Raw genomic sequence first — 56051 nt, 5'->3', positions numbered from 1 at the left:
CCCTGGCGGTGGGCCTGGCCTGTGTCGCCATGGGCCTCTGGCTGCTGCGCCCCGATGATGACGATGGGCTGGATGCCGGCGCCCCGGGCCATGGCGTCTTCTTTACCTCCTTCGTGCTCTTCTTCCTGGCCGAGATCGGCGACAAGACGCAGATCGCCACCGTGTTGCTGGCGGCCCGCTTCGAGGCGGTGCTGGCGGTGACCCTGGGGACCACCCTGGGGATGCTGGCGGCCAATGCGCCGGTGCTGTGGCTGGGCGCGCGCTTCAGCGAGCGGCTGCCGGTGCGCCTGGTGCATCGGCTGGCCAGTGCGCTCTTTATCCTGCTGGGGCTCTGGGTGATGCTAGTCGAGGCGCGGGCCTGGGAACTGCTGCCCGCCTGAGCCGCAGGAGGGGCGGGTGCACTGAGGAGCGGCGTGGCGTTGTTTCAGGCACCATCTTCGAAGAGTGGCAGTTGGCGTCGCGCCTTCAGGCCTGAGTTGCAGGAGAGGAGAGCGGGGCGGGGGCTCATGGGCCCTCGTCGAAGAGCGGTAATTGACGGCGCGCCTCCGGCGGGCGCAGGCGCACGCCTACACCCAGCAGGCGCACCGGGCGGGCGCCGCGTCCCCAGGCCTGGGTCATCAGGGCGTCCCAGGAGGCGCTGCCTTCCAGGGTGGTGAGGCTGAAGTCGTCGAAGCGCACCTTGACGAAGGCCTGGCTCGGCGGCGGATGGCCGTGGCGGGCCAGGCGTGCCTCCAGGCGATCCACCAGCGCCGGCAGGGCGGCCTGGCAGCTGGCCAGGTCCGGCAGGTCGCGGGGAAAGGTGGTCTCCACGCTCACCGACTTGCGCTCCCGCCGGGGGCGCACCTCCCGCTCGTCGCGGCCCCGGCAGAGCTCGAAGAGGCGCTGGCCGAACTTGCCGAACCGTTCGATCAGCGCCTCCCGGGGCAGGCCGCGCAGCTCATCGCAACGCCGAATGCCCAGGGTCTCGAGCTTGGCGGCGGTGGCCGGTCCGACCCCGGGCAGGCAGGACACCGGCAGGGCCGCCACGAAGGCTTCCATGGCCTGGGGAGGGATCACCCTGAGGCCATCCGGCTTGTCCCAGTCGCTGGCCACCTTGGCCAGGAACTTGTTGGGGGCGGCGCCCACCGAGAGGGTGATGCCGGTGCGGGCCAGGCACTCGGCCTTGAGCCACTGGCCCATCCAGGTGGCGCTGCCCCGGAAGCGGCTCACGGCGCTGATATCCAGGTAGGCCTCGTCCAGGGAGAGGGGCTCGACCCGGGGCGTGAGCTCGTGGAACAGCGCGAGGATCTCACGGGAGACCGCCCGGTAGCGCTCGAAGTCCGGCGCGCGCAGTACCAGGTCGGGGCACAGTCGCAGGGCCCGGGCGGTGGGCATCGCCGAGCGCACCCCGAAGGCTCGGGCGGCATAATTGCAGGTGGCGATGACCCCGCGCCGCTCCTGGCTGCCGCCCACCGCCAGGGGCACCTCGCGCAGGGTCGGGTCATCGCGCATCTCCACCGCCGCGTAGAAGCAGTCGCAGTCGGCGTGGAGAATCTTGCGGCTCGCCATGGCGTCCTAGTTGAGGGCCTGGCCGTTGCCGCCGCGGATCACCCCGACGCCGATGCCCTCGATCTCCAGGGCCTCGTTGCGCAGGTCCACCTCGATGGGCGCGAAGTCGGGATTTTCCGCCTCCAGCCAGACCCGCGGCCCCTGGCGGCGGAATCGCTTCACCGTTACCTCGTCCTCGAGGCGTGCCACCACGATCTGGCCGTCGCGGACCCGCTCGGTGCGATGCACCGCCAGCAGGTCGCCTTCGAGGATGCCTACGTCCTTCATCGACAGGCCGCGGACCCGCAGCAGGTAGTCGGCCCGGGGCGTGAAGAAGTCCGGTGGCAGCGGGCAGTAGCGATCGATATGCTCGGTGGCCAGGACGGGGCTGCCGGCGGCCACCTCGCCGATGATGGGGAGCCCCTGGGATGGGGTCTCGCCCTCGGGCTCGGCCTGCTCCTGGGCGGGCAGGCGAATGCCCCGGGAGGTCCCCGCCACCATGCGGATCACTCCCTTGCGCTCCAGGGCGCGCAGGTGCTCCTCGGCGGCATTGGGGGAGCGAAAGCCCAGGGCCCGGGCGATCTCGGCACGGGTCGGCGGGTAGCCCTGCTCGTTGAGGGTCTTGACGATAAAGTCATAGACATTCTGCTGGCGGGGGGTGAGGGGGCGGCTCATGGCGGGCTCCACGGCGTATTCAAGGGTTTGTTCAAGTATACAGCATGGTTTTACATACAGTAAGCATTCTCCCCGGATGCCGCGTATCCTGAGTGTAACAGCGTTTTAAACTATCTCGTTTTATGCCACTATCCCGGCATTACTCGAAGACATAATGTTTTAAACAGCCGTCTTATCCGGGGCGGGCGTGCTCGCCCTCTCCCCGGCCCTCGCGGGGAAACGCCGGAGCGGACGGCCAGGGGAGCGCCGCCCATGGCCCAGACCGACACCGTCACCCGTATTCTCGATACCGCCGAGGTGCTGTTCGCCGAGCGCGGTTTCGCCGAGACCTCCCTGCGCAATATCACCAGCAAGGCCAAGGTCAACCTGGCCGCCGTGAACTATCACTTCGGCTCCAAGAAGGCGCTGATCCAGGCGGTCTTCGCCCGCTACCTGGATCCCTTCACCGAGCGCTTCCACGCCGTCCTGGATGAGCTGGAGGCGGAGTACCAGGGGCGCGAGATTCCCCTGGAGACCCTGCTGGAGAGCATGGCCCGCACCGTGCTGGAGGTGCCCGCCGAGCGCAACAGCCTCAAGGTCTTCATGCGCCTGCTGGGGCTCGCCTACAGCCAGGCCCAGGGGCATCTGCGGCGCTATATCCAGGAGCACTATGGCAGCGTCTTCACCCGCTTCACCGAGCTGGTGCGTCGCGCCACCCCGGAGCTGCCGGATGCCGAGCGCTTCTGGCGCCTGCACTTCGTGCTGGGCAGCGTGATTTTCACCCTCTCGGGCCTCGATGCCCTGCGCGATATCGCCGAGCAGGACTATGGCGAGCAGGTCACCGTGCGCGACCTGATCCGCCGCATGCGCCCGGTGGTGGTCTCCGCCATGCATGCGCCCCTGCCGGCCTCTGCCGAATCGGTGGCCTAGATGCCTACGCCACGACTCGATGCCCTGCCCCCCGAGCAGGGGGCCTGGCTCGAGATCGATCTCGACGCCCAACGCCTGACCCTCTGGCGTGGTAGCGAGGCGGTCTCGACCCATGCCATCTCCAGCGGCGTGGCCGGTAATGGCCAACGGGAGGGGAGTGGTCAGACCCCCCTGGGCTGGCACTATATCCGCGCCGCCATCGGTGCCGATTGTCCCCGGGGCACGGTATTTCGCGGGCGTCGCCCCACCGGCGAGATCTTCGACCCCGAGCAGGCGGTGCCGGATCGCGACACTATCCTGACCCGTATTCTCTGGCTGTGTGGCCTGGAGCCGGGATACAACCGCGGTGGCGACGTGGATAGTCAGCGTCGCTATATTTATCTGCATGGCACCCCGCCGGATCAGCCCATGGGGGTAGCCGCCTCCCATGGCTGTATCCGCCTGCGTGACGATGACCTCCTGGCGCTGTTCGCCGCGGCGCCCCCGGGCACGCCGGTGTGGCTCCACGATTGAGTGACCCTGTTGTCGCCTCAGACATTGGTCTAGAATGCCCCACTTCTTCAGCCAAGGAAGATGAACATGACGCAACCTCTCGGCTCGGTGATGCTGGACCTCGAAGGCCCCCGGCTTCGCCCTGAGGAAAGTGACATGCTCAAGCGCCCCGAAGTCGGTGGCGTGATCCTGTTCTCACGAAATATCGAGGATGCCCGGCAGGTACAGGCCCTCTGCGCGGCGATACGCCGCCTGCGCCCCGACCTGCTGCTGGCCATCGATCAGGAGGGCGGGCGGGTCCAGCGCCTGCGGGCGGGAGTGACCCGCCTGCCCGCCATGGCGCGTCTCGCCGAGGGCTTCGACAGCGATCCCCAGGCCGTGGTGCAGCGTTGTCAGGACGCCGGCTGGTTGCTGGGGATGGAGATGGCCGCCTGCGCCCTCGATCTCTCCTTCGCCCCGGTGCTGGACGTGGACGGCGGCGACTCCACGGTGATCGGCGATCGCAGCTTCTCCGCCGACCCCCGGGTGGTCAGCCTGCTGGGGCGCGCCTTTATCAATGGCCTCCATGAGGCGGGCATGGTCGCGGTCGGCAAGCACTTCCCCGGCCATGGCGGCGTGGCCGCCGACTCCCATCACGAGCTGCCGGTGGACTCGCGCCCCCTGGAGGCGCTGCGCCGCCATGACCTGCTGCCCTTCGCCGAGCTGGCCGGCGAGCTGGACGGGGTGATGCCGGCGCATGTGGTCTACTCCGCCTTCGACGAGCGTCCCGCCGGCTTCTCGCGCAGCTGGCTGGGCCTGCTGCGCGAGGAGCTGGGCTTCAAGGGCACCATCTTCTCCGACGACCTGGGCATGGCCGGTGCCGCCGTGGCCGGGACGCCCGGCGAGCGCGCCCTGGCGGCCCTGGAGGCCGGTTGCGACATGGTGCTGATCTGCAATGATCGCGCCGCCGCCCTGGAGGTGCTGGACGCCTGCCAGGGACGCGCCAGCAATCGCCAGGCCAAGTTGCGTTACCGTCGCGCCCGCCCCAGTCTCGAGGCCCTGCCGGCGCTTTCGCGCTGGCGCCGGGTGCACGCCCAACTGGAATCCCTGGCCGACACTTCCCCCTGATAAGCGGTGGCGCCGAGCCGCCACCCACCGACCCCTTTCGAGAGCGAGCCCATGACGCGACTGGCCCCCGAGCACCATCAATCCCTGACCACCATGCGCGATATCATGGCCGATGCCGACTGCCTGATCTCCCAGGCGGCGGTGGAAGCGGCCCTGGACCGCATGGCCGAGCAGATCACCGCCGACCTGGGTGACAAGCTGCCGGTCTTCTATTGCGTGATGAACGGTGGCCTGATCACCACCGGTCATCTATTGCCCCGCCTGGGCTTCCCCCTGGAGGTGGATTACCTGCATGCCACCCGCTACCGGGGCGGCATTCGCGGCGGCGAACTGTTCTGGCGAGTCTCCCCGGAGATCCCCATGGCCGGGCGCCATGTGGTGATCGTCGATGATATCCTCGACGAAGGCGCCACCCTGGCGGCGATTCTCGACTACTGCCGCGAGGCGGGGGCGGCCAGCGTCTCCACCGCCGTGCTGGTGGACAAGACCCACGAGCGCAAGGCGGTGCCCGGGCTCAGGGCCGATTACTGTAGCCTCGAAGTCGAGGATCGTTATGTGTTCGGGTTCGGCATGGACTACAAGGGCTACTGGCGCAATGCCCCGGGAATCTTCGCCCCGAAAGGGCTGTAAGCCCCGGGCGTGTGCTTGTTACCTTCTGTATTCTTGAGCTCAAGAACCGCCAGGTGTTCGGTTTCGGCATGCTGATAAGGTCGGCAAGGGCTAATGGCGCAATGCCCCGGGAATCTTCGCCCCGAAAGGGCTGTAAGCCACAAGCCACAAGCCATAAGCTTGAAGCTGGAAGAAAGATCGCCCCCATGGCTTGCCATGGGGGCGATTGACGTTAGGCTGCCTTCCAGCTTCCCGGTTAGGCAAGCCCCAGCTCGTGGGTGGCCTCCTCGCGCATCTTGAACTTCTGGATCTTGCCGGTGACGGTCATCGGGAAGTCGTCGACGAACTTCACGTAGCGCGGGATCTTGTAGTGAGCGATCTTGCCCTGGCAGAAGGCCTTGAGGCCCGCCTCGTCGAGGCACTCGCCGTCGCTGAGCTTGACCCAGGCCATCACCTCCTCGCCATACTTCTCGTCGGGCACGCCGATCACCTGCACATCGGAGATGGCCGGATGGGTATAGAGGAAGTCCTCGATCTCTCGGGGATAGATGTTCTCGCCGCCGCGGATGATCATGTCCTTGATGCGCCCGACGATGGCCACATAGCCGTCCTCGTCCATGCTCGCCAGGTCGCCGGTATGCATCCAGCCGGCCTTGTCGATGGCCTTGGCGGTGGCCTCCGGGTTGTTCCAGTAGCCGAGCATCACGCTGTAGCCGCGGGTGCATAGCTCGCCGGTCGCCCCCTGCGGCACCACGGCGCCGGTCTCCGGGTCGACCAGCTTGACCTCCAGGTGGGGGTGGATGGTGCCTACGGTGGTGACGCGCTTCTCCAGGGGCGCATCGGTGCGGGTCTGGAAGCTTACCGGGCTGGTCTCGGTCATGCCGTAGCAGATGGTGACCTCCTCCATATGCATCTTGTCGATCACCTTGCGCATCACCTCGATGGGGCAGATCGAGCCGGCCATCACCCCGGTGCGCAGGCTGGAGAGGTCGAAGTCGGCGAAGCCGGGGTGATCCAGCTCGGCGATAAACATGGTCGGCACCCCGTAGAGGGCGGTGGCGCGCTCCTCGGCCACCGCGCGCAGGGTGCTCTCCGGGTCGAAGCCATCGCCGGGATAGATCATGGTGGCGCCATGGGTCATGCAGCCCAGGTTGCCCATCACCATGCCGAAGCAGTGGTAGAGGGGCACCGGGATCACCATCCGGTCGGCCTCGCTCAGCTTCATGGTGCGGGCGACGAAGAAGCCGTTGTTGAGGATATTGTGGTGGGAGAGGGTGGCCCCCTTGGGCGCGCCCGTGGTGCCGGAGGTGTACTGGATATTGATCGGTTCGTCGAACTGCAGGCTCGCCTGCACCTCGGCCAGGCGCTCCTCGCCCACCGCCTCTGCCCTTGCCTGGAGGTCCTGCCAGCTCAGCATGCCGGGCAGGGCGCGTTCGCCGTCCAGGCAGATCACCCGCTTGAGCTCGGGAAGCCGGCTGCTCTGCAGCATGGCAGGGTCGCCATCCCGAAGCTCCGGCATCAGCTCCGCCAGGGTCGCCACATAGTCCGAGTTCTTGAAGGCGCCCTGCAGGATCAGCGTCGAGGTACCGGACTGCTTGAGGGCGTACTCCAGTTCATGGCTGCGGTAGCTGGGATTGATATTGACCAGGATGGCGCCGATCTTGGCGGTGGCGAACTGGGTCAGGGTCCATTCGGCGCAATTGGGGGACCAGATGCCGACCCGGTCGCCCTTGGCGACACCCAGCGCCAGCAGGGCGCGGGCGGTCTGGTCCACCGCGGCCTTGAGTTCGCGCCAGCGATAGCGCAGGCCCTGGTGCAGGCTGAGCAGGGCCTCCCGCTCCGGGAAGCGGGCCGCGGTGGCATCGAAACAGTCGCCGATGGTCTGTCCCTTGAGGGGCGTATCGCTGATTCCACTGACATAGCTGGCAGGCTGAGGCGTCATGGTGGCTCCTTAGATGGCGGGTGCTTGTTATTGTCGCTGGGGCGGCGCGAAGGGCACCGCCCGATGTCCATGACGGGAGCGGGGCTGACTCAGGTGACGTCGCGGCGATCCAACTGCTCGAGGACGCTGCGACAACGGCTCTCCACTTCGTCGAGCTCCTGCTGCATCAGGCGGATATCCTCCAGGCGCGCCTGCATATCGGCCCGCTTGGCACTGAGGATCTCCAGCATGCGCTGCAGCTGACGCGCATTGCCATCCGGCATGGCGTCGTAGAGCTCGATGACCTCGCGAATCTCCGCCAGGGTAAAGCCCAGTCGCTTGCCCCTCAGGGTCAGCTTCAGGCGCACCCGGTCCTTCTCGTGGTAGATGCGGGTCTGGCCGCGTCGCTCCGGCGCCAGCAGGCCCTCCTGCTCGTAGAAGCGAATGGTGCGTGGCGTCACCTCGAACAGCCGCGACAACTCACCGATCGAGTAGGTGCGGCGCTGAGGTTTCAGCGCCCCAGTCGCGCGGGGGGAAGCCATCGCCTCCTGGCGGGGTTTCGGCATCGTTGTCATCCTGTAGTCAGACGGTTGGCGGTGGGTCGCCTATGATCTCGCATCCCGTCCTTGCTTTCCAAAGCCTAGCGCCAAGTTTACGTTAACGTAAAGTGCATAATTGTCGACTTTTGGCGTAGAGCCAGGGGGATGTCAAACAACCTAGCAAGTGCTAGGTTGGTTTTCAGTCGTCGCCGGGAGTCCTGGCCCCGGCGAAACCTATCGTGAAAGGAGTGAGGCATGGACTTTTCCCTGACCGAGGATCAACGGGCCCTGCAGCAGGCCGCGGCGGATTTCGCCCGCGCCGAGCTGGTCGACAATGCCGCGGACTGGGACGCGCGCTCCCACTTCCCGGTGGAGGTGATCAAGCGCGCCGGCGAGGCGGGCTTCCTGGCCATCTATACCCCGGAGGCGGCCGGGGGGCTGGGGCTCTCCCGCCTGGAGGCCTCCTTGATCTTCGAGCAGTTGGCCAGCGGCTGCATCTCCACCACCGCCTACCTGACCATTCACAACATGGCCACCTGGATGGTCGCCAACTGGGGCGGGGCGTCCCTTCAGGAGGCCTGGCTGCCGCGGCTGGTGAGCGGCGAGGCGCTGGCCTCCTATTGTCTCACCGAGCCGGGTAGCGGCTCCGATGCCGCCAGTCTGCGTACCAAGGCGGTTCGCGATGGCGACGATTATGTGATCTCCGGCGCCAAGATGTTTATCTCCGGGGCCGGCGCCACCGACCTGCTGGTGGTGATGGCCCGCACCGGGGAGCCGGACAGCGGTGCCGGTGGGGTCTCCGCCTTCGCCGTGCCGGCGGATGCCGCCGGTATCGAGTACGGCAAGAACGAGGAGAAGATGGGCTGGAAGAGCCAGCCCACCCGGCTGATTAGCTTCGATGGGGTGCGGGTCCCGGCGGCCAACCGCCTGGGCGAGGAGGGCGAGGGCTTCAAGTTCGCCATGAAGGGCCTCGACGGCGGTCGCCTGAATATCGCCAGCTGCTCCCTGGGCGCCGCCCAGCAGGCGCTGACCCTGGCCCGGGACTACCTGGGCGACCGTCAGCAGTTCGGGCGCCCCCTGAGCGCCTTCCAGGCGTTGCAGTTCAAGCTCGCCGATATGGCCACCGAACTCACCGCGGCGCGGCTGATGGTGCGCCATGCGGCCTGGCGCCTCGATCACGGCGACCCCGAGGCCAGCGCCTACTGCGCCATGGCCAAGCGCCACGCCACCGACATGGGCTTCACGGTGTGCAACGAGGCGCTGCAACTGCATGGTGGCTACGGCTATATCAAGGAGTATCCCCTGGAGCGGCTGGTGCGCGATACCCGGGTGCATCAGATCCTCGAGGGCACCAACGAGATCATGCGGCTGATCGTGGCGCGGCGGATACTGGCCGATGGTGTGGTTGAATCCCTGGTGTGAGCCGGGCCGCTTATGCGCCAATAGCAGGCGTGACGCGACGATTACTGGCCGACGGGGTCGTCGAATCCCTGGCCTGAATCGTCACCGAGAATTTCGATACGATGGTGCCGTGACGGCCAATCGATCCAGCGAGGAGGGAAGATGAGTGACGAGGTGGTGATTTTCGAGGAGGTCCCGCTGCGCGGCGGGCGTCGACTGGGCCTGGCGCGGCTGAACGCGCCGCGGGCCCTGAATGCCCTCTCCCGGGCGATGATCGAGGCCCTGGACCAGCGCCTCTCGGCCTGGGCCGAGGACGACGCCGTCGCGGCGGTCTGGCTGGAGGGGGCCGGCGACAAGGCCTTCTGTGCCGGCGGCGATATCGTCGCCCTCTATCGCGCCATCGGCGAGGGCGCGGAGGCCGCCAGCGCCTTCACCGGCGACTACTTCGCCGCCGAGTATCGCCTGGATCACCGCATCCATACCTATCCCAAGCCGGTAGTGGTGTGGGGTGACGGCATCGTCATGGGCGGCGGCCTGGGGCTGATGGCCGGTGCCTCCCACCGCCTGGCCACCGAGACCACCCGTATCGCCATGCCGGAGATCACCATCGGCCTCTACCCGGATATCGGCGCCAGCTGGTTCCTGGGACGCATGGCACCGGGCATCGGCGCCTACCTGGGGTTGACCGGGGCCCAACTCAATGCCCGGGATGCCCTCGATCTGGGGCTGGCGGATCGTCTGGTGCCCCGGGAGACCCGGGAGGCGCTGCTGGCGGCCCTGGGCGAGGCGGATTTCGCGAGCGCCGAGGCCTCCGCCGTGGTGGACGGGGTGCTGGATCGCTTCGAGGCCCGCGAGCATGCCCCGGCGGCCCAGCTATGGCCCCATTTCGATCATCTGCAATCGCTGACCGCCCGGGGTGGCCTGAACGAGGCGGTGGCGCGGATTCTCGCGGACGAGCGCGACGATGCCTGGCTCGCCGCCAACCGCCGACGCCTGGCCGAGGGCTGCCCGCTCAGCGCCCACCTGGCCTGGGCGATGATCCAGCGTCATCGCCACGGTAGCCTGGCCCAGGCGCTTCGCGAGGAGCTCACGCTGTCGGTGCGCTGCTGCGTGGAGGGTGACCTGGGGGAGGGGGTTCGCGCCCTGCTGATCGACAAGGACAAGAACCCGCGCTGGTCCCATGCCGGCGTGGCCGAGGTGCCGAAAGCGCAGCTCGACGCCTTCCTGGCGCCCCTGTGGTCCGAGGAGAGCCATCCGCTACGGGATCTCTAGGTCGATCGTCCTTCCTCGTCAGGCGGGAAGCCGGGCTCGGCCCGGCTTCCCGTTTTGCCTCTCCGGGGCCTGAGGGGGCACAATTCGCGGCCCCAGCTCCCGGACACGAGGCCCCATGACGAACGCCAATGCCCTGCTCGAGGCACCCCTGGCCCCCACCCTGATTCGCCAGACCCTGCCGGTGATCGGCGGCATGCTGGCCATGCTCACCTTCAATCTGGTGGACGCCTGGTTTATCGCCCGCCTGGGCACCGAGCCTTTGGCGGCGGTGGCCTTTACCTTCCCGGTGGTCTTCGCCGTGGTCAGCCTGGCCATCGGCCTGGGGATCGGTACCTCGGCGGTGGTGGGGCGCCTGCTGGGGCGCGGCGAACGCGGCCTGGCGGCCCGGCGCGGCACCGATGCCATCCTGCTGGCCGCCCTGGTCGGGGGCCTGGTGACCCTGCTGGGCCTGCCCAGTATCGAGGCGCTGTTCGCTGCCCTCGGCGCCGATCCCGCCCTGATGCCGTCCATCCACGCCTACATGGGGGTCTGGTACTGGGGGGCGGCGCTGCTGATCGTGCCCCGGGTGATCAACAGCGTGCTGCGGGCCCAGGGCAATACCCGCGCCCAGGGGGTGGCCATGGCCCTGGCGGCGGGGCTCAATGCGCTGCTCGATTACCTGCTGATCTTCGGCATCGGCCCCTTGCCTGCCCTGGGCGTGGCCGGGGCGGCCCTGGCCAGCCTGCTGAGCTGGGGGGCCATGACCGCGGGGCTGCTGGCCTATCCGCCCCTGCGCCGCTGCCTGTCGCTGCGCGGCCTGCGTCTCCATCAGGTCTGGGGCTCCTGGCGGGCCCTGGGGCGGATCGCCGTGCCGGCGGCCATTACCAGCCTCTTCACGCCCCTGGCCATGGCCCTGGTGACCCGCATCGTCGCCGCCCACGGTCATCACGCCGTGGCCGCCTTCGGCGTCGGCACCCGGGTCGATGCCATCGCCCAGATCGTGGTGCTGGCGCTCTCCATGACCCTCTCGCCGCTGGTCAGTCAGAACCTGGGGGCCGATCAACCCGCCCGGGCCTGGCGGGCGATTCGCGGCTGCTTTGCCTTCGTGCTGGCCTGGCAACTGGGGATCTGGGCCCTGCTGCAGCTCGTGGCGCCCTGGCTGACCGGCGGCTATGCCGACGAGCCGGCGGTGGGGGAGGTGCTGCGCACCTTCCTGTGGCTGGTGCCCCTGGGACTGGGCGCCCAGGGCGTGGTGATCCTCAGTGTCTCCGCGTTGAATGCCATGCACCGGCCCCGGGCCGCCATGAGCCTCTCCCTGGTACGCCTCTTCGGCCTCTTCGTGCCCCTGGCCTGGCTAGGTGGCCAGTTGGCCGGCCCCGCCGGCATTTTCGCCGGGATGCTGGTCGCCAACCTGGCCATCGGCCTGATCGCCTGGTGGCGGCTGTGTCGCATCTGGCGGCAGGGGGATCGTCGCAAGCGTTGAGAGGCGAGGGCCATCTGGGCTGGTGAGCGCCGGGCAGGCGATCTACATTGGTGTTGAATATCGATATTCTACTCTTCTGTGGAGATAACCATGAGCCAGCCGATCCCCGTGACCTGGGACGACCCCTTCCGCCTCGTCGATCAACTGGATGGCGAGGAACGGATGGTCCAGCAGACCGCCCATGACTACTGCCAGGAGCAGCTGCTGCCCCGGGTGCTGGAGGCCAATCGCCACGAGATCTTCCACCGCGAGATCATCAGCGAGATGGGCGATCTGGGGCTGCTCGGCGCCACCATCGAGGGCTACGGCTGCGCCGGCATGAACTACGTCAGCTATGGCCTGATCGCCCGGGAGGTGGAGCGAGTCGACTCCAGCTACCGCAGTGCCATGAGCGTGCAGTCGAGCCTGGTGATGTACCCCATCCACGCCTTCGGCAGCGAGGCCCAACGACAGACCTACCTGCCCAGACTGGCCAGCGGCGACTGGGTGGGTTGCTTCGGGCTCACCGAGCCCGACCACGGCTCCGACCCCGGCGGCATGAGCACCCGTGCCAGGCGCCAGGGCGACGACTGGGTGCTGAGCGGCACCAAGACCTGGATCACCAATGCACCCATCGCCGACGTCTTCGTGGTCTGGGCCAAGGACGATGAGGGGCTGATCCGCGGCTTTCTCCTCGACAAGGGCATGCCGGGGCTCTCGGCGCCCAAGATCGAGGGCAAGTTCAGCCTGCGGGCCTCCGTCACCGGGCAGATCGCCCTGCAGGACGTAGTGGTCTCCGATGACCGGCGCCTGCCCGGCGTCACCGGCCTCAAGGGGCCCTTCTCCTGCCTCAACCGGGCCCGCTTCGGCATCAGTTGGGGGGCCATGGGAGCCGCGGAGGCCTGCTGGCATGCGGCCCGGGACTACACCCTGGAGCGCCGGCAGTTTGGACGTCCCTTGGCCGCCAACCAGCTGATCCAGAAGAAGCTCGCCGATATGCAGACCGAGATCGCCCTGGGCCTGCAGGCGGCGCTGCGGGTGGGGCGCATGATCGATGCCGGGCAAGTGGTGCCGGAGGCGATCTCGCTGATCAAGCGCAACAACTGCGGCAAGGCCCTGGAGATCGCGCGCCAGGCCCGGGACATGCACGGCGGCAACGGCATCAGCGACGAATACCACGTCATCCGCCATATGCTGAACCTGGAGGCGGTCAATACCTACGAGGGTACCCACGATGTCCATGCGCTGATCCTGGGGCGTGCCCAGACCGGCCTGCAGGCCTTCTGCTGATTCCACCCCGGCAAGGAGAACGCCCATGGCCGCTCCCCTGGAAGGACGCCTGGTGCTGGATCTGTCGCGGGTGCTGGCCGGCCCCTGGGCCGGTCAGCTGTTGGCGGATCTCGGCGCCCGGGTGATCAAGATCGAACATCCCGAGCATGGTGACGATACCCGCGGCTGGGGGCCGCCCTGGCTGGAGGGGGCGGGTCCCCGGGAGGCCGCCTACTACCTCTGCGCCAATCGCGGCAAGCAGTCCCTGGCCCTCGACCTCTCACGTCCCGAGGGCCAGGCCCTGGTGCGCGAGCTGGCCGGGCACGCCGATATCCTGCTCGAGAACTTCAAGGTCGGCGGCCTGGCCGCCTATGGTCTCGACTACGCCAGCCTCAAGGCGCTCAACCCCGGCCTGATCGGCTGCTCCATCACCGGCTTCGGCCAGGACGGCCCCTATGCCAGTCGTGCCGGCTACGACTTCATGATCCAGGCCATGGGTGGGCTGATGAGCCTCTCCGGCGAGCCGGATGGCATGCCGATGAAGACCGGGGTGGCCATCACCGACGTGATGACCGGCCTCTATGCGGCGGTGGGGGTGCTGGCGGCCCTTGACGAGCGCGGGCGCACCGGCGTGGGGCGGCATATCGACGTGGCCCTGCTCGATGTGCAGGTGGCGACCCTGGCCAACCAGGCCCTCAATGCCCTGGTCGGTGGCCAGGATCCCCAACGCCACGGCAATGCCCATCCCAATATCGTCCCTTACCAGGCCTTTGCCTGCGCCGATGGGCACCTGGCGCTGACCGTGGGCAACGATGCCCAGTTCGTGCGGCTGGCGCGCCTGCTGGGCCGTCCCCAGTGGGTCGAGGACGAGCGCTTCGCCACCAATGCGGCCCGGGTCACCCATCGCGAGTCCCTGGTGCCGGCCATCGCCGAGGTCCTCGAGGCGCGTCCCCGGGACGCCTGGCTGGCCGACTTCGAGGCCCACGGCATTCCCGCCGGGCCCATCAATACCCTGAGTCAGACCTTCGCCGATCCCCAGGTGCGGCATCGGCGCATGCTGCGCCGCCTCGAGCGTGGCGGCGGCGAGATTCCCCAGGTGGCCTGTCCGCTGTTCTTCGACGGGCACTCGGCCACCGCCGAGGCGCCGCCGCCGGCCCTCGGCGAGCATAACGAGGCGCTGCTCGCCGAGCTGGGACTCACGCCGGCGGATATCGCCCGGTTGCGCCGCGCGGGGATCATCCGTTAACGGGGCGAGAAGCGCCGCTGCAGGCCGGTCTCGGCGATCATCCGGGTGGAGATCTCCTCGATGGAGAACCGGGTGGTGTCGATATGCGGGATATGCATCTGCCGGTAGAGGGCCTCGGCCTGCTGCACCTCCTGGGTGCACTGGTCGATGGAGCAGTAGCGGCTGTTGGGGCGGCGTTCGCTGCGGATCGCCGCCAGGCGCCGCGGGTCGATGGTCAGGCCGAACAGCTTGTGGCGATGGGGGGCCAGGCAGCGGGGCAGCTTGAGGGTGCCGTCCTCGTCCTGATCGTCCTCGGTGAGGGGATAGTTGGCGGCGCGGATGCCGAACTGCAGCGCCAGGTAGAGGGAGGTCGGCGTCTTGCCGCAGCGCGAGACGCCGACCAGGATCACGTCCGCCTTGTCGTACTGGTGGGTACGGGCGCCGTCGTCGTTGTCCAGGGCGAAGTGCACCGAATCGATGCGATTCATATAGACCCCATCGTGACCGATGGAGTGGGTGCGTCCCACCGTATAGGTGGAGTGGGTGGCCAGCTCCTCCTCCAGGGGCGCCAGGAAGGTGGAGAAGATATCCACCTTGAAACCCGGGGCGGTGCTGATAATGGAGCGAATCTCGCTGTCGACGATGGTATCGATGACGATGGGTTGTTCGCCGTCGCGGACCGCCGCCGCCTCGATCACCGCGACCAGGGAGCGTGCCTTGTCGGGGCTGTCGATATAGGGCTTGGTGACCATGCGGATCTCGACGTTCTCGAACTGGGCCAGCAGGCTGCGGCCCAGGGTCTCGGCGGTGATGCCGGTGCCGTCGGAGATAAAGAAGGCGGTGCGGGGCATGCGGAGGACTCATGGCAGGGAATTTCCCCGATTGTCCCGGCTGGTGGCCCGGCCGGCAACTACAAGAATCGCCGTAAAAGGGACATTGTTGTAAAAAATCTTCAGTGACTTCGCTGTTAGACCAATGGCGTAGACGCCCCGCCATTGGTAGGGTGAAGCCCTCTAGTCAAGGTGCCCGCCTTTCGGGCGTCGTCAGGAATAAGGGGGTCGCGTGGAAGAGTACATTCTGTGGTTCGATCAACTCGGCATGAACGATGTCGAACGTGTCGGCGGCAAGAATGCCTCCCTGGGGGAGATGATTTCCAATCTGGCCGGGGCCGGCGTCAGCGTGCCCGGCGGCTTCGCTACCACCGCCCATGCCTATCGCGAGTTCCTCGCCCACGAGGGCCTCAACGAGCGCATCAATGCGGCCCTGGCCAGCCTCGACGTGGATGACGTGGCCGAGCTGGCCCGGGTCGGCGCCGAGATTCGCCAGTGGGTGATCGATACCCCGCTGCCGCCGACCTTCGAGACGCACCTGCGCGCCGCCTACGACGCCCTGCTCGCCAAGCACCCCAACCTCAAGGTGGCGGTGCGCTCCTCGGCCACCGCCGAGGACCTGCCGGACGCCTCCTTCGCCGGCCAGCAGGAGACCTTCCTCAATATCGAGGGCTTCGACAATATCAAGCGCGCCGTCCACGAGGTGTTCGCCTCGCTGTTCAATGATCGCGCTATCTCCTACCGGGTGCACCGCGGCTATGCCCACGAGAACGTGGCGCTCTCCGCCGGCATCCAGAAGATGGTGCGCTCCGAGACCGGCGCCAGTGGCGTGATGTTTACCCTGGACACCGAGTCCGGTTTCCGCGACGCCGTCTTCGTCACCGCCTCCTGGGGCCTCGGCGAGACGGTGGTGCAGGGGGCGGTCAACCCCGACGAGTTCTATGTCCACAAGCCGACCCTGGCCGCCGGTCGACCGGCGGTGCTGCGCCGCAACCTGGGCTCCAAGCTGATCAAGATGGTCTACACCGAGGACGCCAGCGCCGGCAAGTCGGTGGCCACCGTGGACGTGCCGCTGGCCGAGCGTGGCCGCTTCTGTATCCATGACGACCAGGTGATGGACCTGGCCCGCCAGGCGGTGATCATCGAACAGCACTACCGGCGGCCCATGGATATCGAGTGGGCCCTCGACGGCGACGACGGCAAACTCTACGTCGTCCAGGCCCGCCCGGAGACCGTGGTCTCCCAGCAGGAGGGCGGCAAGCTGGAGCGCTTCCAGCTCAAGGAGAAGGGGCGCACCCTGGTCACCGGTCGTGCCATCGGCCAGCGCATCGGCCGCGGCGCGGTGCGGGTGATCCTCTCCCCGGAGGAGATGGACAAGGTGCAGGAGGGCGATATCCTGGTCACCGACATGACCGACCCGGACTGGGAGCCGATCATGAAGCGCGCCTCGGCCATCGTCACCAACCGCGGCGGGCGCACCTGCCACGCGGCGATCATCGCCCGGGAGCTGGGCATTCCGGCGGTGGTGGGCTGCGGTGATGCCACCGAGGTGCTGGCGGAGGGTCGCGAGGTCACCGTCTCCTGCGCCGAGGGCGATACCGGTCACGTCTACGAGGGCCTGCTCGACTTCGACTGCCGCACCTCCAGCGTCGATGCCATGCCGGAGATCCCCTTCAAGATCATGATGAACGTGGGCAACCCGGACCGCGCCTTCGGCTTCGCCGGCCTGCCCAATGCGGGGGTCGGCCTGGCGCGCCTGGAGTTCATCATCAACCGCATGATCGGCGTGCACCCCAAGGCGCTGCTGGACTACGACACCCTGCCGCTGGAGCTGCAGCAGACCATCGATGCCCGCACCGCCGGCTACGCCGACCCGGTCGGCTTCTACGTGGACAAGCTGGTGGAGGGGATCAGCACCCTGGCCGCGGCCTTCTATCCCAATCGGGTCATCGTGCGCCTGTCGGACTTCAAGTCCAACGAGTACGAGAACCTGATCGGCGGCAAGCTCTACGAGCCCGGGGAAGAGAACCCCATGCTCGGCTTCCGTGGCGCCTCCCGCTATATCTCCGACGCCTTCCGCCCCTGCTTCGAGCTGGAGTGCCGGGCGCTGAAGCGGGTCCGCGACGAGATGGGCCTGGATAACCTGGAGATCATGGTGCCCTTCGTGCGCACCCCCGACGAAGCCCGTCAGGTGGTCGAGCTGCTCGCCGACAACGGCCTCAAGCGCGGCGACAACGGCCTCAAGGTGATCATGATGTGCGAGCTGCCGGCTAATGCGCTGCTCGCCGAGGAGTTCCTGGAGCACTTCGATGGCTTCTCCATCGGCTCCAACGACCTGACCCAGCTCACCCTGGGCCTGGATCGCGACTCCGGCATCATCGCCCACCTCTTCGACGAGCGGAACCCGGCGGTGAAGAAGCTGCTGGCCATGGCCATCGCCGCCTGCAAGGCCCAGGGCAAGTACGTGGGCATCTGCGGCCAGGGCCCCTCCGATCACCCGGACCTGGCCAAGTGGCTGATGGAGCAGGGCATCGACTCCGTCTCCCTCAACCCGGACGCGGTCCTCGAGACCTGGTTCATGCTGGCCGGCGAGACCCTGGAGTAACGCCTCTCGGCGGCTCCATCGGGCCCGGGCGACGCTGTCGCCCGGGCCTTTTCGTGTCGAGTGATCCGTCTCGGCCCTTTGCGGTGAAGTCGGGCTATGCTGATACCCTGATCCAATCCGCAGACAAGGAGTGTTGTGATGGCCATGCGCTTTCCCGCCCGCCGCCTGGTACCGGCGGCGCTGATCCTGTCCCTGACCGCCCCCGCCGCTCAGGCCGATTTTCAGTACGATCTGCCCGCCATCGCCCCGGAAGTCGCCTCCGAGACCGCCGACAAGCCGGGCTGGGCGACCCAGCGCTTCGCGGTGGCCGCCGCCAACCCGCTGGCCACCGACGCCGGCTATCAGGTGCTGCGCGCCGGTGGCTCCGCCCTCGATGCCGCCATCGCCGTGCAGATGGTGCTGACCCTGGTGGAGCCCCAGTCCAGCGGCATCGGCGGCGGCGCCTTCCTGGTCCATCACGATGGCGAGGCGGTGGTGGCCTATGGGGGGCGCGAGACCGCCCCCGCCGCGGTGGACGAGACCCTCTTCCTGGATGCCCAAGGCGAGCCCTTGCCCTTTATGGAGGCCGCCGCCAGCGGCCTCTCGGTGGGGGCACCCGGCACCGTGGCGATGCTCGAGCTGGCCCATAGAGAGCAGGGCCAATTGCCCTGGGCCTCCCTTTTCGAGCCCGCCATCGCCCTGGCGGAGCAGGGCTTTCCGGTGAGCCGACGGCTGCACGACAGCCTGGCGGCGGAGCAGTTCCTGCGCGACGATCCCCTGGCCGGGCCCTTCTACTACCCCGGGGGCGAGCCCCTGGCGGTGGGCGAGACCCTGCGCAACCCGGCCCTGGCGGCCATTCTGCGGGAGATCGCCGCCCACGGCAGCGAGGCCTTGCGGCGGGGTCCCATCGCCGAGGACCTGGTGGCGCGGGTCCAGGGGCACGCCGAGCGTCCCGGCAGCCTCAGCCTGGCGGACCTGGCCGGCTACGAGGCACGCCGCCGGGAGGCGCTGTGCAGCCCCTGGCGCGCCTATCGGGTCTGCGGCTTTCCGCCACCGTCCTCCGGCCACCTGACGGTGATGCAGATCCTCGGCCTGCTCGAGCGGCTGCCGGCGGTGGACCCCCTGGATGCCGAGGGCGTTCCCAGCGAGCCCTGGCTGCATCGGTTCCTGGAGGCCTCGCGGCTGGCCTTCGCCGACCGCAACCGCTATATCGCCGACCCGGACTTCGTGGACGCCCCCGGTGGTGACTGGTCGCTGATGCTCGATCCGGACTACCTGGAGCGTCGCGCCGCGCTGATCACCGAGACCAGCCTGGGCAGCGGCGGCGCCGAGCCGGGGCACCCCGGGGGGCTCACCACCGCCTGGGCGAGCCAGCCGACCCAGCCGGAGTATGGCACCAGCCATATCAGCATCGTCGACGAGGCGGGCAACGCCCTGGCCATGACCACCACCATCGAGTCCGCCTTCGGCTCGCGGATCATGGCCGATGGCGGCACCGGGCTCGCCGGGGGCTACCTGCTGAATAACGAACTTACCGATTTCTCCTTCGCCCCGTCCGGTGCGGCGGGCGTGCCCATCGCCAACCGGGTGGAGCCGGGCAAGCGTCCCCGCTCCAGCATGAGCCCGACCCTGGTCTTCGATGGCGAGAGCGGCGACCTGGTGGCGAGCCTCGGGTCGCCGGGCGGCGCGGCGATCATCCACTACACCGCCAGGTCCCTGGTGGCCATGCTCGACTGGGGGCTGGATGCCCAGCGGGCCCTGGACCTGCCCCATGCCATCACCCTGGGCGGGGCGGTCTACCTGGAGGAGGGACGCTTCCCGGCAGCGACCCGGGAGGGGCTCGCCGAGCGCGGCCATGAGGTCCAGGAGCGGGAGCTGGTCAGCGGCCTGCAGGCGATCCGCGTCACCGAATCGGGGTTCTTCGGCGGTGCCGATCCTCGTCGCGAAGGCATCGTGATGGGTGATTGATGGGGGATTGATGGGCGTTGGTCAGCGACAAGATGATTTCTGGTCGCTGGCGGATACGGTTTGCTTCTAGCTTCTAGCTTCTAGCTTCTAGCTTCTAGCTTCTAGCTTCTAGCTTCTAGCTTCTAGCTTCTAGCTTCTAGCTTCTAGCTGCGTAGCCAGTTGCGCAGCTTGATCAGCAGCAGCTCGCCGTCGCTGAGGGTGTCGCGCTCGGCGAGCAGCGCCGCCAGGCGCTCGGGGCGGTCGGTGATAATGGCGTCCACCCCCAGGTCGATCAGCCGTGACATCCGCGCCGGGTCATTGACCGTCCAGGCATGGATCTCGTAGCCGTGGCGCCGCGCCAGGCGCACCTCGCCGGCGGTGATGCGGTTGTGGCGCAGGCCCAGGGCATCGAAGCCGCGGCGTTCCAGGGTGCCGGGCAGGATCAGCTGGGCGAGCAGGGTGAGACGCAGCCGCGGCTCGCGCTGGGCGATCAGCCGCTGCATCGCCGGCGACTGGGTGGCCAGCCGGGTCTCGGCGATCACGTCGGGGTCACCGCAGCGTGACCACAGCGGCAGGGGCTGCGTCTCGCGGCAGCGGCGGCGCTGCCCGGCCTCCTGGCGCAGGGCCCGCAGCACGCCATCCAGCAGGGCCGCCTCCTGCCCCGGGTCGGGCTTGAGATCGATCATCAGCCCGGCGTGCCCGCGCACCGCGGCCAGCGCCTCCTCCAGGGTGGCGATGCCGAGGCCGGCATGGGCATCGCCGAACCAACTGCCCAGGTCGACGGCCGCGAGCGCCTCGAGGCTCAGCTCGCTCAGCCGGCGCGGGTCGCCGGCCAGGCGGCGCAGGGTCGCGTCATGATAGAGCACGACCCGCTGGTCGGCGGTAAGCCGCACGTCCAGTTCCACCGCGTCGGCGCCGTCGGCGACGGCCCGCTCGATGGCCGGCAGGCTGTTCTCCGGGGCCAGGGCCGAGCTGCCCCGGTGGGCGATAATGGCCACCTCGTCGCGCAGCTCCACTCGGTTGAGCACCAGGCCCGCCTGAACGGCGAGGACGACGATCACCGCCACTTCCAGCAGCCAGGCCAGGCGCTCCGGGTGAGCCCCGTGGCGAGGCAGGCGCAGGCGCGTAGGCTCCAGGCGCATCAGCAGGGCGCCGGAGAGCAGGCTATTGGCGGCCAGGCCCAGGAAGGTCAGCGCCAGGGTCAGCAGCAGGTAACCGAGCAGGTAGAGCAGCATGGCCGGAACCAGCAGGGCCGCGTGCTCCGGGACCCGAGACAGCAGGGGGGTGAAGAGCCGATCGTAGCCCCAGCTGCTCAAGGGCGGCAGCAGCAGGATCAGCGCCAGCAGGCTCAGCAGCAGCAGGGCGATGCGCCCCAGGTGGCCGTGGGTCAGCCGCCAGCTGCGTCCGAGTGCCTGGCGCGGCGTGTCGTCCTCCAGTACCAGGGCCGGCAGGGCCAGGCTCCAGCGCAGGTAGAGACCGGCGGCCAGGATGGCCCAGCTCAGCGTCGGCAGCAGGGCGGTGGCGACGAAGGCCCAGAGGGCAGGGGGCCGGCCATGCTGCACATAGTAGGGGTCCAGGTCGCCGAGGAAGTGCGCGTAGAGCAGCGCCACCACCAGGGCGAAGGGGGCGAGCAGCAGCAGGTGGGCGCCGACCTGGAGGCTCGCCAGGCCGGCCAGCCTCGGCAGCCGCCAGAAGACCCGACCCAGGGCCTCGAAGGCGCGCCGATAACGGTTGCCCTGGGGACTGACCGCCACCAGCAGGAAGCCGGCCTGCTGCAGGTAGAGCATCACGAAGGTCAGGGCCAGGGTGGCCAGCAGCCAGAGGCCGCCGGGGGCGCTGGTCAGGGCGCCGAGCAGGTCACTGGTGGCGATCACCGGCCGCCCCAGCCGTCCCAGCAGGGTGGCCAGGCTCCAGGCGATGGCCGGCAGCAGCACCAGGGAGGCGAGCAGGGTAAAGGCGAGGTGATAGGCGAGCAGGGGGCGCCGGTGATCGATCAGCGCCCGCAGCACATCCTTGACGAGGGTAGCTATCCGCATAGGGCCTCGTGTTTACCGCCATGCCTCGAGCCTGCCATCGGGGGGCGCCCTTGGCAATCCAGCCTTTCAAGGGGCCTGCAGGCGCCACGGGCACATAACCATAAAAAACCGCCGCGGCCAGGCCGCGACGGTTTTCTGTGGGCGATGCTTGAGGCTCAGTCCTCCAGGGGCAGCTCGGCCTCGGCCACCAGGATGCCGTTGTTGTCGGCATAGAGCCACTGCCCGGGGGCGAGGGTCACGCCGGCGAAGGTGACCGGGATATCGCGGCTACCTTCGCCGCGCTTCTCGCTCTTGCGCGGATGGGCGCCGAGGGCCTGGATACCCAGCTCGGTCTCCGCCAGCACGTCCACGTCGCGCACGCAGCCGTACATCACCACGCCGGCCCAGCCGTTGTCGGCGGCCTGTTCGGCGAGCATATCGCCGAGCATGGCGCAGCGGCTGGAGCCGCCGGCATCCACCACCAGCACCGCGCCCTCGCCGGGCTCGGCCACCGCCTGCTTGACCAGGGAGTTGTCCTCGAAGCACTTGACGGTGCGGATGGGGCCATGGAAGGCCTCCCGGCCGCCGAAGTTGACGAACAGCGGGTCGAGCACCCGAACCTCGGGATGGGCGTCGCAGATATCCGGGGTAACGATCTGGGGCATGGGGCGTCTCCTTGCGATGTGAGTCGAAACGGCATGATGGTAAAGAAAAACGCCCCGCACGAGGCGGGGCGTTTCGGTCATCGGCTCTGCCCTAGGGCATGCGATATGGCGAGCATCGGAGTCGATGAGGCGCCGGCGAGGGGAGGGCCTCGGGCCTCCCGCCCACCGGCGTCGGTGTCCCGGGCGGCGCTTAGGCCTCCTGGGTCACCGGAATCACGTTCGAGGCGGCCTTCTGGTACTCCTCGATCTCGTGGAAGTTCATGTAGCGATAGATCTCGCCGGAGAGGGCATCGAACTCGCTCATGTACCCCTGGTACTCCTCGACGCTGGGCAGGCGGCCCGCTACGGCGGCCACGGCGGCCAGCTCCGCGGAGGCCAGGAAGACGTCGGCGCCGTCGCCCAGGCGGTTGGGGAAGTTACGGGTCGAGGTGGAGACCACGGTGGACTTCGGCGCCACCCGGGCCTGGTTGCCCATGCACAGCGAGCAGCCGGGCATCTCCATGCGCGCCCCGGCGCGACCGTAGATGCCGTAGTAGCCCTCTTCGGTGAGCTGGTGCTGGTCCATCTTGGTGGGCGGCGCCAGCCACAGGCGGGTCTTCAGGCTGCCCGCGGGCTGCTTCTCGAGCAGCTTGCCGGCGGCACGGAAGTGGCCAATGTTGGTCATGCAGGAGCCGATGAACACCTCATCGATCTGCTGGCCGGCCACATCAGACAGCAGGCGGGCGTCGTCCGGGTCGTTGGGGGCGCAGAGGATCGGCTCCCGGATCTCGTCCAGGTCGATCTCGATCACCTCGGCGTACTCGGCGTCCTGGTCGGCGCGCATCAGGCTCGGGTTGGCCAGCCACTCTTCCATGGCCTGGATGCGACGCTCGATGGTGCGCACGTCGCCGTAACCGTTGCCGATCATCCACTTGAGCAGGGTGATATTGGACTTCAGGTACTCGGCAACGCTCTCTTCGCTCAGGGTGATGGTGCAGCCGGCGGCGCTGCGCTCGGCGGAGGCGTCGGAGAGTTCGAAGGCCTGCTCCACGGTGAGGTCCTCGAGGCCCTCGATCTCCAGCACGCGGCCGGAGAAGGCGTTCTTCTTGCCGGACTTCTCGACGGTCAGCAGGCCCTGCTGGATGCCGTAGTAGGGGATGGCGTGGACCAGGTCACGCAGGGTGACGCCGGGCTGACGCTTGCCCTTGAAGCGCACCAGCACGGATTCCGGCATATCCAGCGGCATCACGCCGGTGGCGGCGGCGAAGGCCACCAGGCCGGAGCCCGCCGGGAAGGAGATGCCCATCGGGAAGCGGGTGTGGGAGTCGCCGCCGGTGCCCACGGTGTCGGGCAGCAGCATGCGGTTCAGCCAGGAGTGGATGATGCCGTCGCCGGGACGCAGGGAGACGCCGCCGCGGTTCATGATGAAGTCGGGCAGGGTGTGGTGAGTCTCCACGTCCACCGGCTTGGGGTAGGCGCTGGTGTGGCAGAAGGACTGCATCACCAGGTCGGCCTGGAAGCCCAGGCAGGCCAGGTCCTTGAGCTCGTCACGGGTCATCGGACCGGTGGTGTCCTGGGAGCCCACGGTGGTCATCTTCGGCTCGCAGTACATGCCCGGACGCACGCCGTCCAGGCCGCAGGCCTTGCCGACCATCTTCTGGGCCAGGGTGAAGCCGCGGCCGGTGTCGGCGGGCTGCTCGGGCAGGCGGAAGACCTCGGACTGGGGCAGGCCGAGGGACTCGCGGGCCTTGCCGGTCAGGCCGCGACCGATGATCAGCGGGATGCGGCCGCCGGCGCGCACCTCGTCGAGGATCAGCTGGGTCTTGAGCTCGAAGGTGGTCAGCACCTCGTCGGTGCCGTGCTTGCAGACCTTGCCTTCATACGGGTAGACGTCGATGACATCGCCCATTTCGAGCTGGGAGACGTCCATCTCCACCGGCAGGGCGCCGGAGTCTTCCATGGTGTTGAAGAAGATCGGGGCGATCTTGCCGCCGAAGCAGAAGCCGCCGGCGCGCTTGTTGGGCACGTTGGGGATGTCATCGCCGAAGAACCACAGCACCGAGTTGGTGGCGGACTTGCGCGAGGAGCCGGTGCCCACCACGTCGCCGACGTAGGCGACCGGGAAGCCCTTGGCCTTGACCGCTTCGATCTGCTGGAGCGGACCGGTGGAGCCGGGCACTTCCGGGCTGATGCCGTCGCGCTCGTTCTTGAGCATGGCGCGGGCATGCAGCGGAATATCGGGGCGCGACCAGGCGTCCGGGGCGGGGGAGAGGTCGTCGGTGTTGGTCTCGCCGGGAACCTTGAAGACGCTGAGGGTGATCTTCTCTTCCAGGGCCGGCTTGGAGAGGAACCATTCGGCGTCGGCCCAGGACTGCAGGACCTCCTTGGCCACGGCGTTGCCCGCCTTGGCGCGCTCTTCCACGTCGTGGAAGGCATCGAACATCAGCAGGGTGTGCTTGAGCTGTTCGCCGACTTCCTTGGCCAGGTCGGCGTCGTCGAGCAGCTCGACCAGGGAGGCGATGTTGTAGCCGCCCTGCATGGTGCCCAGCAGCTTGACCGCGTGGATGCGGTCGATCAGCGGGGACTCGGCCTCGCCCTTGGCGATGGCGGTCAGGAACCCGGCCTTGACGTAGGCGGCCTCATCGACGCCCGGGGGCACGCGATCGGTGATCAGCTCGAGGATGAACTCTTCTTCGCCGGCGGGCGGTGCCTTGAGCAGCTCCACCAGGGCGGCGACCTGCTCGGCGTTCAGCGGTTTCGGCGGGACGCCTTCCTGGGCGCGTTCCTCGACATGTTGGCGATATGCTTCAAGCACGATTGGGCCCTCATCAAGTTGCTTTGCCAGGGCGTTGAGCCGGCCGTCCCGGGCCTTGACGGCCTCTGCGGGGGGCGGCGACGGGTCAGGATGCGTCGCCCTGGAGCCTGTGGTAACCGTGGTTCAGGTGAGGCGGATTCTACGGGAAACTGTCGACAATGTTAAGCGAGCCCCCCTGCCGCGGGCCTCGTACTTTGGTCGGCGGCTGCCCTCGGGGTCGCCGGGGGAGTGTCCCGCGGGGCCGCCGACGGGTAAGATGCTCGGGCTCGGATCGACCTATCGAGGAAGCCCATGTCTCAGCGAATCGGCACCCCCTGTGTGGGGGTCTGTTCCACCACCGTCGGCGATACTGTGTGCCGGGGCTGCCAGCGCCATCTGGACGAGATCCGCGACTGGCTCGGCTACGACGAGGCCGAGCGCCGCCGGCGCATCGACGAGCTCGACGCCCTGAGGGTCGCGGTCGCCGCCCGCTTCCTGGCGGTGAGCGACGCGGCCCTGCTGGAAACCCAACTGGTGCGGCACCGCATCCGGGTGCGCCCGGAGCAACCGCCGCTGTCCCGCGCCGTGGAACTGCTGCGCGTGGGCCGCGAGCGTATCCAGGAGCTCTCCCGCTATGGCCTGGTGCGCCAGGGCGATGGCCTGGACCTGACGCCGGCGCGGCTCTTCGCGCGCCTCAACGAGGCCCTCGGCCAGGCGGCCCGGGCGCGGGTCGATCCCTCCCTTACCGATAGCCAGTATTCAGGATGACCATGCAAGACAGCCTTACGGCCCTGTTGCCCCCGGACCTGCTCTCCTTCCTGCGCTGCCCCACGCCCCAGGCCTGGGTCGAGGCGGCGTTAGTCAATCAGGAGGTGCTGTTGATCGATCATGCCCAGTGCGAGAAGAAGGCGGCCTCCACCGCCATGAGCCTGATGTACCGCTACGTGGATCGTCCCCTGCTGCTGACCAAGATGTCGCAGCTGGCCCGGGAGGAGCTGCTGCACTTCGAGCAGGTGGTCAAGCTGATGGAGTCCCGGGGCATCGTCTATCGTCACCTCAGCGCCTCCCGCTATGCCGAGGGGCTGCGCCGTCACCTGCGCGGCGAGGACCCGCTGCGCCTGGTGGACCTGCTGATCGTGGGCGCCCTGATCGAGGCGCGTAGCTGCGAGCGCTTCGCCTGCCTGATCCCGCGGCTGGACACCGAGCTTGCCAAGTTCTACCGCAGTCTGGTTAAGTCGGAAGGGCGTCACTACGAGGATTACTTGATGCTGGCGCGGCTCGTCGCCGAAGAGGCGGGGGACGAGGCGGTGGAAGCACGGATAGCCTTCCTCGCCGACTGCGAGGCGCGCCTGATCGAGGCCCCGGACGGTGACTTCCGCTTTCATAGCGGTGTCCCCGAGGCGGCCTGAGATCCAGGGAACCGACGGCAAGGCGCTTGCCGATGACACAATAAACGCGGGAACGAAGACGATGCGGGATCCATCCGTCGATGAGCGACTGACACTGCTCGGCCATTTCTCACTGAGCCTGGGCGAGGACACCTTGACCCAGTTCAGCTACGACAAGGTCAAGGGGTTGATGGTCTACCTGCTGCTCCACGAACAGCCGGTCAACCGCTCCACCCTGGCCGAACTGCTGTGGCCCGACCAGGGGCTCTCCTCCGGGCGCACCAACCTGCGCCATGCCCTGCACTGCCTGCGCCAGTCGCTGGGCGAGCAGGCCGAGCGGGTGCTGGTGGTGTCACGCCAGACCATCGCCTTCCAGCTTCCCGAGGATTGGCGTTTCGACCTCCACGAGCTCCAGGCGTTGCTGCGCGAGCCGCCGGATATCGACACCCTGGAGGCGCTCCTGGCGCTCTATCAGGGCGATCTGGTGGAGGAGTTGCAGCTCTCCGCCTGCGCCGAGTTCCAGCGCTGGCTGCTGCGGGTGCGCAACGAGTGGCGCCAGCGGGTGATCGCCTTCGCCGAGGCGGTGCTGGAGGCCCATGGCGAGCTGCCCGAGTCGCTGCTGCGCGACCTGGTGAGCCGCTTCTCCGGCTATGGTCCCTTCCATGAGCGGCTGGTGCGCCAGCTGGCGGAGCAGGGCCAGGCGGCGGCCGCCCACGAGCAATACAATGCCTACCTGCAGCTGCTGGCGCTCTCCGGCCAGCAGCCGGAGCCCACCTTCCTGCAGCTGGCCCGCTACTGGTCCGACGGCCAGACCGAGATCCAGCGCCTCTCGCCCCAGGGCGCCTTCTCCCGGGCCCTGGCCCTGGACAGCGCGCCGCTGCGCGACGACGAGATCGAGCAGCGGCAGCTGTCGGTGATGGCCATTCGCCTGAGCCTGGAGGAGGACCTCTCCGCCCGGGACGCCACCCACGCCAGCCTGGCCCTGCAGATCGAGCTGATGCGCTGGCTGGAGCAGCAGTGTCACCACCTGGGCGGCTTCTGGTTGCCCGGCGCCACCGGCGGCCTGGGCCTGGCCTGCTTCGGCACCCATGGGCCGGCGCACCAGCTGGCCGAGCTGGTGGCCCTCTACGAGCATTGCCGCAAGGCGCTGCCCGAGGAGAGCGCGCGTCACTGGGGCGGGGAGGGCGGCGTGCCGCGCTTCACCCTGGCGGCGGGCCTCAACAGCGGCCGGGTGGTCTATCTGCCGGAGCGCCAACTGGCCGACCCCCTGGGGCAGGTCACCCAGAAGGCCCTGGCGCTGATGAGTGCCGCCGAGGGCGGCGAGCTGGTGATCTCCCAGGAGGCCAGCCAGCATATGCCGCCGGCCCTGGACCTGCAGCCGCGCCTCTCCTCGCGGCTGGTGGCCTGCGATGGCAAGGTGCGCCTGCGGGCCCTGGTGCTGGGCACCAACGAGGGCGGCCGCGAGGCGCTGCCGCCCAGCCTGGTGGGGCGCGAGGCGTCGCTGCGCAAGCTCCGCGATGCCCTGGCCCGGGCCGGGATCGGCCTGCGCCAGAGCGTGCTGGTGCGCGGCGCCTCGGGCATGGGCAAGTCGGCGCTGCTGGTGGGCTTCCGTCAGCTCGAGCAGAGCCGCGACACCGCCATCTGCTGGCAACCCACCACCCGCCTCTCGGTGCACGCCCCCTACGGGGTGGCCCGCCAGCTGCTGCGCTGGCACCTGGGCGGCGAAGTGGACGAGGCGCGCCTGGAACGCCTGCTGGAGGACTACCCGGGGCTGGCGGACTCCCCGGAGCGGCGGCAATTGCTGGAGGAGGCGCTGGGCATTCGCGAGCCCGCCGAGGTGGCGGTGCTGGCCCAGAGCGGCGAGGCCCTGGAGCTGGTCGTGCAGCTGCTCCAGGCGCTGGTGGAGACCCTCACCGCCCGGCGCACCCTGGTCTTGATGATCGACGATATTCAATGGCTGGACGAGCCCTCCTTCAAGGTGCTCTCCAGCCTGCAGGCACGGCTGCCGATCAACTGTCCGCTGCTGCTGGTGGCCAGTCACCATGGTCGCGAGTCGCTGCCGGCGCGGCTGCACTGGGATCAGCAACTGAGCCTGGGGCGCCTGGACGCCCTGCAGTCGTCGCGGCTGCTGTCGCAGCTGGCGCGGCGCTACCGGCTGCATCTGAGCCCGCGGCTGCGCAGCCAGCTGATCGAGCGCTGCGACGGCGTGCCCCTCTATCTCCAGGAGATCTGCCGGCGCCTGGACATGGATCGCCGCGAGGGGCGTAGCGTCCAGCTCGATGACCTGCCCCAGGGCCTGCTGGGCCTGCTGGCCGGGCGCATCGATCAGCTCGATGCCGAGCGCGAGGTGGCCCATGTGGCGGCGGTGCTGGGGCGCCAGTTCCGCGTCGACCTGCTCGCCGAATGCAGCGGCTGGTCCGGCGAGCGCCTCAAGCGGGCCATCGAGCAGATGATTCGCCTGGAGATCATCGAGGCCTGCCCGACCGGGGGCGAGTACGAATACCAGTTCAGCCATCAGCTGCTCCAGGAGGCCGCCTACCTCTCCTGCCCGCGGGACGTGAGGGTGGCGATCCACGGCCAGGTGGTGACCCTGATCGAGGAGCGTTTCCCGATGTGGATCAGTCGCCACCCCGGCGACTTCGCCACCCATCTGCGGCGCAGCGGCCATTACGCCCGGGGCGCCCGCTACTTCGAGCTGGCCGCCCGGGAGGCCCTCAAGGTGAGTGCCAACCGCACCGCCCTGCGCATGGCCGACGCCGGCCTGGCCAGCCTGCGCCATGTGGAGGGGCAGCAGGAGCGGGAGGTGAGCCTGCTGACGGTGCGCGGCCAGGCGGCCTTCGCCCTGGAGGGGCACGGTTCGCCCACCGCCCACGACAGCTTCGTGCGTGCCCAGGAGCTGCTGCCGCCGCGGGGCGACGAGGAGGAGTCCGACGACCTGGAGCAGCGCTTTTTGGTCAAGTGGGGCCTCTGGGTCGGCTGCAGCCAGCGCCATGCCCATGCCGATGCCTTCTCCCTGGCCGCCAAGCTGGCCACCCTGGCGGACGAGCTGGAGGATCCCCGTTATCGGCGCCTGGCCGACTACGCCCGGGCCCATTGCGAGTACTGGGCGGGGCGTATCCGGCAGGCCTATGACCACCTGGAGGAGATCGATCCCCTCAATGCGCCGATGCTGATCGAGTGGCTGCCGTTCTCCGACCATCCCCAGGTGGCGGCGGCCTGCTTCCAGGGCTGGGCGCTCTGCCTGCGCGGCGACTATCAGCGCGCCGAGCAGCAGGCGGAGGCGGCGATCCGCCTCGCCGAGGGCTTCAATCACCCGGGCTCCCTGGCCATGGCGCTGCTCTTCTCGGCGGCCATGTACCGTCAACTGGGACATGTTCACCTGGCCGGGATGCGCGCCCAGCGGGCCTTCGAGCTGACCGGCACCCCGGACCTGCACCTGTGGCAGATGTCGGCCCAGGGCATGCTCGGCTGGCAGCGGGCCCTGGCCGGTGATCGGGAGGGGCTGGCCCTGCTCGAGGCGGGCATGGAGGAGTTCGACGAGGTCACCGGCCGCGATCGCTACCAGCGCCCGGTGCTGTGGTTCGTGGATGCCTGCGTGGCCCTGGGGGAGCTGACCCGCGCCGAGGATTACCTGGATCAGTGCCTGCTGATCGCCCAGGAGCGGACCTCGCTCTATGTGCCGGAGCTGGCCATCCAGCTGGCGCGGGTGCGCCACCAGTTGGGGCGCCCGGGCCAGGAGGTGCGTCTGCTGGTGGAGCAGGCGCTGCGTCAGGCCGCCCTGCACGAGAACCTGCATCAGCAGCTCAATGCCCTGGAGCTGTGGCTGACCCTGGTGGATCCCCAGGATGGCCAGGCCCGCGAGCGGTTCCGGCGACTGCTCGGCGAGGTCTCGCCCAGCGATGCCCCGGTGCTGGTGCGCTGGCGCATGCTGCTCGATCAGCGCCAGGAGCAGACCGCGCGCCTGGAGTCCTGATTCCCTCCGCGCCAACGACTCGGGCCCCGGCACTGCCGGGGCCCGAGTCGTTTCAAGGGGGAGCTTAGGTCATGGCCTCCAGCTCGCGGATCCGTATCAGGGCCTGGTCGCGGTGCTCACCGCACAGCTCGGCGTCGAAGGCGAAGCGCTCGCATACCGCCGGGCGTCGCGGGTCGCCGAAGAGTCGACACAGGTTGGCCTCGTCGAGCTGCACGCAGCGCACCCCGGCGGGTTTGCCCCGGGGCATGCCGGGAATCGGCGAGCTGATGGAGGGCGCGATGCAGCAGGCGCCGCAGCCGGGGCGGCAGCCCGCCTCGTCCTGGCGTTCGGTCATGGGGTGCCGGCCTCGGCGAAGGCGCCCTTGCCGATGCCCTCGAAGGCCTGGACCCGAATGCGCCCGCCCTCGGCGGCGGCGATCTCCTCGGCGAGCCACAGGGCGATGCGCTCCACCGTGGTCTGGCTGGGCAGCACCCGGCAGCGCTCGGCGGGCAGGCGCAGGCGAAACTCCCCCTGGGGGGCCCGGTAGGCGCAGGTGAGGTGGCGCGGGTCGTCGTCGGGATCGCCCACCAGGTCGTCGCCGTCGACCAGATAGCTGTCCGCCAGGTGCGCGGCCCAGCGAGCCTCCAGCTCCGGGGCGCGGCGGCCGTTGCGCCAGATATGCAGCCGCGAGCGGTGCCCGTGGGCGATGCGCTGGCAGTTGCCGGTGTGCTGGCGCAGGCCATGGCTGTAGGTGTAGGCGGCGCCGTCGATGGCCTCGTCGCGCAGGGTCAGGCGGATGGCCGAGACCCGTGGCGGCGGGCGGCGCATCAGCTCGCCGGCCAGGTGTTCGGCCAGGGCCTCCCGGCGCACCTCGGCCCAGGGCAGCAGGGTAAAGGCCTGGCGCGGGGCGCGCAGCTCCAGGGGGTAGGGGGCGCGGGTGGTCAGGCGCAGCCCCTCGCGACACTCCTGGATCGTCACCCCCGGGGCCCGGGTCGGCACCAGCAGGGTGTGGTCGGCGCCATCATCCAGGCGCGACTTGATCCACGGCTTGACCTCGCCGAAGTCGAACAGCATGCCGTCCTCGCCCAGCTCGCCGTCCAGCTCCGCGTCCACCGCCCAGCTGATGCCGATCAGGCCGCGGCGGGGGCACCAGAGGGAGGCGTCCAGATGGGTCAGGTTATCGACGAACAGGCTCATCGGTCGCCCTCCGCGATCGTGGTCAGGGTCTGCATCATCCGTCGATCCCCGCGATGGTGCTGAGGGTCTGCAGTATATGGCCGGTGCCACTGTCGAGTGGGTTCATCAATCGATCCCCGCGATCTTGTGAGTCTGCAGCGACAGGTGCCACTGGGGGTGGGCGAGGCAGTAGTCGACGCAGGCGCCGAGGGTGGTGCCGGTCCCGCCGCCTGGGGTCAGGTCCATGGGCTGCAGGCAGAAGTGGGCGAAGTCTAGGGCCTGGAAACGTTCCGGCGGTGCCTCCGCCTGGGGGTAGACGAGTTTCAGCTCGTCACCGCCGTCGACCGCCAGTTCGGCGCGGCCCTTGGGGCTGACGCAGAGCCAGTCGATGCCCGGCGGCGGCACCAGGGTGCCATTGGTCTCCACCGCCACCTCGAAGCCGAGGCGCTGCATGGCCTGGATCAGCGAGGCGTCGAGCTGCAGCAGGGGTTCGCCGCCGGTGAAGACCACATAGGGGGTGGCCACGCCCCGGGAGTCGGGCCAGAGGGCGCAGAGGTGGGCGGCCAGGGCCTCGGCGTCGGCGAAGCGGCCGCCGTTCTGGCCATCGCTGCCGATAAAGTCGGTGTCGCAGAAGCGGCAGACGCTGGTGTCGCGATCCGCCTCGCGCCCCGACCAGAGGTTGCAGCCGCTGAAGCGGCAGAAGACGCTGGCGCGGCCGGCCCGGGCACCTTCCCCCTGCAGCGAGTAGAAGGCCTCCTTGACGTGGTACATCAGCGGCCTCCCGCCAGGTCGGGGCGCGGGCTATCGGCCGCATAGGCCAGGGGGTCGACCACCCCATTGGCGGCGAAGGCGGCCAGGCGCTCGCGACAGCTGCCGCAGCGCCCGCAGGCCAGGGCCTCGCCCCGATAGCAGGTCCAGGTGTCGGCATAATCCAGGCCCAGGGCCAGGCCCGCGGCGAGGATCTCGGCCTTGTTGTGGTGCAGGAAGGGCACCGTCAGGCGCAGCGGCGCGAAGTCGCATACCTCGGCGGCGGCCTGCATGCGGCGCACGAATTCGGGCCGGCAGTCCGGGTAGAGGTCGTGATCGCCGCCATGGGCGCCGTAGCGCACTTCCTCGGCGCCGATATTGATCGCCTTGGCCAGGGCCAGGGAGAGCAGGATCATGTTGCGGTTGGGCACCACGGTGGCGGCCAGGTTGTCGGCGGCGTAGTCGCCCTCCGGCAGGGGCTGGGCGGTATCGGTAAGCGCCGAGGCATCCACCAGGCCATGGATGGCACGCAGGTCCACCACCTGATGGGGCACGTCCAGGGCCTGGCAGACGCGCCGCGCGGTATCGAGTTCGCGATGATGGCGCTGGCCATAGTCGACGGAGAGGGCGTGAACCTCGAGGCCCTCGGCCAGGGCCTGGTGCAGCACGGTAAAGGAGTCCATGCCGCCGGAATAGATGATCACGGCGCGCCGGCCGCGGGAGGGAGTCGTCATAGGGGGTTCCTGTCGGAGAATTTGTCCTGCCCCGCCCATGGCGGGGGGTGTCCGGGATCCGGTCCGGAAGGCGCTAGTCTAGGGAAGCCTTGACCGTTTGGCCAGTGGGCTGGTCAAGGCGTCCGGGGGTGGTTACTCTCGAAGCACCTCTCCCGGTGACGCAAGGACTCGCCATGGCCAGCATCGAACACAGCGCCGTCTTGCCGGCCCCTCCGGAGCGGGTCTTCGCCCTGCTGGAGCGGGTCGAGGACTTCGCCGACTATTCCGACCTGATCGATTCCATCGAGGCCCTGGGGGAGGGGCGCTACCGCTGGCATGTGCGGGCCGTGGGCATGGAGTGGGCCTTCCTGGTGGTGATCACCGAGCGCCAGGCGCCCAGCCGACTGGCCTGGGAGTCCATCGAGGGGGTGCGCAACCAGGGCTGCTATCGGCTCAGGCCGGTGGCCGAGGGGACCGAAGTGACCCTGAGTCTCGATTACGAGATCAAGAATCGCCTGGTGGCCAGGGCGGTGCACCGGGCGGCCCAGCCGCTGGTGGCCAGGGTCAGTCGCCAGATCCTCGAGCGGGTCGAGGCGCGGCTCTAGCGCCGGCGGTGCCTGGCTCCGCGGGAGCCGCGGCGGGCGTCACGCTCAGGGCTTGCGCAGCGAGGCGTCCAGGTGGTCGACCACCTCGGCCCAGTCGGCATCGTCCTCCAGGGCGTTGCGCAGCAGCTCCGCCTGGGACGGGCTCCAGAAGCTGGCCTCATGCAGTGCCACGCTTTCCGGCAGGGGCGCATGGCGCTGGATAAAGGCCTCGATGGCCTCGGCATCCGAGGCCAGGCCGAGCTGCTCGAAGAGTTCGCTGAAGTGATGTACCGGCTGTTCCATGAGGGTCTCCTATGGCGGGGTTTCCCCCAACCATAGTCACTGGGAAGGCCTTTTGCCGCCTCCAAGGCGAAGTCCGAAAACCGGCCGCGCTCGCCGGCTTTTCAGGCAAGGCCTAACGTTCCCCCACCAAGGCGCTGCGAAAGCGCTCCCGGCGCTGGGCCTCGTCGAGGGGCTGGGCCAGCAGGTGAACCAGCTTGGTCAGCGCCGCCTCCGGGGTCATGTCATCGCCGGAGAGCACCCCTGCATCGATCAGGCCCTGGCCCGCCGCATAGCTGCCGATCTCGATGGCACCGTAGGGGCACTGGCTGATGGCCACCAGCAGTTGACCGCGACCGCTGGCTTCGGCCAACACCTCGAGCAGCGCCGGGTCCGAGGGCACATTGCCGCCGCCCCATACCTCCAGCAGGGCGCCCTTGACGCCGGGGGCCTCGAGCCAGGCCGCGACCTGGCGGGCGGGGATCCCCGGCCACAGGGTGAGGCGGACCACCGGGGCGTCCCCCAGGGCGCGATAGTCGGCGAGCTCGAAACGCGGCGCACCGCGCTGCTGCTCGTCCAGGCCGCGCCCCGGATAGAGCACCGGCTCGCCCTCCACCAGTTCCCCCAGCAGCGGGTAGTTGGGGCTGATAAAGGCGTCCGCGTCCCGGGTGTGCCACTTACGGCTGCGCACACCGCGCAGCAGCTTGCCGGCGAAGGCGATGGCGACCTCCTGGAGCTCGGCTCGGGCGGCGAAGCGCAAGGCGGCTTCGACATTGCCCAGGGCATCGCTGCCGGGGGCCTCCAGAGGCCGCATGGCACCGCTGACCACCACCGGCCGGGCGATTCCCTGGAGCTGGTAGGCCAGGCTGCTGGCGGTCCAGGCCAGGGTGTCGGTGCCGTGCAGTACCACCAGGCCGCCGGCCTGATCCTGGCATTCGGCCAGGCGCCGTCCCAGGGCCTGCCAGTCGGCGGGCGTGGCGGCACTGGAGTCGATGGGCTCCGGGGTGGCCTCGAAGACGAAGTCGGGCAGGCTGGCGCGCCGCGCCGGGGGCAGGGTCTCCAGGGCGCGGCGCAGGCGTGCCTCGACGTCACGCCCCGGGGTCAGGCCCTGGGGACTCGATTCCATGCCCAGGGTGCCGCCGGTATAGATGACGCGAAGCGGGGATGGCATAAGGGCTCCTGTCGAATAGGCGAAGGCGCATGATACCGCAAGCGCTCAGCGCGAGGCTCGCCAGTGCGGCTAGCAGCGAGCGTGACATGCGGGGCTGCGGTCAGCTTTCTATACAATCTATGTACATAAAACCTTTTCTGCAACGAAAAGCGCCGAGCCCAAGGGGGGTCGGCGCGGCGCTGGCTCGCGGGTGTGGCCTCAGGCGTCGGCGGTGGCCTCGGTGGGGGTGGCCAGGCGGCGCACCATGGCCTCCACCATCTGGGCGGAGTGAGTCGCGGCCTGATCGATAAAGGCCGTGAAGCTGAGGTTGGACTCCTTGCCGGCGATGTCCGAGAGGGCGCGGATCACCACGAAGGGGCAGCCATAGAGGTGGCAGGTCTGGGCGATGGCGGCGGCCTCCATCTCGGCGGCCAGCATGGTGGGGAAGCGCTCCCGGGTCTGGCTGACCGCCTCGGGGCAGGCCATGAAGCTGTCGCCGGTGGCGATCAGTCCCTCGACCACGCGCAGTCCGCCCATCTCTTGGATGCATTCCCGGGCCACCTGGACCAGTCGCGGGTCGGGCAGGTAGGCCGCGGGCATGCGCGGGACCTGGCCGGGCTCGTAGCCGAACACCTCGACGTTGACGTCGTGGTGACGCACCTCGGAGGAGATCACCACGTCGCCGACATCCAGGTCGGCGCCGAAGCCGCCGGCGGAGCCGGTATTGATGATCGCCTCGGGCTGGTAGCTGTCCAGCAGCAGGGTGGTGCCCACGGCGGCATTCACCTTGCCGATGCCGGATTGCAGGATCACCACCTCGACGCCGTGCAGGCGGCCGGAATAGAAGGTGCAGCCGACCTGTTGGCGGCTTTCCATGCCCTCCAGTCGGGAGGTGAGAAGGGCAACTTCTTCCGGCATGGCGCCGATGATGCCAATACGTTTCATCTGGGCTCTGCTCTTCGCTGAATCGTTGGGGGCGGATTCTACCTCAAGCGTCCTGGCGCTGCATGGCGTCGTGGAGCTCGGCGGCAAACAGGGTGTTCTCCAGCAGGGAGGCCACCGTCATGGGGCCGACGCCGCCGGGCACCGGGGTGATATGGCTGGCGCGCTCGGCGGCGGGGGCGAACTCCACGTCGCCGACCAGGCTGCCATCTTCCCGACGGTTGATGCCCACGTCGATAACGATGGCGCCTTCCTTGACCCACTCGCCCTTGACCAGGCCCGGCTTGCCGACGGCCACCACCAGCAGGTCGGCGCGGCGCACCTGGGCTTCCAGGTCCTGGGTGAAGCGGTGGCAGATGGTGGTGGTGCAGCCGGCCAGCATCAGCTCCAGGGCCATGGGGCGGCCGACGATATTGGAGGCGCCGACGATGGTGGCATCCAGGCCGCGCACCTTGAGGCCGCTCTCCTGAAGCAGGGTCATCACGCCCTTGGGGGTGCAGGGGCGCAGCACCGGCAGGCGCTGGGCCAGGCGGCCCAGGTTGTAGGGGTGAAAGCCGTCGACGTCCTTGTGGGGGAGGATGCGCTCGAGGATGGGGCGCGGGTCCAGGTGGTCGGGGAGGGGCAACTGGATCAGGATGCCGTCCACGCCGTCGTCGGCGTTGAGGCGGTCGACCAGGGCTTCCAGGTCGGCCTGGGTGGTGTCCGCCGGCAGTTCATGGCGCAGCGAGAGCAGTCCCGCTTCCTCGCAGGCGCGATGCTTGTTACGCACATACACGGCCGAAGCCGGGTCTTCGCCCACCAGAACCACCGCCAGGCCGGGAATGCGCTCGCCGGCCTGGCGCCGAGCCTCTACCTGACGGGCGACTTGTTGGCGAACGTGAGCGGCAATGGCCTTGCCATCGATCAGTTGTGCGGTCATCGACGATTCCCCTGGAAGCAATGGACACCGCCGGCGGCGGCGAGATCTGGGCGGTGATTTTCGCATGAGCCGGCCGCGAGTCAAAGCGCCTTGATCGAGTCGATTGCGACAGATGCTTGACCAGCAAGGAAAGATCCGTAGAATACGCCACGCACTGACGAGCTCACGGGGTCGTCAAGGCCGTGCGACAAGCCGGCGGGGTGTAGCGCAGTCTGGTAGCGCGCCTGCTTTGGGAGCAGGATGTCGGGGGTTCGAATCCCTCCACCCCGACCAATGGCAACTCATTGATTTTATTGAAATATGGGTTGCAGGCAGGAGTGTGAGGCCGTACAATGCGCCCATAGCTCAACCGGATAGAGCAACGGCCTTCTAAGCCGTGGGTTGCAGGTTCGAGTCCTGCTGGGCGCGCCACCCTGCGATGCAGGAGTGCAGAGTGGGTCCGGTGGGTCGCGATAGGCGAATATGGTGGATGTAGCTCAGTGGTAGAGCCCCGGATTGTGGCTCCGGTGGTCGTGGGTTCGATCCCCATCATCCACCCCATTTCGTCGTCGGTTGTGCAGTAAGTTGTGGTTTGGCAGTGGTGGATGTAGCTCAGTGGTAGAGCCCCGGATTGTGGCTCCGGTGGTCGTGGGTTCGATCCCCATCATCCACCCCATTGCCTCCGAATTTCATAAAGGCGCCGGCATCTTGCCGGCGCTTTTGCGTTTCTGCCGCCGCCGTTCGGTGGTTCGGTCATTTTCCCCTTGTGATCCTCGTGTATCGTCCCCATCTTACGGGCATGGCGCTTGCCAGCGCGCACCGGGCTTCTTAGAATCAGCCCTTTGATCTTTCAATGCATTCGTAACGAACGCCCCCAGTCGGTAGAGGATAATTCATGCAAGTTTCCGTCGAGACGACCTCCAGCATCGAGCGCCGCGTCAAGGTTCAGGTTCCCGCGGCCGAGGTCGACCAGGCCGTGGCGGCGCGCCTTCAGGACACCGCCAAGAACGTGCGCCTCAACGGCTTCCGCCAGGGCAAGGTGCCGATGGCCGTGGTGCGCCAGCGCTTCGGCGGTCAGGTGCGCAACGAGGTGGTGGGCGAGCTGATGCGCGAGCGCTACGTCCAGGCGATCACCCAGGAGAGCCTGAACCCGGCGGGCTACCCGGCCATCGAGCCCACCGTCAACGAGTCCGGCAAGGACCTGGAGTTCGTGGCCACCCTGGAGATCTACCCCGAGATCGAGCTCAAGGGCATCGAGGGCACCGAGGTGGAGCGCCCCCAGGTCGAGATCACCGACGCCGACGTCGAGCAGATGATCGACACCCTGCGCAAGCAGAACGCTGGCTGGGCCGAGGTCGAGCGTGCCGCCGCCGACGGCGACCAGGTCACCATCGACTTCCAGGGCTTCCTGGGTGACGAGCCCTTCGAGGGCGGCAGCGCCGAAGGTCACCAGCTGGTGCTGGGCTCCAACAGTTTCATCCCCGGTTTCGAAGCACAGCTCGAGGGCGCCAAGGCCGGTGAAGAGAAGGAGATCAAGGTCACCTTCCCCGAAGACTACCAGGCCGAGCACCTGGCCGGTCAGGAAGCCACCTTCAAGGTCAAGGTCCACGCCGTCAGCGGCCAGGAACTGCCCGAGGTGAATGAGGAATTCATCAAGCAGTTCGGGGTCGAAGAGGGTGGCGTCGAGGCCTTCCAGGCCGAGGTGCGCAAGAACATGACCCGCGAGGCCGCCCAGGCCGTCGAGAATCGCGTCAAGCAGCAGGTGCTGGAAGCCCTCAAGCAGGCCAACGAGATCGAGGTGCCCCAGGCGCTGATCCAGCAGGAGACCGATGGCCTCAAGCGCCAGGCGGCCCAGCAGTTCGGCCTGGGCGAGGACTTCGATGTCTCCCAGCTGCCCAACGAGCTGTTCGCCGATCAGGCCAAGAGCCGTGTGCAGGTGGGCCTGCTGCTGGCCGAGGTGGTCAAGGTCAATGAACTCGACGCCAGCGACGACGAGATCAAGGCCAAGGTCGAGGAGCTGGCCGAGCAGTATCAGGATCCACAGCAGGTGGTCGACTACTACCTGGGCAACGACCAGCTCAAGGGCCAGGTCAAGTCCGGCCTGCTGGAAGAGAAGGCCGTGGAGCTGCTGCTCGGCCAGGCCAAGGTCGAGGACGTGACGATGTCCTACGAACAGGCCCTGGCCGCCGCCAACCAGCAGCCCGGCGACGATGCCGAGGCCGACGCCGAAGAGGATGCCGACGCCAAGGCGTAAGGCAGGGGACGCCGACCTCGCGGTCGGCGCTTCCGAGGGACGGGACCCGGCAAGCGTCGGGGGCACTTACCGGAAGAAGGACGCCACAGCGATGGGCAACGACTTCGAGATCAAGAATGCCGGCGGCCTGGTGCCGATGGTGGTTGAGCAGAGTGCACGGGGCGAGCGCGCCTACGATATCTACTCGCGACTGCTCAAGGAGCGTGTGATCTTCCTGGTGGGCCCGGTGGAAGACTACATGGCCAACCTGGTGGTGGCGCAGCTGCTGTTCCTGGAGTCGGAGAATCCCGATAAGGATATCCACCTCTATATCAACTCGCCGGGTGGTTCGGTGACCGCCGGGATGTCGATCTACGACACCATGCAGTTCGTCAAGCCCGACGTCTCCACCGTCTGTATCGGCCAGGCCGCCAGCATGGGCGCCCTGCTGCTGGCCGGTGGGGCCGCCGGCAAGCGCTACTGCCTGCCCAACTCGCGGATGATGATCCATCAGCCGCTGGGCGGCTACCAGGGGCAGGCGTCGGATATCGAGATCCATACCAAGGAGATCCTCAGTATCCGTCACAAGCTCAATCAGATCCTCGCCCACCATACCGGTCAGGATATCGATACCATCGCCAAGGACACCGATCGTGACAACTTCATGAACGGCGCCCAGGCGGCGGAGTATGGCCTGATCGATGCCGTGCTGGATAAGCGTCCGGACTCCTGATAGCGTGATCTGAAGCGCATCCACGACATGCAATTTCCGGCGGCCCGCGGGCCGCCGTTCATCAAGAGGTACGCGAATGGCCGACGGCAAAGGCAAGGACGAGGGCAGCAAGCTGCTTTATTGCTCGTTCTGCGGCAAGAATCAGAACGAAGTGCGTAAGCTGATCGCGGGCCCGTCCGTCTACATCTGCGACGAGTGTGTCGATCTGTGCAACGACATCATTCGTGAAGAGGTTCTCGAGGCCGATGCGGAGAGCGAGGAGGATCGCCTGCCGGCGCCCCGCGAGATCCGTCATACCCTCGATGATTACGTGATCGGCCAGGATCGCGCCAAGATGGTGCTGTCGGTGGCGGTCTATAACCACTACAAGCGCCTGCGGGCCGGGGTCAAGGGCGACGACGTCGAACTCGGCAAGTCCAATATCCTGCTGATCGGCCCCACCGGCAGCGGCAAGACCCTGCTCGCCGAGACCCTGGCGCGGCTGCTCAACGTGCCCTTCACCATCGCCGATGCCACCACCCTCACCGAGGCGGGTTATGTCGGCGAGGACGTGGAGAACATCATCCAGAAGCTGCTGCAGAAGTGCGACTACGATGTGGACAAGGCGCAGCGCGGCATCGTCTACATCGACGAGATCGACAAGATTTCGCGCAAGTCGGACAACCCCTCCATCACCCGCGACGTGTCCGGTGAAGGGGTGCAGCAGGCCCTGCTCAAACTGATCGAGGGCACCACCGCCTCGGTGCCGCCCCAGGGCGGTCGCAAGCATCCCCAGCAGGAGTTCCTGCAGGTGGATACCGGCAATATCCTGTTTATCGTCGGCGGCGCCTTCGCCGGCCTCGACAAGGTGATCCGCGACCGGGCCGAGAAGGGGGGGATCGGGTTCAACGCCGAGGTCAAGAGCAAGGACGAGAGCAAGGGCGTCGGTGATGTGTTGGCCGATGTGGAGCCGGAGGACCTGGTCAAGTTCGGCCTGATCCCCGAGTTCGTCGGTCGCCTGCCGGTGATCGCCACCCTGACCGAGCTCACCGAGGATGCCCTGATTCAGATCCTCACCGAGCCCAAGAACTCCCTGATCAAGCAGTATGCCAAGCTGTTCGAGATGGAGGGGGTCGAACTGGAGTTCCGCGAGGACGCCCTGCGGGCGGTGGCCGCCAAGGCCATGGCGCGCAAGACCGGGGCCCGCGGGCTGCGCTCGATTCTCGAGGCGGTGCTGCTCGACACCATGTACGAGATTCCCTCCCTGGAGGGCGTCACTCAGGTGGTGATCGACGCCTCGGTCATCGCCGGCGAGAGCGAGCCCCTGTTGATCTACTCCCAGCAGGATGAAGGCAAGGTCGCCGGCAAGGACGGCTAGGCGCCTGCCCGCCTCATGGGGCCGCCCCGGCGGCCCTTTTTTGTGGGCGGCGCTTGCAAAGCGCCCGGCTCGCCCCCATCACCTGACCAATCCCTTCGAGTTTTGAGGAAAGTCTGCGATGCAGCAGAATGCCGAACAGACCCTGAGTCTGCCCTTGTTGCCCCTGCGCGATGTGGTCGTCTACCCGCAGATGGTCATTCCGCTGTTCGTGGGCCGCGAGAAATCGATCCTGGCCCTGGAGGCCGCCATGGCCGCCGACAAGCGCGTGCTGCTGGTGGCACAGCGCGAGGCGGGCCAGGACGACCCCGATCGCAACGACCTCTTCGCCGTGGGCACCGTGGCGGAGATCATGCAGCTGCTCAAGCTCCCCGACGGTACCGTCAAGGTGCTGATCGAGGGCGAATCCCGCGCCGACGTGACGCGTCTCGACGAGGTCGATGGCTACACCCGCGGCGAGGTGCGCCTGCGTGAGAGCGAGCCACTTTCCGAGCGGGAGCAGGACTCCCTGGTGCGGGTGCTGCTCAACCAGTTCGAGCAGTACGTCAAGCTCTCCAAGAAGGTCCCCAACGAGGTGCTCAACTCCCTGGCCGGCATCGAGGACCCCAGCCGGTTGGTGGATACCATCTGCGCTCACCTGTCGCTGAAGATCGGCGACAAGCAGGAGCTGCTGGAGATGGATCGCGTGCGCGATCGCATCGAACACCTGATGGCCCTGATCGAGGCGGAGATCGACCTGCTGCAGGTCGAGAAGCGCATTCGCTCCCGGGTCAAGGACCAGATGGAGAAGTCGCAGCGGGAGTACTACCTCAACGAGCAGATGAAGGCCATCCAGAAGGAGATGGGCGAGCTCGAGAACGTGCCCAACGAGGCGGAGAAGTACGAGACGGCGATCCAGGAATCCGGCATGCCCAAGGAGGCCGCCGAGAAGGCGACCCAGGAACTCGGCAAGCTGAAGATGATGGCGCCCAACTCCGCCGAGGCCACGGTGGTACGCTCCTACCTGGACTGGCTGATCTCGGTGCCCTGGAAGAAGCGCACCCGGGTCAAGCATGACCTGGTGCGCGCCGCCGAGGTGCTGGACGCCGACCACTACGGCCTGGAGGAGGTCAAGGAGCGGATCCTCGAGTACCTGGCGGTGCAGAAGCGGGTCAAGAAGCTCAAGGGGCCGGTGCTCTGCCTGGTGGGGCCGCCCGGGGTGGGCAAGACCTCCCTGGGGCAGTCCATCGCCCGGGCCACCAACCGCAAGTACGTGCGCCTGGCCCTGGGCGGGGTGCGCGACGAGTCGGAGATTCGTGGTCACCGGCGCACCTATATCGGCTCCCTGCCCGGCAAGCTGATCCAGCGCATGAGCAAGGCCGAGGTCAAGAACCCGCTCTTCCTCCTCGATGAGGTGGACAAGATCGGCATGGATCACCGCGGCGACCCCGCCTCGGCGCTGCTCGAGGTGCTCGACCCGGAGCAGAACGACAAGTTCAGCGATCACTACCTGGAGCTGGATTATGACCTCTCCGAGGTGATGTTCATCTGCACCGCCAACTCCATGAACATCCCCGGGCCCTTGCTGGACCGCATGGAGATCATTCGTCTGCCCGGCTACACCGAAGACGAGAAGCTGGCCATCGCCAAGCGTTACCTGGTGCCCAAGCAGCTCAAGGCCAATGGCTTCAAGGAGGACGAGCTGAGCCTCGCCGACGATGCCATCCTCGAGCTGATTCGCTACTACAGCCGCGAGGCCGGGGTGCGCGAGCTGGAGCGGCAGATCGCCAAGGTGTGCCGCAAGGTGCTGCGCGAGTGCCTCGAGGCAGAGGCCAAGGAGGGCGCCCAGGCGGCCCGCGAGCTCAAGGCCGCCGATATCGAGCATTATGCCGGGGTGCGGCGCTACAGCTATGGGCTGGCCGACCAGGAGAACCAGGTGGGGCGGGTTACCGGCCTGGCCTGGACCTCGGTGGGCGGCGAGCTGCTGAATATCGAGTCGGTGGTCACCCCGGGCAAGGGGCGTCTCAACAAGACCGGTTCGCTGGGCGATGTGATGAAGGAGTCGGTCAGCGCCGCCCTGACGGTGGTGCGCTCCCGGGCCCAGGCCCTGGGCATCGACCCGGAGCGCTTCGAGAAGGAAGACCTGCATATTCATGTGCCGGAGGGGGCGACCCCCAAGGACGGCCCAAGCGCCGGTATCGCCATGGTCACCGCCATGGTCTCCGCCTTCAGCGAACGCCCGGTGCGCTGCGACCTGGCGATGACCGGCGAGGTCAACCTGCGCGGCGAGGTGCTGCCCATCGGCGGCCTCAAGGAGAAATTGCTGGCCGCCCGGCGCGGTGGTATAAAGATTGTGCTAATACCAGAGGAGAACCGGCGCGACCTCAAGGAGGTCCCGGACAATATCAAGGAAGCCCTGGATATCAGGCCCGTGCGTTGGATCGATGAGGTTCTCGATACGGCACTGGTGGAAAAGGCAGATGTCGACGGCGAGAAAAAACGCCCCGATGACCCGACATCTTCCCGTTCGGTGGTTAGTACTCATTAAGGTGGTTTTTTGCATCATGGTGGGCAGAAAAGCCCGCCATATGCGCGCTAGCGCTAGAGGTTGCTTGACAGGTCTTTCGCCGCATTGCTATAAAAAGCGCCTTGCTGTGATCGCGTAAGCTGCCTCGAGCCAGCGCTGCCACATGTCAATTTTTGCAATATTCAAGGGGTGAAGTGTGAACAAGTCCGAGCTGATCGAAGCCATTGCCGCATCTGCCGATATTCCCAAGGCTGCGGCCACCCGCGCACTGGATGCTATGGTTGAGGCCGTTACCGACAGCCTGAAGAAGGGGGATTCCGTCTCCCTCGTCGGTTTTGGTACCTTCGCCGTCAAGGAGCGTGCCGCGCGCACCGGTCGTAACCCGCAGACCGGTCAGCCCATCGAGATCAGCGCCGCCAAGGTGCCCAGCTTCAAGGCCGGCAAGGCGCTCAAGGATTCGGTCAACTAAGGGCAGACACGCCTGCGGTCGACTCCGTACTAGGCGCATCGTCTCGGCGATGCGCCTTTTTGTTGTCCGTTGATGCCGCCTGGGCCGCGGGGCCCGGGGGCGGCTATCAACGTCTGCGCACCTTCTTGCCATACTCTTTGCCGAGGGCATCATGCTGCAAAGTATTCGCGATCGCTCCAAGAGCTGGGGCGCCAAGATCATCATCGGCGCCATCGTCCTGACCATGGCGCTGTTCGGGGCCGACGCCCTGATCGGGCTCTTTACCGGTGGCGCCAATGACGTCGCCAAGGTCAATGGGGAGCCGATTACCCGCCAGGAGGTGGAGCTCCAGGTGCAGCGTGCCCTGCGTAGCGGTCAGGTACCGCCGGAGCAGGAACGCGCCCTGCGTGGTCAGGTACTCGATGAGCTGATTACCCTGCGCCTGCTGGATCAGTACGCCGGCGACGGTGGCCTGCATCTCTCCGAGGAGCAGCTCGATCGCATCCTCCTGACCCTGCCGCAGTTCCACGATCAGGAGGGGCGCTTCGATCGGGAGATCTTCCGTAACCGCCTGGCCAGTGCTGGCTATACGCCGCTCGGCTTCCGCGAGCAGCTGCGCAGCGACCTGCGCCGCGAGCAACTGCAGAATGGGCTGATTCTCAGCGACTTCACCCTGGAGCGCGAGCGCGAGCGCCTGGCGGCCCTGCAGCGTCAGGTGCGCAGCTTCCGTTATCACCGGCTGACCGCCGACGACCTGGAGGCGCCGGTCACGGTGAGCGAGGCGGATATCGCCGCCTACTACGAGGCCAATGCCGAGCGTTACCAGCGCCCGGAGCAGGTACGCCTGGCCTATGTGCTGCTCGATCGTCAGCGCCTGGCCGATGAGCGGGAGGTCAGCGAGGAGCAGCTGGAGGCGGCCTATGCCGAACGGGCGCGGGAGGCCGAGCGCCGGGTCTCGCATATCATGGTGACCTTCGGCGATGAGCGTGGCCGTGACGAGGCCGAGGCGCGCCTCGAGGAAGTGCGTGAACGCCTCGCCGAGGGCGATGATTTCGCCACCCTGGCCGCCCGCTACTCCGACGATACCAGCTCCGCGGAGCAGGGCGGTGACCTCGGCTTTATCAGTCGCGGTTTCTTCGGCGAGGCCTTCGAGGATGCCGCCTTCGCCCTGGCGCCGGGGCAGGTCTCCGAGATCGTCGAGACCGACAATGGCCTGCATCTGGTCGCCGTTACCGAGCTCGATCTGCCGCCGCTGGAGGCGATGCGCGACGAGCTGCGCGAGGAGGTGGCCCTGGCCGCGGTGAGTGATGATTTCAATCGCTTGAACCAGCGCCTGATCGACGAGAGCTTCGCCGCCGATGATCTGGCCAGCGTGGCGGATGACCTGGGGTTGGCGCGGCAGGAGAGCGACTGGCTGACCCGCGATCATGATCGCGGCGTGCTCGGCGAGCCGGGGGTGATGAGCGAGGCCTTCAGCGAGGAGGTGCTCACCGAGGGCTTCAACAGCGAGGTGATCGAGCTGGACGAGGATCGCCGCCTGGTGGTGCGGGTGGCCGAGCATCGTCCGGCCGCGACGCCGCCCCTGGAAGAGGTCCGCGACCGGGTGGTCGCCGAGCTGACCGCCGAGCGCCAGCAGGAGGCCCTGGTCGCGCTCGCCGAGACGCGCCTGACGGCCCTGCGCCGCGGCGATACCCTCGACTGGGCGTGGACCCGCGTCGACCAGGCGAGTCGCAATGGGGGCGAAGCGATCCCCTCGGCGGTGCTCGCCGAGGCCTTCCGCCTGCCGCGTCCCGACGAGGCGCCGAGTTATGGCATCGCCAGTAGCGAGCAGGGCGTTGCCGTGGTGGCCCTGGAGGCGGTGAGCGAGGGCGAGGCCAATGCCGAACTGGAGGCGCTGGTCGGACGCATGGCGGAGCGGCTGCGGGCGCAGTCGGCCCTGACCGGCCTGCTGGAACACCTGCGTGACGAGGCCGAGATCGAGCGCCTCTAGCAGCGAGACAACGCACGGCCGAGGGCCGTGCGTTTTTTTCGGCGTATAATGTTATTAAGTAACAATAGTGGAGGCGCTATGCGGATCGTCACGCCGACTCCGGTGCACGTGGTCACCGGTTTCCTGGGCAGCGGCAAGAGCACCCTGATCCATGAGCTGCTCAGGCTCAAGCCCGCCGGCGAGCGCTGGGCGGTGGTGGTCAACGAATTCGGGCAGGTGGGGATCGATCAGGCGATGTTCGAGGCCGGCGACGAGATCATCGTCAAGGGGGTGCCCGGGGGCTGTCTCTGCTGCCAGCTCTCCTTCGTGCTGCAGGCCTCCCTGGTCAATCTGCTGCATCGCCAGCGCCCCGATCGCCTGCTGATCGAGCCGTCCGGGCTCGGTCATCCCGCCGGCCTGCTGGATCTGCTGCGGGGCGAGGCCTTCGACGGGGTGCTGGAGGTGAAGGAGGTAATCGCGGTGCTCGATCCGCGTCGCCTGGACGAGCCTCGGGTGCAGGCCAATGCGACCTTCCATGATCAGTTGGCCCTGGCCGATGGCGTGGCCCTGACCCAGGTGGATCAGGCCAGCGAGGCGCAGCGCCTCGAGGCCCGGCGCCATCTGGAGGGGCTCTGGCCGCCCAAGCGCTGGATCTGTGAGGCGCCTTTCGGTCGCCTGCCGGCCTCGCTGCTCTTCGATAGTCCCCAGCGGGATGCGGGGCATGACGAGCGGCCGGCGGCCCACCAGGCGTTGCGTCCGCCCGCCGAGCCCCGGGAGGCACCCCAGGAGGAGACGCCGCCCGAGCCGGGACGAGCGATCTTCCGGCGCGGAGAGTCCCTGGGGCATGTGAGCCTGGGGTGGCGCTGGCACCCGGCGGAGGTCTTCGACCTGGATCGACTGAGTCACCGGCTCGGCGAGCTGGCCGGCGACCTGCGGATCAAGGCGGTGATTCATGCCGAGACCGGCTGGTGGCTGTATAACCGTGCCGAGGGGCGGGTCGGCCTGACCGAGAGCGCCTGGCGAAGGGATTCGCGCCTGGAGCTAATCGGCGAGAGCGGTCGCCTGCCCGAGGTGAAGGAGATCGAGGGCTTGCTGGAGGCGTGTCGGCTAACGGCCGTGCCGGGAGCTTAGGTGCCCTGGCGTCGACTCTCTTGTTCGGCCGCCTGGAGTTGATCGGCGAATCGGGTCGCCTGCCCGAGACGCAGGAGATCGAGGGTTTGCTGGAGGCGTGCCGGCTAACGGCGGGATAGGCGGCCCGGGGAGCCGGGCCGTGGGGATATCAAGCGCTCAGGGGAAAGTCCCTAAGCTTGGGCGGCTGGCCCGGCTCCAGGCGAATCTCCCAGCCCTTGGTGGGTTGCCAGTCGCCCAGCACCAGGCGTCGGGCGGGCTGGCCATCCAGCTCCATGGGATGCAGCGCCGGGCGATGGGTATGGCCATGGATCAGGGTGGTGACGTCGTGCTCGCGCATCACCCGCACCACCTCGTCCGGGGTCACGTCCATGATGTCCTCGGCCTTGTTGGAGTTGGCCTCGCCGGAGCGATCCCGCAGCTGTTGGGCCAGGGCCAGGCGCTCGGGGATCGGCATGGCGAGGATCTGTGCCTGCCACTGAGGATCCCGGGCCTGGGCACGGAAGGCCATATAGGCCGCGTCCCGGGTGCACAGGCTGTCGCCATGCATCAGCAGGAGACGCTGGCCGTCGATCTCCACCACGCTGGGGTCGGGCAGCAGGGTGGCGCCGCAGGCGGCGGCATAGTCGTCGCCGAGCAGGAAGTCGCGGTTGCCGTGCATCAGATAGATGGCGGTGCCGCTCTCGGCCAGGCTGGCGAGGGCGCGAGCGACCTCGGCGGCGAGGGCGGCGTGACCGCTGGGGTCGGCCTCACCGAGGGCCAGCAGGTCGTCGCCGATCCAGGCCTCGAAGAAGTCGCCGAGGATATACAGCGCCTCGGCGCCCCGGGCGCGCTCCAGGTAGGCGAGGAAGCCCGTGGTGATTTCGGGGGCCTGGGGGTGAAGGTGCAGATCGGAAATCAGCAGGGTGCTCATGGCTAATCTCGGGTCGAAAGGGCAAGAGGCTAGAGCAAAACGCCCGCTCTGGGGCGGGCGTCAGGGAGCGAGGCGGAATCAGGCGTCCTGGAGGTAGGCGCGCTGGATCACCACGTCCTCGGCGGGGACATCGGCGTGCATGCCGCGGCGGGTGGTGTTCACCGCCTTGATGCGCTCCACCACCTCCATGCCGGCCACCACGCGGCCGAAGACGCAGTAGCCCCAGCCCTGCAGGTTCTTGCCGCTGTGGTTCAGGAAGTCGTTGTCGGCGACATTGATAAAGAACTGGGCGGTGGCGGAGTGGGGGTCCTGGGTCCGCGCCATGGCGATGGTGCCGGTGTCATTGGTCAGGCCGTTGTCCGCCTCGTTCTCGATCGGCGCACGGGTCGGCTTCTGGTTGAAGTCGGTATCGAAGCCGCCGCCCTGGATCATGAAGCCGCTGATGACCCGGTGAAAGAGGGTGCCGTCATAGTGGCCGTCGCGCACATACTGTTCGAAATTGGCCGCGGTTGCGGGCGCCTTGTCGTAATCGAGCTCGAGGGTGATGTCGCCGAAATTGGTCTGCAGAATGATCATCGATACGGTCCTATTTCCATAAAGGGGTGCCTTGGCGTGGCGCCACCGCGTCACGCTATAATAGCGCTTTTGCCGCGATGCGCGAAGCGCCGGGGTGGCACATCGCCCCGTCCCTCGCGTAACGTCAGGCCCGCCGTCCAATCGAGAGGTTCTCGCACCCCTATGAGCACAGAGAGTAGCAGCGCGCCGAATTTCATTCGCAACCAGATCCGCGACGAAATCGAGGCCGGTCGCGCCGGCAAGATCGTGACGCGGTTTCCGCCGGAGCCTAACGGCTTCCTGCATATCGGGCACGCCAAGTCGATCTGTCTCAACTTCGGCCTCGCCGAGCAGTTCGGCGGCGACTGCCACCTGCGCTTCGACGACACCAACCCGGCCAAGGAAGAGCAGGCCTATATCGATGCCATCAAGGAGGACGTCAACTGGCTGGGCTTCGAGTGGGCCGGGGCGGTGCGTTTCGCCTCCGACTACTTCGATCAGCTCTATGCCTGGGCGCAGCACCTGATCCGCGAGGGCAAGGCCTATGTGGACGACCTCTCCCCGGAGGAGATCCGCGAGTACCGCGGCACCCTGACCGAGCCGGGCCGACCGAGCCCCTATCGCGAGCGCTCGGTCGCCGAGAACCTGGACCTGCTGGAGCGCATGCGTATCGGCGAGTTCGCCGAGGGCGAGAAGGTACTGCGCGCCAAGATCGACATGGCCTCGCCGAACATCAACCTGCGCGACCCCATCCTCTACCGGATTCGCCACGCCCATCATCACCAGACCGGTGACGCCTGGAAGATCTACCCCTCCTACGACTTCACCCATGGCCAGTCCGACGCCCTCGAGGGCATCACCCACTCCATCTGCACCCTGGAGTTCGAGGACCATCGGCCCCTCTACGAGTGGTTCCTGGACAACCTGCCGGTGCCCGCCAGGCCGCGACAGATCGAGTTCGCGCGGCTCAATCTCAACTACACCCTGACCTCCAAGCGCAAGCTCAAGCTGCTGGTGGACGAGGGCATCGTCGATGGCTGGGACGACCCGCGCCTGCCGACCATCTCCGGCCTGCGCCGCCGCGGCTATACGCCGGCGTCGATCCGCAAGTTCTGCGAGATGATCGGGGTGACCCGCGCCGACGGTGGCCTGGTGGATATCGCCATGCTCTATCATGCCATCCGCGCGGATCTCGAGGACAACGCACCCCGGGCCATGTGCGTGCTCAAGCCGCTGAAGGTGGTGCTGACCAATGTGCCGGAGGATTTCGAGGAGGTCTACCAGGTGCCCGGCCACCCGGCCCGGGACGACCTGGGGGTGCGCCAGATTCCCTTCGCACGGGAGCTCTATATCGACCGCGACGACTTTATGGAGGAGCCGCCCAAGAAGTTCTTCCGCCTGGCGCCGGGCAAGGAGGTGCGGCTGCGCAACTCCTACGTGATCCGCTGCGATGAGGTGATCAAGGACGCGGCCGGCGAGCTCCGTGAGCTGCGCTGCTCGGTGGACTTCGACACCCTGGGCAAGAACCCCGAGGGGCGCAAGGTCAAGGGGGTGATCCACTGGGTCAGCGCCGCCCACGGCGTGCCCATGGAGGTGCGGCTCTACGACAACCTCTTCCAGGTGGAGCAGCCGGACAAGGACAAGGATGCCGACTTCCTCGACCACCTCAATCCCGAGTCGCTGGTGGTCTGTGAGGCGATCGGCGAGCCGAGCCTGGCCAGGGTGACGCCGGAGAGCCGTTTCCAGTTCGAGCGGGTCGGTTACTTCTGTGCCGATCGCCACGCCGTGGCCGAGGGCCGGTTGGTGTTCAACCGTACCGTGGGCCTCAAGGATAGCTGGGCCAAAATCCAGAAGAAAGATGGCCAGAAAAAGGGCTGAGGAACCGGATGCAGATCTACAACACCCTGACGCGCCGCAAGGAAGCTTTCACCCCCATCGAGCCGGGCCGTGTACGCATGTACGTCTGCGGCATGACCGTCTACGACTATTGCCACCTGGGTCACGCCCGGGTCATGGTGGCCTTCGATGTGATTACCCGTTATCTGCGCCATCGCGGCTATGACGTCACCTATGTGCGCAATATCACCGATATCGACGACAAGATCCTGCGCCGCGCCGAGGAGAACGGCGAGAGCATCGGCGCCCTCACCGAGCGCATGATCGCGGCCATGCACGAGGACGAAGCGCGCCTCGGCGTCTTGCGTCCCGATGCCGAACCCCGGGCCACCGCGCATATCGACGATATCCTGGCGATGATCGAGACCCTGATCGGCAAGGGCTATGCCTATGCCGCGGACAACGGCGACGTCTACTACCGGGTTCGCCGGTTCGAGGGCTACGGCAAGCTCAATAACCGCGACCTCGACGAGATGCGCTCCGGTGCCCGGGTCGAGGTGGACGGACACAAGGAGGATCCGCTCGACTTCGTGCTGTGGAAGGCCGCCAAGCCCGGCGAGGCGAGCTGGCCCTCGCCCTGGGGCGAGGGGCGCCCCGGCTGGCATATCGAGTGCTCGGCCATGTCCACCTGCTGCCTGGGCGAGACCTTCGATATCCATGGCGGCGGGCCGGATTTGACCTTCCCCCATCACGAGAACGAGATCGCCCAGTCCGAGGCGGCCACCGGCAAGCCCTACGTCAATACCTGGATGCACGCCGGGGCGGTGCGGGTCAATCAGGAGAAGATGTCCAAGTCCCTGGGCAACTTCTTCACCATCCGCGAGGTGCTGGCGCACCATGACCCGGAGGTGGTGCGCTACCTGCTGGTGGCCAGCCACTACCGCAGCCCCATCAACTACGCCCCGGAGTCGCTCTCCGATGCGCGCAAGTCCCTGGAACGCTTCTACAACGCCCTGGACGGGGTGGAGGCCCTGGAGGGCGAGGTGGATGGTGGTTACCAGGCGCGCTTTGGCGCCGCCATGGATGACGACTTCAATAGTCCCGAGGCGGTCTCGGTGCTCTTCGAATTGGCCCGGGAGCTCAACCGGGCCAAGAAGGAGGCCCCCGCCGAGGCCCCGGCCCTGGCCGTCGAGCTCAAGCGCCTGGGGGGCGTGCTGGGCCTGCTCCAGCAGGAGCCGGCGGCCTTCCTCAAGGGCGGTGCCGGGGACCTCCCGCTCGCCGAGGCGGAGATCGAGGCACGCATCACCGCCCGCGCCGAGGCCAAGAAGGCCAGGGACTTCGCCGCCGCCGATGCTATCCGCGACGAGCTCGCCGCGCTCGGCATCATCCTCAAGGATTCCCGGGAGGGCACCACCTGGGTCCTCGACAAGGCCGGCGAGAACGACGGCTGAGGTAACGGTCGAGGCGACACGCGCCCGCTCCTGCGTCGCAGGGGCGGGCGTTTTTGTTGGGTCGGGGCCATCACCACCGGGCGGGGATCAAGGGGGCAAGGGCGGCAGGGGCAGCTTGCGGGGCCAGTCGTCGCCGACGATAAAGAGGCGCTGCCAGTTCCCCCGATGATAGAGCACCAGGGGCTGGGGCATCACCGCCGGACGGGCAAAATGCGCAGCCAGGGGGTGCTGGATAGCGTCCAGCGGCACTAGCTGGCCGGGGGCGGGCAGGGCCATCCAGTGAGGCTTGTGCAGTCGCGAGGCCAGGGTGTCCGCGGCCAGGGTATCGCGCAGCGCCGGCCAGTCCCGCCAGGGCAGCCAGAGGCCGTGCAGGTGGTCGGCGGTGGCCTCCTCGGGCGGTGGCAGGGCGTGGCGCCACGGATAGAAGAGCACCCCGGGCATGGCCAGGCGCTGTGTCAGCCGCTCGGGCATGGTACCGAGCCGTGCCGTCAGCGCCTCCCGGGCCTCCGGACGCACCAGCATCGGCAACTGATGACGCACCAGGTGTTCGCGCTTGCTGGCCAGGCTATCCACGCAGCCCGGACCCACCCAGCGCGCCTGGTGCGTCTCGCCGCCGGGGCCCTCGGGGAGGCCCAGGTAGAACTTGATCGCCACTTCCAGGTGGATCGGCCTGGGGTCGCCCCGGCGGCGATAGAGCAGATCCAGCTCGCCGAGGGTGCGGCTCTGGCGGTGAATCGCCAGGTTATGGGCCAGCAGTTCGGTGCCCGGCGCCCGGGCCAGCAGAAACTGCCAGAGACGCTCGTGATAGAGGCCCAGGCGCAGGCCGCGAGGGTCGCCAAGGGTCGCCTCCAGGGCGTCGGGGGCGGCCTCCCAACCATCCAACCAGGCGACGAGGCGGCCGGGGCCGCCCAGGCCCAGCTCGTCGAGGCTGGGGCGCCCGGGACAGGTCGCGCCGGGCGCCTCACTGAGGGCAAGCAGGTCCGGGGCCAGGCAGAGCCAGGCCAGGTCGCGTACCAGGGGGTGATGGTAGCGGCCGGCCAGGGTCATGGCGTCCCGTTGATCCAGGGTCTGACAGGGTTTCATCATTTCCTTATACTGGAACCACACTTGCCCTGCACGGAAATCGCGTCATGAACAAGCCGCTGATCGCAATCGCCGCCTTCGCCACCCTCCTCGGGACCAGCGCCGCCCAGGCCCAGGTCGTCGTCTCCTCGAAGATCGATACCGAGGGCTCGGTACTCGGCGAGATGATCGCCCAGACCCTGGAGAACGGCGGGGTCGAAGTGCAGCGTCGTTTGCAACTGGGCGGCACCAGCATCGTGCGCGAGGCGATCCGCGCCGGCGAGATCGATATCTACCCGGAGTACACCGGCAATGGCGCCTTCTTCTTCGATATGGCTGACAGCCCGGTGTGGAAGGATGCCGAGGCGGCCTTCGAGACGGTGCGCGAGCGCGACCGGGAGGCCAACGACCTGGTGTGGCTCGCCCCGGCCTCGGCCAACAACACCTGGGCGATCAGCGTGCGCGGCGACCTGGCCCGGGAGGCGGGGCTGACCAGTCTCGAGGACCTGGCGGATTACCTGGCCGAGGGGGGCGACTTCATCTTCGCCGGCAGCGCCGAGTTCGTGGAGTCGGAGGCGGCCCTGCCGGCCTTCCAGGACGCCTACGGCTTCAGCCTCGATTCCGACCAGCTGGTGGTGCTCTCCGGCGGCAATACCGCCGCCACCATGCGCGCCGCCGCGCTCGGCACCAATGGCGTCAATGCCGCCATGACCTATGGCACCGATGGCGGCCTCCAGGCCCTGGACCTGGTGGTGCTGGAGGATACCCTGGGGGTACAGCCGGTCTATCAGCCGGCACCGGTGGTGCGTGCCGAGGTGCTGGACGCCTATCCGGAGATCGAGACCCTGCTGGGACCGGTCTTCGAGGCCCTGGATCTGGAGACCCTGCAGCGCCTCAATGGCGAGGTGGCGGTCAATGGCGCCGATCCGGCCGCCGTGGCCGGTGACTTCCTGGATGGCCTCGCCGACTAAGCGACGTGGCGGTGCCCCCCTTATCCCGTGAGAGCAACCGGGGCCTGCTGCTTCTCGGCCTGGCCCTGTCGGCCGCGCTGCTGGGCCTCGACCTGGCCAGCGTGGCCCCCAACCGTATCCTGCCCGGGGAGGGCGTCAGCCTATGGGCCTGGCTGGGCCCCTGGTCGGCGTCGGCCTGGGCCTTGCCGTTGCTGTTGATGGCGCTCGCCTGGCGCGGGTCGGTGCGGGCCCTGATCCTGGCTCGGGGCCTGGTGGTGGGGGGCCTGGCGTTGCTGCCCTGGGTCCTGGCCGCCTTCGCGGCGAGTCGCGTGCCGGACGCCTTGCCCCAGGCCCGGGTGACCCTGGGCGCCGGCTTCTGGGTCCTGCTTTTTTTGCTGCTGATGTGCTGGGTGGAACTCCATGCCTGCCTGAGGCGCGGCATCTGGCTGGTCCTGTTGCCGCTGCTCTCGCTGGCGCTGGCCTTGAGCCAGGGCCAACTGGAGAGCCTGGCGCTGATCCGCGAGTATGCCAGCCGCAGCGACGCCTTCCATGCGGCCCTGCGCTATCACCTGCTGCTGGTGTCGGCGGCGGTGGGCCTGAGCCTCTTGCTGGCCTTCGCCCTGGCCCTGGCCATGCGCCGCTTCCCGAGCCTGCGGCGCGGCGGCTTCGCCCTGCTCAGCCTGATCCAGACCATTCCCAGCCTGGCGTTGTTCGGGCTGCTGCTGGCGCCGCTGGCCTGGCTCGCCGCCCGCTATGCCTGGCTCGGCGAGCTGGGCGTGCAGGGCATCGGCTGGGCGCCGGCGCTGATCGCCCTGGTGGGCTACAGCCTGCTGCCCATGACCCGCAACAGCGTGGTGGCCCTCGATGGGGTGGACCCGCGTGTCGTCGAGGCGGCTCGCGGCATGGGCATGAGCCCGGCCCAGGTCTTCTGGCGGGTGCGCCTGCCACTAGCCGCCCCGGTGATCCTCGAGGGCATCCGTATCACCACCGTCCAGGCGGTGGGGCTGGCCGCCGTGGCCGCGCTGATCGGCGCCGGCGGCCTGGGTACCTTTATCTTCCAGGGGCTGGGCCAGGCCGCCATGGACCTGGTGCTGCTGGGGGCCTTGCCGATCCTGGTCCTGGCGGTGGCCGCCGATAGCCTGCTTAGCGCCCTGGCACGACTCACCCGTCGTCAACCCAGCCGGGAGGCCCGATGAGCGACACCCTGCCTAGCGCCCTGGCACCTTACACCCGTCTCCAGCTCCGCCGGGAGGCCCGATGACCAACATCCTGCCTAGCGCCCTGGCACCTTACACCCGTCTCCAGCTCCGCCGGGAGGCCCGATGACCAGCATCCTGCTTAGCGCCCTGGCGCCTGATACCCGCCTTCCGCGTAGCCGGGAGGCCCGATGAGCGAGACGCCGCGTATCGCCCTCAAGGGGGTCACCAAACGCTTCGGCGCCGAGGTCGCCGTGGACGGTATTTCCCTGGATATCGCCGGGGGGGAGTTCTGCGTGCTGGTGGGGACCTCCGGCTGCGGCAAGTCCACCACCTTGCGCATGATCAACCGGCTGATCGAGCACAGCGCTGGCGAGATCCATATCGACGGCCAACCGATCCGCGAGATCGACCCGCAGCGGCTGCGCCGACGCATCGGCTACGCCATCCAGAGCACTGGGCTCTTTCCCCACTGGACGGTGGCACGCAATATCGCCCTGGTGCCGGGGCTGCTGAAGTGGTCCCGGGCGCGCACCCGGGAACGGGTCGAGGAGTTGATGGACCTGCTGGGGCTGGCGCCGGAGGAATTCGCCGACAAGTACCCGGCCCAGCTCTCCGGCGGCCAGGCCCAGCGAGTCGGGGTGGCCCGGGCCCTGGCCGCCGACCCGGAGATCCTGTTGATGGACG

Annotated in this window: 47 protein-coding genes and 4 tRNA genes (2 of these 51 only partly in view); 32 read left to right on the top strand and 19 right to left on the bottom strand. The window is 68.0% G+C overall.

Annotation, left to right across the window (positions count from 1 at the left end; genetic code table 11):
* Positions 1–380 carry the 3' portion of a TMEM165/GDT1 family protein gene (locus tag NFU04_RS01785; protein ID WP_251307820.1) on the top strand. It extends 205 nt beyond the left edge of the window, so 380 of the gene's 585 nt are visible here — the last part of the coding sequence; the start codon falls outside the window, past its left edge; it ends in the stop codon at positions 378–380.
* A 124-nt stretch (positions 381–504) separates the two neighbouring features.
* Here the strand turns inward: NFU04_RS01785 and dinB are convergent, their stop codons facing one another.
* Together dinB and lexA are read right to left on the bottom strand one after the other, a co-directional pair.
* Positions 505–1548 (bottom strand): DNA polymerase IV, encoded by a 1044-nt coding sequence (gene dinB, locus NFU04_RS01780; RefSeq protein WP_251307819.1) that lies wholly within the window; start codon positions 1546–1548, stop codon positions 505–507.
* Between the two features lie 6 nt (positions 1549–1554).
* Complete coding sequence (gene lexA, locus NFU04_RS01775; protein WP_251307818.1) at positions 1555–2202, bottom strand: transcriptional repressor LexA; 648 nt, start codon at positions 2200–2202, stop codon at positions 1555–1557.
* Positions 2203–2454: 252 nt separating this feature from the next.
* On the opposite strand from lexA, the gene NFU04_RS01770 reads away from it, so the two are divergent.
* From NFU04_RS01770 to NFU04_RS01755, 4 genes are all read left to right on the top strand, one after another.
* Positions 2455–3111 (top strand): TetR/AcrR family transcriptional regulator, encoded by a 657-nt coding sequence (locus NFU04_RS01770; RefSeq protein ID WP_146801416.1) that lies wholly within the window; start codon positions 2455–2457, stop codon positions 3109–3111.
* A complete protein-coding gene (locus NFU04_RS01765) occupies positions 3112–3624 on the top strand; it encodes a L,D-transpeptidase (RefSeq protein ID WP_251307817.1) in 513 nt (170 codons plus the stop codon).
* A 66-nt stretch (positions 3625–3690) separates the two neighbouring features.
* Positions 3691–4710, top strand: coding sequence for a beta-N-acetylhexosaminidase (nagZ, locus tag NFU04_RS01760; RefSeq protein WP_251307816.1), 1020 nt, complete (start codon positions 3691–3693; stop codon positions 4708–4710).
* A gap of 51 nt (positions 4711–4761) precedes the next feature.
* Positions 4762–5340: a hypoxanthine-guanine phosphoribosyltransferase gene (locus NFU04_RS01755; RefSeq protein WP_251307815.1), complete on the top strand. Its 579-nt coding sequence runs from the start codon at positions 4762–4764 to the stop codon at positions 5338–5340.
* 235 nt (positions 5341–5575) lie between these two features.
* On the opposite strand, the gene NFU04_RS01750 is transcribed toward NFU04_RS01755, so the two are convergent.
* Both NFU04_RS01750 and NFU04_RS01745 read right to left on the bottom strand, forming a co-directional pair.
* Positions 5576–7261: an AMP-binding protein gene (locus NFU04_RS01750; protein WP_251307814.1), complete on the bottom strand. Its 1686-nt coding sequence runs from the start codon at positions 7259–7261 to the stop codon at positions 5576–5578.
* An 89-nt stretch (positions 7262–7350) separates the two neighbouring features.
* Positions 7351–7782 (bottom strand): MerR family transcriptional regulator, encoded by a 432-nt coding sequence (locus NFU04_RS01745; protein WP_251307813.1) that lies wholly within the window; start codon positions 7780–7782, stop codon positions 7351–7353.
* Positions 7783–8034: 252 nt separating this feature from the next.
* Here NFU04_RS01745 and NFU04_RS01740 point away from each other — a divergent pair, with 252 nt between their 5' ends.
* From NFU04_RS01740 to NFU04_RS01720, 5 genes are all read left to right on the top strand, one after another.
* Positions 8035–9201, top strand: coding sequence for an acyl-CoA dehydrogenase family protein (locus tag NFU04_RS01740; RefSeq protein WP_251307812.1), 1167 nt, complete (start codon positions 8035–8037; stop codon positions 9199–9201).
* A gap of 141 nt (positions 9202–9342) precedes the next feature.
* A complete protein-coding gene (locus NFU04_RS01735) occupies positions 9343–10452 on the top strand; it encodes an enoyl-CoA hydratase/isomerase family protein (protein ID WP_251307811.1) in 1110 nt (369 codons plus the stop codon).
* A 115-nt stretch (positions 10453–10567) separates the two neighbouring features.
* Positions 10568–11914: an MATE family efflux transporter gene (locus NFU04_RS01730; protein ID WP_251307810.1), complete on the top strand. Its 1347-nt coding sequence runs from the start codon at positions 10568–10570 to the stop codon at positions 11912–11914.
* A gap of 90 nt (positions 11915–12004) precedes the next feature.
* A complete protein-coding gene (locus tag NFU04_RS01725) occupies positions 12005–13183 on the top strand; it encodes an acyl-CoA dehydrogenase (RefSeq protein WP_251307809.1) in 1179 nt (392 codons plus the stop codon).
* Between the two features lie 25 nt (positions 13184–13208).
* Complete coding sequence (locus NFU04_RS01720) at positions 13209–14408, top strand: CaiB/BaiF CoA transferase family protein (protein WP_251307808.1); 1200 nt, start codon at positions 13209–13211, stop codon at positions 14406–14408.
* On the opposite strand, the gene ppsR is transcribed toward NFU04_RS01720, so the two are convergent.
* Positions 14405–15238, bottom strand: coding sequence for a posphoenolpyruvate synthetase regulatory kinase/phosphorylase PpsR (ppsR, locus tag NFU04_RS01715; protein WP_251307807.1), 834 nt, complete (start codon positions 15236–15238; stop codon positions 14405–14407). The two genes, NFU04_RS01720 and ppsR, sit on opposite strands and share 4 nt — an antisense overlap.
* A 211-nt stretch (positions 15239–15449) precedes the next feature.
* Between ppsR and ppsA the strand changes: the two genes are divergently transcribed.
* Together ppsA and NFU04_RS01705 are read left to right on the top strand one after the other, a co-directional pair.
* Positions 15450–17822 (top strand): phosphoenolpyruvate synthase, encoded by a 2373-nt coding sequence (gene ppsA / locus NFU04_RS01710; protein ID WP_251307806.1) that lies wholly within the window; start codon positions 15450–15452, stop codon positions 17820–17822.
* Positions 17823–17960: 138 nt separating this feature from the next.
* Positions 17961–19769, top strand: a complete 1809-nt coding sequence (locus NFU04_RS01705) for a gamma-glutamyltransferase family protein (protein ID WP_251307805.1) — start codon at positions 17961–17963, stop codon at positions 19767–19769.
* Between the two features lie 143 nt (positions 19770–19912).
* Here NFU04_RS01705 and NFU04_RS01700 read toward each other — a convergent pair whose 3' ends face one another.
* The 3 genes from NFU04_RS01700 to acnB form a co-directional block, all read right to left on the bottom strand.
* On the bottom strand, positions 19913–21784 hold the full coding sequence (locus tag NFU04_RS01700; protein WP_251307804.1) for a glycerophosphodiester phosphodiesterase family protein: 1872 nt from the start codon (positions 21782–21784) through the stop codon (positions 19913–19915).
* 155 nt (positions 21785–21939) lie between these two features.
* Entirely contained in the window at positions 21940–22428 is a 489-nt protein-coding gene (gene rraA / locus NFU04_RS01695) for a ribonuclease E activity regulator RraA (protein WP_251307803.1), read from the bottom strand.
* Positions 22429–22618: 190 nt separating this feature from the next.
* Positions 22619–25222 carry a bifunctional aconitate hydratase 2/2-methylisocitrate dehydratase gene (acnB, locus tag NFU04_RS01690; RefSeq protein ID WP_251307802.1) on the bottom strand — a complete coding sequence of 868 codons (2604 nt, stop codon included), beginning with the start codon at positions 25220–25222 and terminating at the stop codon, positions 22619–22621.
* Positions 25223–25513: 291 nt separating this feature from the next.
* On the opposite strand from acnB, the gene NFU04_RS01685 reads away from it, so the two are divergent.
* From NFU04_RS01685 to NFU04_RS01675, 3 genes are all read left to right on the top strand, one after another.
* Entirely contained in the window at positions 25514–25969 is a 456-nt protein-coding gene (locus NFU04_RS01685) for a DUF1289 domain-containing protein (protein ID WP_251307801.1), read from the top strand.
* A gap of 2 nt (positions 25970–25971) precedes the next feature.
* Entirely contained in the window at positions 25972–26610 is a 639-nt protein-coding gene (locus tag NFU04_RS01680) for a MiaE family protein (protein ID WP_198056727.1), read from the top strand.
* Positions 26611–26671: 61 nt separating this feature from the next.
* Positions 26672–30562 carry an AAA family ATPase gene (locus NFU04_RS01675; RefSeq protein ID WP_251307800.1) on the top strand — a complete coding sequence of 1297 codons (3891 nt, stop codon included), beginning with the start codon at positions 26672–26674 and terminating at the stop codon, positions 30560–30562.
* A 64-nt stretch (positions 30563–30626) separates the two neighbouring features.
* Here the strand turns inward: NFU04_RS01675 and NFU04_RS01670 are convergent, their stop codons facing one another.
* The 4 genes from NFU04_RS01670 to queC form a co-directional block, all read right to left on the bottom strand.
* Positions 30627–30896 carry a YkgJ family cysteine cluster protein gene (locus NFU04_RS01670; protein ID WP_251307799.1) on the bottom strand — a complete coding sequence of 90 codons (270 nt, stop codon included), beginning with the start codon at positions 30894–30896 and terminating at the stop codon, positions 30627–30629.
* Entirely contained in the window at positions 30893–31738 is an 846-nt protein-coding gene (locus NFU04_RS01665) for a 6-carboxytetrahydropterin synthase (protein WP_251307798.1), read from the bottom strand. The genes NFU04_RS01670 and NFU04_RS01665 overlap by 4 nt, the downstream gene beginning before the upstream one ends.
* Before the next feature lie 105 nt (positions 31739–31843).
* A complete protein-coding gene (gene queE, locus NFU04_RS01660) occupies positions 31844–32488 on the bottom strand; it encodes a 7-carboxy-7-deazaguanine synthase (RefSeq protein ID WP_251307797.1) in 645 nt (214 codons plus the stop codon).
* Entirely contained in the window at positions 32488–33198 is a 711-nt protein-coding gene (gene queC, locus NFU04_RS01655) for a 7-cyano-7-deazaguanine synthase QueC (RefSeq protein WP_251307796.1), read from the bottom strand. The genes queE and queC overlap by 1 nt, the downstream gene beginning before the upstream one ends.
* Positions 33199–33371: 173 nt before the next feature.
* On the opposite strand from queC, the gene NFU04_RS01650 reads away from it, so the two are divergent.
* A complete protein-coding gene (locus NFU04_RS01650; RefSeq protein WP_251307795.1) occupies positions 33372–33782 on the top strand; it encodes an SRPBCC family protein in 411 nt (136 codons plus the stop codon).
* A gap of 45 nt (positions 33783–33827) precedes the next feature.
* Here the strand turns inward: NFU04_RS01650 and NFU04_RS01645 are convergent, their stop codons facing one another.
* From NFU04_RS01645 to folD, 4 genes are all read right to left on the bottom strand, one after another.
* A complete protein-coding gene (locus NFU04_RS01645; RefSeq protein WP_146801336.1) occupies positions 33828–34064 on the bottom strand; it encodes a DUF2789 domain-containing protein in 237 nt (78 codons plus the stop codon).
* A gap of 112 nt (positions 34065–34176) precedes the next feature.
* Positions 34177–35211: an asparaginase gene (locus tag NFU04_RS01640; protein WP_251307794.1), complete on the bottom strand. Its 1035-nt coding sequence runs from the start codon at positions 35209–35211 to the stop codon at positions 34177–34179.
* Positions 35212–35409: 198 nt separating this feature from the next.
* Positions 35410–36135: a 5'-methylthioadenosine/S-adenosylhomocysteine nucleosidase gene (mtnN, locus tag NFU04_RS01635; RefSeq protein ID WP_251307793.1), complete on the bottom strand. Its 726-nt coding sequence runs from the start codon at positions 36133–36135 to the stop codon at positions 35410–35412.
* Positions 36136–36178: 43 nt separating this feature from the next.
* Positions 36179–37051, bottom strand: a complete 873-nt coding sequence (folD, locus tag NFU04_RS01630; protein ID WP_251307792.1) for a bifunctional methylenetetrahydrofolate dehydrogenase/methenyltetrahydrofolate cyclohydrolase FolD — start codon at positions 37049–37051, stop codon at positions 36179–36181.
* A 196-nt stretch (positions 37052–37247) separates the two neighbouring features.
* On the opposite strand from folD, the gene NFU04_RS01625 reads away from it, so the two are divergent.
* The 11 genes from NFU04_RS01625 to NFU04_RS01575 all read left to right on the top strand — a co-directional run bounded on the left by NFU04_RS01625 (position 37248) and on the right by NFU04_RS01575 (position 47404).
* Positions 37248–37324: transfer RNA gene (locus NFU04_RS01625), tRNA-Pro, on the top strand.
* A 61-nt stretch (positions 37325–37385) separates the two neighbouring features.
* Positions 37386–37462, top strand: a tRNA-Arg gene (locus tag NFU04_RS01620).
* 54 nt (positions 37463–37516) lie between these two features.
* Positions 37517–37591: transfer RNA gene (locus NFU04_RS01615), tRNA-His, on the top strand.
* Between the two features lie 40 nt (positions 37592–37631).
* Positions 37632–37706: transfer RNA gene (locus tag NFU04_RS01610), tRNA-His, on the top strand.
* Between the two features lie 219 nt (positions 37707–37925).
* Positions 37926–39284 carry a trigger factor gene (gene tig / locus NFU04_RS01605; protein WP_251307791.1) on the top strand — a complete coding sequence of 453 codons (1359 nt, stop codon included), beginning with the start codon at positions 37926–37928 and terminating at the stop codon, positions 39282–39284.
* Between the two features lie 91 nt (positions 39285–39375).
* Positions 39376–39996 (top strand): ATP-dependent Clp endopeptidase proteolytic subunit ClpP, encoded by a 621-nt coding sequence (clpP, locus tag NFU04_RS01600; protein WP_251307790.1) that lies wholly within the window; start codon positions 39376–39378, stop codon positions 39994–39996.
* Positions 39997–40072: 76 nt separating this feature from the next.
* Positions 40073–41353, top strand: coding sequence for an ATP-dependent Clp protease ATP-binding subunit ClpX (gene clpX, locus NFU04_RS01595; RefSeq protein WP_251307789.1), 1281 nt, complete (start codon positions 40073–40075; stop codon positions 41351–41353).
* 118 nt (positions 41354–41471) lie between these two features.
* Complete coding sequence (gene lon, locus NFU04_RS01590; RefSeq protein ID WP_251307788.1) at positions 41472–43877, top strand: endopeptidase La; 2406 nt, start codon at positions 41472–41474, stop codon at positions 43875–43877.
* 175 nt (positions 43878–44052) lie between these two features.
* Positions 44053–44325 (top strand): HU family DNA-binding protein, encoded by a 273-nt coding sequence (locus tag NFU04_RS01585; RefSeq protein ID WP_146801318.1) that lies wholly within the window; start codon positions 44053–44055, stop codon positions 44323–44325.
* A gap of 151 nt (positions 44326–44476) precedes the next feature.
* On the top strand, positions 44477–46294 hold the full coding sequence (locus tag NFU04_RS01580; protein ID WP_251307787.1) for a SurA N-terminal domain-containing protein: 1818 nt from the start codon (positions 44477–44479) through the stop codon (positions 46292–46294).
* 78 nt (positions 46295–46372) lie between these two features.
* Positions 46373–47404, top strand: a complete 1032-nt coding sequence (locus NFU04_RS01575) for a CobW family GTP-binding protein (RefSeq protein WP_251307786.1) — start codon at positions 46373–46375, stop codon at positions 47402–47404.
* 148 nt (positions 47405–47552) lie between these two features.
* Here the strand turns inward: NFU04_RS01575 and NFU04_RS01570 are convergent, their stop codons facing one another.
* Positions 47553–48314, bottom strand: a complete 762-nt coding sequence (locus NFU04_RS01570) for a UDP-2,3-diacylglucosamine diphosphatase (protein WP_251307785.1) — start codon at positions 48312–48314, stop codon at positions 47553–47555.
* A 78-nt stretch (positions 48315–48392) separates the two neighbouring features.
* Positions 48393–48890 carry a peptidylprolyl isomerase gene (locus tag NFU04_RS01565; RefSeq protein ID WP_251307784.1) on the bottom strand — a complete coding sequence of 166 codons (498 nt, stop codon included), beginning with the start codon at positions 48888–48890 and terminating at the stop codon, positions 48393–48395.
* A gap of 162 nt (positions 48891–49052) precedes the next feature.
* On the opposite strand from NFU04_RS01565, the gene NFU04_RS01560 reads away from it, so the two are divergent.
* Together NFU04_RS01560 and cysS are read left to right on the top strand one after the other, a co-directional pair.
* Positions 49053–50747, top strand: a complete 1695-nt coding sequence (locus NFU04_RS01560; protein ID WP_251307783.1) for a glutamine--tRNA ligase/YqeY domain fusion protein — start codon at positions 49053–49055, stop codon at positions 50745–50747.
* An 8-nt stretch (positions 50748–50755) separates the two neighbouring features.
* Entirely contained in the window at positions 50756–52156 is a 1401-nt protein-coding gene (gene cysS / locus NFU04_RS01555; RefSeq protein ID WP_251307782.1) for a cysteine--tRNA ligase, read from the top strand.
* Between the two features lie 87 nt (positions 52157–52243).
* Here cysS and NFU04_RS01550 read toward each other — a convergent pair whose 3' ends face one another.
* Positions 52244–53242, bottom strand: coding sequence for a DUF1853 family protein (locus tag NFU04_RS01550; RefSeq protein WP_309296771.1), 999 nt, complete (start codon positions 53240–53242; stop codon positions 52244–52246).
* A 44-nt stretch (positions 53243–53286) separates the two neighbouring features.
* Here NFU04_RS01550 and osmF point away from each other — a divergent pair, with 44 nt between their 5' ends.
* From osmF to NFU04_RS01535, 3 genes are all read left to right on the top strand, one after another.
* Complete coding sequence (gene osmF / locus NFU04_RS01545) at positions 53287–54189, top strand: glycine betaine ABC transporter substrate-binding protein OsmF (RefSeq protein ID WP_251307781.1); 903 nt, start codon at positions 53287–53289, stop codon at positions 54187–54189.
* An 11-nt stretch (positions 54190–54200) separates the two neighbouring features.
* Positions 54201–55364 carry an ABC transporter permease gene (locus NFU04_RS01540; protein WP_251307780.1) on the top strand — a complete coding sequence of 388 codons (1164 nt, stop codon included), beginning with the start codon at positions 54201–54203 and terminating at the stop codon, positions 55362–55364.
* A gap of 191 nt (positions 55365–55555) precedes the next feature.
* Positions 55556–56051, top strand: partial view of an ABC transporter ATP-binding protein gene (locus NFU04_RS01535; protein WP_251307779.1) — the 5' portion only. Its footprint extends 458 nt past the window's final position; 496 of the gene's 954 nt are visible here — the first part of the coding sequence; its start codon is at positions 55556–55558; the stop codon falls past the right edge of the window.

Origin of the sequence: Halomonas sp. NCCP-2165, assembly GCF_023708045.1 — a bacterium.
In the GTDB taxonomy this organism is placed as follows: domain Bacteria; phylum Pseudomonadota; class Gammaproteobacteria; order Pseudomonadales; family Halomonadaceae; genus Bisbaumannia; species Bisbaumannia pacifica.
Note: the sequence above shows the minus strand (reverse complement) of the source record. Positions and strands in the feature narration are given on the sequence as shown.

What these genes read in the sequence shown, in the direction of transcription:
- lexA (WP_251307818.1), bottom strand. Translation starts at nt 2,202, where the DNA reads ATGAGCCGCCCCCTCACCCCCCGCCAGCAGAATGTCTATGACTTTATC.
- NFU04_RS01735 (WP_251307811.1), top strand. Translation starts at nt 9,343, where the DNA reads ATGAGTGACGAGGTGGTGATTTTCGAGGAGGTCCCGCTGCGCGGCGGG.
- NFU04_RS01670 (WP_251307799.1), bottom strand. Translation starts at nt 30,896, where the DNA reads ATGACCGAACGCCAGGACGAGGCGGGCTGCCGCCCCGGCTGCGGCGCC.
- NFU04_RS01640 (WP_251307794.1), bottom strand. Translation starts at nt 35,211, where the DNA reads ATGCCATCCCCGCTTCGCGTCATCTATACCGGCGGCACCCTGGGCATG.
- NFU04_RS01560 (WP_251307783.1), top strand. Translation starts at nt 49,053, where the DNA reads ATGAGCACAGAGAGTAGCAGCGCGCCGAATTTCATTCGCAACCAGATC.
- dinB (WP_251307819.1), bottom strand. Translation starts at nt 1,548, where the DNA reads ATGGCGAGCCGCAAGATTCTCCACGCCGACTGCGACTGCTTCTACGCG.
- folD (WP_251307792.1), bottom strand. Translation starts at nt 37,051, where the DNA reads ATGACCGCACAACTGATCGATGGCAAGGCCATTGCCGCTCACGTTCGC.
- NFU04_RS01750 (WP_251307814.1), bottom strand. Translation starts at nt 7,261, where the DNA reads ATGACGCCTCAGCCTGCCAGCTATGTCAGTGGAATCAGCGATACGCCC.
- NFU04_RS01570 (WP_251307785.1), bottom strand. Translation starts at nt 48,314, where the DNA reads ATGAGCACCCTGCTGATTTCCGATCTGCACCTTCACCCCCAGGCCCCC.
- clpP (WP_251307790.1), top strand. Translation starts at nt 39,376, where the DNA reads ATGGGCAACGACTTCGAGATCAAGAATGCCGGCGGCCTGGTGCCGATG.
- NFU04_RS01680 (WP_198056727.1), top strand. Translation starts at nt 25,972, where the DNA reads ATGCAAGACAGCCTTACGGCCCTGTTGCCCCCGGACCTGCTCTCCTTC.
- nagZ (WP_251307816.1), top strand. Translation starts at nt 3,691, where the DNA reads ATGACGCAACCTCTCGGCTCGGTGATGCTGGACCTCGAAGGCCCCCGG.
- ppsR (WP_251307807.1), bottom strand. Translation starts at nt 15,238, where the DNA reads ATGCCCCGCACCGCCTTCTTTATCTCCGACGGCACCGGCATCACCGCC.
- NFU04_RS01575 (WP_251307786.1), top strand. Translation starts at nt 46,373, where the DNA reads ATGCGGATCGTCACGCCGACTCCGGTGCACGTGGTCACCGGTTTCCTG.
- NFU04_RS01700 (WP_251307804.1), bottom strand. Translation starts at nt 21,784, where the DNA reads ATGCGGATAGCTACCCTCGTCAAGGATGTGCTGCGGGCGCTGATCGAT.
- queC (WP_251307796.1), bottom strand. Translation starts at nt 33,198, where the DNA reads ATGACGACTCCCTCCCGCGGCCGGCGCGCCGTGATCATCTATTCCGGC.
- queE (WP_251307797.1), bottom strand. Translation starts at nt 32,488, where the DNA reads ATGTACCACGTCAAGGAGGCCTTCTACTCGCTGCAGGGGGAAGGTGCC.
- cysS (WP_251307782.1), top strand. Translation starts at nt 50,756, where the DNA reads ATGCAGATCTACAACACCCTGACGCGCCGCAAGGAAGCTTTCACCCCC.
- NFU04_RS01685 (WP_251307801.1), top strand. Translation starts at nt 25,514, where the DNA reads ATGTCTCAGCGAATCGGCACCCCCTGTGTGGGGGTCTGTTCCACCACC.
- NFU04_RS01565 (WP_251307784.1), bottom strand. Translation starts at nt 48,890, where the DNA reads ATGATCATTCTGCAGACCAATTTCGGCGACATCACCCTCGAGCTCGAT.
- rraA (WP_251307803.1), bottom strand. Translation starts at nt 22,428, where the DNA reads ATGCCCCAGATCGTTACCCCGGATATCTGCGACGCCCATCCCGAGGTT.
- NFU04_RS01645 (WP_146801336.1), bottom strand. Translation starts at nt 34,064, where the DNA reads ATGGAACAGCCGGTACATCACTTCAGCGAACTCTTCGAGCAGCTCGGC.
- NFU04_RS01550 (WP_309296771.1), bottom strand. Translation starts at nt 53,242, where the DNA reads ATGATGAAACCCTGTCAGACCCTGGATCAACGGGACGCCATGACCCTG.
- NFU04_RS01720 (WP_251307808.1), top strand. Translation starts at nt 13,209, where the DNA reads ATGGCCGCTCCCCTGGAAGGACGCCTGGTGCTGGATCTGTCGCGGGTG.
- lon (WP_251307788.1), top strand. Translation starts at nt 41,472, where the DNA reads ATGCAGCAGAATGCCGAACAGACCCTGAGTCTGCCCTTGTTGCCCCTG.
- NFU04_RS01770 (WP_146801416.1), top strand. Translation starts at nt 2,455, where the DNA reads ATGGCCCAGACCGACACCGTCACCCGTATTCTCGATACCGCCGAGGTG.
- NFU04_RS01725 (WP_251307809.1), top strand. Translation starts at nt 12,005, where the DNA reads ATGAGCCAGCCGATCCCCGTGACCTGGGACGACCCCTTCCGCCTCGTC.
- NFU04_RS01580 (WP_251307787.1), top strand. Translation starts at nt 44,477, where the DNA reads ATGCTGCAAAGTATTCGCGATCGCTCCAAGAGCTGGGGCGCCAAGATC.
- NFU04_RS01705 (WP_251307805.1), top strand. Translation starts at nt 17,961, where the DNA reads ATGGCCATGCGCTTTCCCGCCCGCCGCCTGGTACCGGCGGCGCTGATC.
- NFU04_RS01650 (WP_251307795.1), top strand. Translation starts at nt 33,372, where the DNA reads ATGGCCAGCATCGAACACAGCGCCGTCTTGCCGGCCCCTCCGGAGCGG.
- NFU04_RS01755 (WP_251307815.1), top strand. Translation starts at nt 4,762, where the DNA reads ATGACGCGACTGGCCCCCGAGCACCATCAATCCCTGACCACCATGCGC.
- NFU04_RS01740 (WP_251307812.1), top strand. Translation starts at nt 8,035, where the DNA reads ATGGACTTTTCCCTGACCGAGGATCAACGGGCCCTGCAGCAGGCCGCG.
- osmF (WP_251307781.1), top strand. Translation starts at nt 53,287, where the DNA reads ATGAACAAGCCGCTGATCGCAATCGCCGCCTTCGCCACCCTCCTCGGG.
- NFU04_RS01675 (WP_251307800.1), top strand. Translation starts at nt 26,672, where the DNA reads ATGCGGGATCCATCCGTCGATGAGCGACTGACACTGCTCGGCCATTTC.
- NFU04_RS01765 (WP_251307817.1), top strand. Translation starts at nt 3,112, where the DNA reads ATGCCTACGCCACGACTCGATGCCCTGCCCCCCGAGCAGGGGGCCTGG.
- NFU04_RS01730 (WP_251307810.1), top strand. Translation starts at nt 10,568, where the DNA reads ATGACGAACGCCAATGCCCTGCTCGAGGCACCCCTGGCCCCCACCCTG.
- NFU04_RS01665 (WP_251307798.1), bottom strand. Translation starts at nt 31,738, where the DNA reads ATGAGCCTGTTCGTCGATAACCTGACCCATCTGGACGCCTCCCTCTGG.
- tig (WP_251307791.1), top strand. Translation starts at nt 37,926, where the DNA reads ATGCAAGTTTCCGTCGAGACGACCTCCAGCATCGAGCGCCGCGTCAAG.
- clpX (WP_251307789.1), top strand. Translation starts at nt 40,073, where the DNA reads ATGGCCGACGGCAAAGGCAAGGACGAGGGCAGCAAGCTGCTTTATTGC.
- NFU04_RS01745 (WP_251307813.1), bottom strand. Translation starts at nt 7,782, where the DNA reads ATGGCTTCCCCCCGCGCGACTGGGGCGCTGAAACCTCAGCGCCGCACC.
- mtnN (WP_251307793.1), bottom strand. Translation starts at nt 36,135, where the DNA reads ATGAAACGTATTGGCATCATCGGCGCCATGCCGGAAGAAGTTGCCCTT.